The sequence below is a fragment of the Paenibacillus polymyxa M1 genome, assembly GCF_000237325.1.
Classification (GTDB): domain Bacteria; phylum Bacillota; class Bacilli; order Paenibacillales; family Paenibacillaceae; genus Paenibacillus; species Paenibacillus polymyxa_C.
On record NC_017542.1, the window covers coordinates 518,701 to 576,371 of the forward strand.

48 protein-coding genes and 1 riboswitch (2 of these 49 only partly in view) are annotated in these 57,671 nt (G+C 46.5%); of the genes, 30 read left to right on the forward strand and 18 right to left on the reverse strand.

Features of this window, described 5'->3' with window-relative positions; translation table 11 throughout:
- The 3 genes from PPM_RS02275 to PPM_RS02285 form a co-directional block, all read right to left on the reverse strand.
- Positions 1–290 carry the start of a copper resistance CopC/CopD family protein gene (locus PPM_RS02275; protein WP_013369067.1) on the reverse strand. Its footprint begins 1,429 nt before the window's first position, so the window shows 290 of its 1,719 coding nt (coding positions 1–290); its start codon is at positions 288–290; the stop codon falls past the left edge of the window.
- A gap of 255 nt (positions 291–545) precedes the next feature.
- A complete protein-coding gene (locus PPM_RS02280) occupies positions 546–2,396 on the reverse strand; it encodes a diguanylate cyclase (RefSeq protein WP_013369068.1) in 1,851 nt (616 codons plus the stop codon).
- A 283-nt stretch (positions 2,397–2,679) separates the two neighbouring features.
- Positions 2,680–3,273, reverse strand: coding sequence for a DUF5317 domain-containing protein (locus PPM_RS02285; RefSeq protein ID WP_013369069.1), 594 nt, complete (start codon positions 3,271–3,273; stop codon positions 2,680–2,682).
- Positions 3,274–3,475: 202 nt separating this feature from the next.
- Here PPM_RS02285 and PPM_RS02290 point away from each other — a divergent pair, with 202 nt between their 5' ends.
- From PPM_RS02290 to nfsA, 7 genes are all read left to right on the forward strand, one after another.
- On the forward strand, positions 3,476–4,705 hold the full coding sequence (locus PPM_RS02290) for a multidrug effflux MFS transporter (protein WP_013369070.1): 1,230 nt from the start codon (positions 3,476–3,478) through the stop codon (positions 4,703–4,705).
- Between the two features lie 357 nt (positions 4,706–5,062).
- Positions 5,063–5,647, forward strand: coding sequence for a sigma-70 family RNA polymerase sigma factor (locus PPM_RS02295; RefSeq protein WP_013369071.1), 585 nt, complete (start codon positions 5,063–5,065; stop codon positions 5,645–5,647).
- A complete protein-coding gene (locus PPM_RS02300; RefSeq protein ID WP_013369072.1) occupies positions 5,637–6,380 on the forward strand; it encodes a DUF3600 domain-containing protein in 744 nt (247 codons plus the stop codon). Before PPM_RS02295 ends, PPM_RS02300 begins: the two co-directional genes overlap by 11 nt.
- 119 nt (positions 6,381–6,499) lie before the next feature.
- Positions 6,500–6,850 (forward strand): metal-sensitive transcriptional regulator, encoded by a 351-nt coding sequence (locus PPM_RS02305; RefSeq protein WP_013369073.1) that lies wholly within the window; start codon positions 6,500–6,502, stop codon positions 6,848–6,850.
- A gap of 55 nt (positions 6,851–6,905) precedes the next feature.
- Positions 6,906–7,106, forward strand: a complete 201-nt coding sequence (locus PPM_RS02310) for a copper ion binding protein (protein ID WP_013369074.1) — start codon at positions 6,906–6,908, stop codon at positions 7,104–7,106.
- A 117-nt stretch (positions 7,107–7,223) separates the two neighbouring features.
- Positions 7,224–9,680 carry a heavy metal translocating P-type ATPase gene (locus PPM_RS02315; RefSeq protein WP_013369075.1) on the forward strand — a complete coding sequence of 819 codons (2,457 nt, stop codon included), beginning with the start codon at positions 7,224–7,226 and terminating at the stop codon, positions 9,678–9,680.
- 287 nt (positions 9,681–9,967) lie between these two features.
- Positions 9,968–10,711, forward strand: coding sequence for an oxygen-insensitive NADPH nitroreductase (gene nfsA, locus PPM_RS02320; RefSeq protein ID WP_013369076.1), 744 nt, complete (start codon positions 9,968–9,970; stop codon positions 10,709–10,711).
- A gap of 178 nt (positions 10,712–10,889) precedes the next feature.
- Here the strand turns inward: nfsA and PPM_RS02325 are convergent, their stop codons facing one another.
- The 5 genes from PPM_RS02325 to PPM_RS02345 all read right to left on the reverse strand — a co-directional run bounded on the left by PPM_RS02325 (position 10,890) and on the right by PPM_RS02345 (position 15,352).
- Positions 10,890–11,735, reverse strand: a complete 846-nt coding sequence (locus PPM_RS02325) for a TatD family hydrolase (RefSeq protein ID WP_013369077.1) — start codon at positions 11,733–11,735, stop codon at positions 10,890–10,892.
- Entirely contained in the window at positions 11,728–12,681 is a 954-nt protein-coding gene (locus PPM_RS02330) for an ABC transporter ATP-binding protein (protein WP_043885862.1), read from the reverse strand. Before PPM_RS02330 ends, PPM_RS02325 begins: the two co-directional genes overlap by 8 nt.
- 45 nt (positions 12,682–12,726) lie before the next feature.
- The gene (locus PPM_RS02335) at positions 12,727–13,503 is read right to left on the reverse strand and encodes an ABC transporter permease (protein WP_013369079.1); all 777 of its coding nucleotides are present in this window, start codon (positions 13,501–13,503) and stop codon (positions 12,727–12,729) included.
- On the reverse strand, positions 13,500–13,793 hold the full coding sequence (locus PPM_RS02340; RefSeq protein WP_013369080.1) for an MTH1187 family thiamine-binding protein: 294 nt from the start codon (positions 13,791–13,793) through the stop codon (positions 13,500–13,502). Before PPM_RS02340 ends, PPM_RS02335 begins: the two co-directional genes overlap by 4 nt.
- Positions 13,794–14,308: 515 nt before the next feature.
- Complete coding sequence (locus tag PPM_RS02345) at positions 14,309–15,352, reverse strand: ABC transporter substrate-binding protein (protein WP_013369082.1); 1,044 nt, start codon at positions 15,350–15,352, stop codon at positions 14,309–14,311.
- Positions 15,353–15,548: 196 nt separating this feature from the next.
- Positions 15,549–15,658, reverse strand: a riboswitch (TPP riboswitch).
- 270 nt (positions 15,659–15,928) lie between these two features.
- Between PPM_RS02345 and PPM_RS02350 the strand changes: the two genes are divergently transcribed.
- The 3 genes from PPM_RS02350 to PPM_RS02360 all read left to right on the forward strand — a co-directional run bounded on the left by PPM_RS02350 (position 15,929) and on the right by PPM_RS02360 (position 20,021).
- Entirely contained in the window at positions 15,929–16,363 is a 435-nt protein-coding gene (locus PPM_RS02350) for a pyridoxamine 5'-phosphate oxidase family protein (protein ID WP_013369084.1), read from the forward strand.
- Between the two features lie 217 nt (positions 16,364–16,580).
- Positions 16,581–18,683 carry a bifunctional 2',3'-cyclic-nucleotide 2'-phosphodiesterase/3'-nucleotidase gene (locus tag PPM_RS02355; RefSeq protein ID WP_013369085.1) on the forward strand — a complete coding sequence of 701 codons (2,103 nt, stop codon included), beginning with the start codon at positions 16,581–16,583 and terminating at the stop codon, positions 18,681–18,683.
- Positions 18,684–18,959: 276 nt separating this feature from the next.
- The gene (locus tag PPM_RS02360) at positions 18,960–20,021 is read left to right on the forward strand and encodes an EAL domain-containing protein (protein ID WP_014599417.1); all 1,062 of its coding nucleotides are present in this window, start codon (positions 18,960–18,962) and stop codon (positions 20,019–20,021) included.
- 149 nt (positions 20,022–20,170) lie between these two features.
- Here the strand turns inward: PPM_RS02360 and PPM_RS02365 are convergent, their stop codons facing one another.
- Complete coding sequence (locus tag PPM_RS02365; protein ID WP_013369087.1) at positions 20,171–21,262, reverse strand: hypothetical protein; 1,092 nt, start codon at positions 21,260–21,262, stop codon at positions 20,171–20,173.
- A gap of 270 nt (positions 21,263–21,532) precedes the next feature.
- Here PPM_RS02365 and PPM_RS02370 point away from each other — a divergent pair, with 270 nt between their 5' ends.
- Positions 21,533–23,233 carry a glycoside hydrolase family 13 protein gene (locus tag PPM_RS02370; RefSeq protein WP_013369088.1) on the forward strand — a complete coding sequence of 567 codons (1,701 nt, stop codon included), beginning with the start codon at positions 21,533–21,535 and terminating at the stop codon, positions 23,231–23,233.
- A gap of 71 nt (positions 23,234–23,304) precedes the next feature.
- Here PPM_RS02370 and PPM_RS30360 read toward each other — a convergent pair whose 3' ends face one another.
- The gene (locus PPM_RS30360; protein ID WP_013369089.1) at positions 23,305–23,427 is read right to left on the reverse strand and encodes a hypothetical protein; all 123 of its coding nucleotides are present in this window, start codon (positions 23,425–23,427) and stop codon (positions 23,305–23,307) included.
- A 117-nt stretch (positions 23,428–23,544) separates the two neighbouring features.
- Positions 23,545–24,342, reverse strand: a complete 798-nt coding sequence (gene pdaA, locus PPM_RS02375; protein WP_013369090.1) for a delta-lactam-biosynthetic de-N-acetylase — start codon at positions 24,340–24,342, stop codon at positions 23,545–23,547.
- A 271-nt stretch (positions 24,343–24,613) separates the two neighbouring features.
- Here pdaA and PPM_RS02380 point away from each other — a divergent pair, with 271 nt between their 5' ends.
- Positions 24,614–25,636 carry a methionine ABC transporter ATP-binding protein gene (locus tag PPM_RS02380; RefSeq protein WP_013369091.1) on the forward strand — a complete coding sequence of 341 codons (1,023 nt, stop codon included), beginning with the start codon at positions 24,614–24,616 and terminating at the stop codon, positions 25,634–25,636.
- A complete protein-coding gene (locus PPM_RS02385; RefSeq protein ID WP_013369092.1) occupies positions 25,633–26,298 on the forward strand; it encodes a methionine ABC transporter permease in 666 nt (221 codons plus the stop codon). Before PPM_RS02380 ends, PPM_RS02385 begins: the two co-directional genes overlap by 4 nt.
- 135 nt (positions 26,299–26,433) lie before the next feature.
- Here PPM_RS02385 and PPM_RS02390 read toward each other — a convergent pair whose 3' ends face one another.
- Positions 26,434–27,414 (reverse strand): aldo/keto reductase, encoded by a 981-nt coding sequence (locus PPM_RS02390; protein WP_013369093.1) that lies wholly within the window; start codon positions 27,412–27,414, stop codon positions 26,434–26,436.
- Positions 27,415–27,686: 272 nt separating this feature from the next.
- On the opposite strand from PPM_RS02390, the gene PPM_RS02395 reads away from it, so the two are divergent.
- The 3 genes from PPM_RS02395 to PPM_RS02405 all read left to right on the forward strand — a co-directional run bounded on the left by PPM_RS02395 (position 27,687) and on the right by PPM_RS02405 (position 35,825).
- Positions 27,687–31,211, forward strand: coding sequence for an S-layer homology domain-containing protein (locus PPM_RS02395; RefSeq protein ID WP_013369094.1), 3,525 nt, complete (start codon positions 27,687–27,689; stop codon positions 31,209–31,211).
- 163 nt (positions 31,212–31,374) lie between these two features.
- Positions 31,375–34,515 carry an ATP-binding protein gene (locus PPM_RS02400; RefSeq protein WP_014599418.1) on the forward strand — a complete coding sequence of 1,047 codons (3,141 nt, stop codon included), beginning with the start codon at positions 31,375–31,377 and terminating at the stop codon, positions 34,513–34,515.
- Positions 34,516–34,673: 158 nt separating this feature from the next.
- A complete protein-coding gene (locus tag PPM_RS02405) occupies positions 34,674–35,825 on the forward strand; it encodes a response regulator (protein WP_013369096.1) in 1,152 nt (383 codons plus the stop codon).
- 143 nt (positions 35,826–35,968) lie between these two features.
- Here the strand turns inward: PPM_RS02405 and rpoN are convergent, their stop codons facing one another.
- Positions 35,969–37,285, reverse strand: coding sequence for an RNA polymerase factor sigma-54 (gene rpoN / locus PPM_RS02410; protein ID WP_014599419.1), 1,317 nt, complete (start codon positions 37,283–37,285; stop codon positions 35,969–35,971).
- Positions 37,286–37,539: 254 nt separating this feature from the next.
- Between rpoN and PPM_RS02415 the strand changes: the two genes are divergently transcribed.
- The 5 genes from PPM_RS02415 (at position 37,540) to manZ (ending at position 43,098) form a co-directional block, all read left to right on the forward strand.
- Positions 37,540–40,332, forward strand: coding sequence for a sigma-54-dependent transcriptional regulator (locus tag PPM_RS02415; protein WP_013369098.1), 2,793 nt, complete (start codon positions 37,540–37,542; stop codon positions 40,330–40,332).
- Positions 40,333–40,531: 199 nt separating this feature from the next.
- The gene (locus tag PPM_RS02420) at positions 40,532–40,951 is read left to right on the forward strand and encodes a PTS sugar transporter subunit IIA (protein WP_013369099.1); all 420 of its coding nucleotides are present in this window, start codon (positions 40,532–40,534) and stop codon (positions 40,949–40,951) included.
- Positions 40,952–40,953: 2 nt separating this feature from the next.
- Positions 40,954–41,442 carry a mannose/fructose/sorbose PTS transporter subunit IIB gene (locus PPM_RS02425; protein WP_013369100.1) on the forward strand — a complete coding sequence of 163 codons (489 nt, stop codon included), beginning with the start codon at positions 40,954–40,956 and terminating at the stop codon, positions 41,440–41,442.
- 31 nt (positions 41,443–41,473) lie between these two features.
- A complete protein-coding gene (locus PPM_RS02430; RefSeq protein WP_013369101.1) occupies positions 41,474–42,244 on the forward strand; it encodes a PTS mannose/fructose/sorbose transporter subunit IIC in 771 nt (256 codons plus the stop codon).
- 11 nt (positions 42,245–42,255) lie between these two features.
- Entirely contained in the window at positions 42,256–43,098 is an 843-nt protein-coding gene (gene manZ / locus PPM_RS02435; protein ID WP_269203258.1) for a PTS mannose transporter subunit IID, read from the forward strand.
- Between the two features lie 730 nt (positions 43,099–43,828).
- Here manZ and PPM_RS02440 read toward each other — a convergent pair.
- Positions 43,829–45,631: an alpha-glycosidase gene (locus tag PPM_RS02440; protein WP_013369103.1), complete on the reverse strand. Its 1,803-nt coding sequence runs from the start codon at positions 45,629–45,631 to the stop codon at positions 43,829–43,831.
- Between the two features lie 150 nt (positions 45,632–45,781).
- Between PPM_RS02440 and PPM_RS02445 the strand changes: the two genes are divergently transcribed.
- Genes PPM_RS02445 through PPM_RS02465 form a run of 5 tightly spaced genes read left to right on the forward strand, consistent with a single transcriptional unit; the run spans position 45,782 to position 50,304 of the window.
- Positions 45,782–46,456, forward strand: coding sequence for a response regulator transcription factor (locus PPM_RS02445; protein ID WP_013369104.1), 675 nt, complete (start codon positions 45,782–45,784; stop codon positions 46,454–46,456).
- Positions 46,456–47,886, forward strand: coding sequence for a HAMP domain-containing sensor histidine kinase (locus PPM_RS02450; protein ID WP_013369105.1), 1,431 nt, complete (start codon positions 46,456–46,458; stop codon positions 47,884–47,886). The genes PPM_RS02445 and PPM_RS02450 overlap by 1 nt, the downstream gene beginning before the upstream one ends.
- A gap of 59 nt (positions 47,887–47,945) precedes the next feature.
- The gene (locus PPM_RS02455; protein WP_013369106.1) at positions 47,946–48,863 is read left to right on the forward strand and encodes an ABC transporter ATP-binding protein; all 918 of its coding nucleotides are present in this window, start codon (positions 47,946–47,948) and stop codon (positions 48,861–48,863) included.
- On the forward strand, positions 48,860–49,576 hold the full coding sequence (locus tag PPM_RS02460; protein ID WP_013369107.1) for an ABC transporter permease: 717 nt from the start codon (positions 48,860–48,862) through the stop codon (positions 49,574–49,576). Before PPM_RS02455 ends, PPM_RS02460 begins: the two co-directional genes overlap by 4 nt.
- A complete protein-coding gene (locus tag PPM_RS02465; protein ID WP_013369108.1) occupies positions 49,576–50,304 on the forward strand; it encodes an ABC transporter permease in 729 nt (242 codons plus the stop codon). The genes PPM_RS02460 and PPM_RS02465 overlap by 1 nt, the downstream gene beginning before the upstream one ends.
- Positions 50,305–50,408: 104 nt before the next feature.
- On the opposite strand, the gene PPM_RS02470 is transcribed toward PPM_RS02465, so the two are convergent.
- Entirely contained in the window at positions 50,409–51,365 is a 957-nt protein-coding gene (locus PPM_RS02470; RefSeq protein ID WP_013369109.1) for an L-lactate dehydrogenase, read from the reverse strand.
- A gap of 538 nt (positions 51,366–51,903) precedes the next feature.
- Between PPM_RS02470 and PPM_RS02475 the strand changes: the two genes are divergently transcribed.
- The 3 genes from PPM_RS02475 (at position 51,904) to PPM_RS29825 (ending at position 53,919) form a co-directional block, all read left to right on the forward strand.
- Entirely contained in the window at positions 51,904–52,719 is an 816-nt protein-coding gene (locus tag PPM_RS02475; RefSeq protein ID WP_013369110.1) for a hypothetical protein, read from the forward strand.
- Positions 52,720–52,864: 145 nt separating this feature from the next.
- Positions 52,865–53,692: a serine/threonine protein kinase gene (locus PPM_RS02480; RefSeq protein ID WP_013369111.1), complete on the forward strand. Its 828-nt coding sequence runs from the start codon at positions 52,865–52,867 to the stop codon at positions 53,690–53,692.
- A 107-nt stretch (positions 53,693–53,799) separates the two neighbouring features.
- A complete protein-coding gene (locus tag PPM_RS29825; RefSeq protein WP_013369112.1) occupies positions 53,800–53,919 on the forward strand; it encodes a hypothetical protein in 120 nt (39 codons plus the stop codon).
- A 183-nt stretch (positions 53,920–54,102) separates the two neighbouring features.
- Here PPM_RS29825 and PPM_RS28285 read toward each other — a convergent pair whose 3' ends face one another.
- The 3 genes from PPM_RS28285 to PPM_RS02490 form a co-directional block, all read right to left on the reverse strand.
- Positions 54,103–54,282: a hypothetical protein gene (locus PPM_RS28285; RefSeq protein WP_080567850.1), complete on the reverse strand. Its 180-nt coding sequence runs from the start codon at positions 54,280–54,282 to the stop codon at positions 54,103–54,105.
- A 91-nt stretch (positions 54,283–54,373) separates the two neighbouring features.
- Positions 54,374–55,921 (reverse strand): gluconokinase, encoded by a 1,548-nt coding sequence (gene gntK / locus PPM_RS02485; protein ID WP_013369114.1) that lies wholly within the window; start codon positions 55,919–55,921, stop codon positions 54,374–54,376.
- Positions 55,922–56,160: 239 nt separating this feature from the next.
- Positions 56,161–56,856, reverse strand: coding sequence for a GntR family transcriptional regulator (locus tag PPM_RS02490; RefSeq protein WP_013369116.1), 696 nt, complete (start codon positions 56,854–56,856; stop codon positions 56,161–56,163).
- 192 nt (positions 56,857–57,048) lie between these two features.
- On the opposite strand from PPM_RS02490, the gene map reads away from it, so the two are divergent.
- Positions 57,049–57,671: the 5' portion of a type I methionyl aminopeptidase gene (gene map, locus PPM_RS02495; protein WP_013369117.1), read on the forward strand. It continues 124 nt past the right edge of the window; 623 of the gene's 747 nt are visible here — the first part of the coding sequence; the start codon lies at positions 57,049–57,051; the stop codon falls past the right edge of the window.

The window sequence follows — 57,671 nt, forward strand, 5'->3', positions numbered from 1 at the left end:
ATCAATTGGATTTCCATGGTGGATGGGTGCTTTGGGTTGAGCTGTGCTTTTCCTGTGTCGACCCGCTTGCCTGTTTCATCGGTCACTTTGATGGACATGAAGGCAGATTGCAAATCTTCGTTGAAAGTGATAGTCACCTGAGAAGGTGACTTGTCCAAAACCTGATTTTCGGTCGGACTGGATTCAACGACAAATGCATGAGCCCACGATGAGTGAGGAAACAGGAGCAGAAGAGGGAGACACAGCAATAAAAGACAAGCCGCACGGGCTGGTCTGGACAGGTACAACATGCCTGTGAAGTCACCTTCTCTCGATTACTTGAAGCGAGGATATCCTCATTTGTAGCATTTTATACGGACAAACCAATTCCTATCTTAATCATAGTGCATATAGCGTGAATAGATGGAACGAATTATGACATTTATATGAAATTTGAAATAATAAGCATCATGCAGAATGCGAATCCCTATGAAAAATCCCTACTGTGAATGAAATCGCCTGGATTTCATTCGCGGTAGGGATAAAGAGGAATAGTGTATGAGACATTAGAAGCCTACTTCTATAGACTGCGTGAAAGCAGGTTGCTTATGTTGAATATATTGGATAAAAATAGCCGTTAGTTCAGGATCGAATTGGCTTCCCGAACAAGTACGCAATTCTTCGATGGCCTCCTCGAATGTTTTGGTCGGTTGATAGGGGCGCTCGGTTGTCATCGCATCAAAAGAGTCGATGATTGTCAGCATCCGACACAGTCTTGGGATTTGCTCGCCCTTGAAGCCAAACGGATAGCCTCCCCCGTCATAACGTTCATGATGCAGCTCCACAAAAGGAACTAAATCTATGAATCTTTCGTTGGCTTCGACAATTCGTTTGCCCCACATGACATGAGCTTGTACCATCCGCCATTCCTCGCTGGACAGCTTCTCTTTTTTATTAAGAATATTCCAGGGAATTTCCAGTTTCCCGATATCGTGAATGAGTGCTCCCAGTAAAAAACGCCGTTTATCCTTTGGACCGAGCTGAAGCACATCGCTCATGTCCGCTGCATACCTGAATACCCGTTTGGAATGCTTGAAGGTGTTAATATCCTTGTACAAGAACAGATTGAGCTGCTGCTCAAGATCACGGATATCCTGTCCCAGATCGACCTCGCGTTCCACTTCATTTAGACTGCCGTGTGTATGAACGATATTTTTGCCCTGTTTCTTGGCGTAGTACAGTGCTTTGTCCGCCAGATCGACCAGCTGTGATTTGTCGTAGATGTCAATGCGGCTTTGTGCAATGCCTGCGGAAAAGGACAGGCACCCGTGTGGGAAAATTTCGACTCCCTCGTAACGGGAATCATTCAGTCTTTTTCGGATAGCATTGACTTTTTCATAAGCTTGTTCAGCGGTATGATCGGGCATAAGCAGAGTGAATTCTTCTCCACCATAGCGGGATACGGTAATGTGAGTACCGAACGTTTCCCTTTTCAGAAACTCACCGAGGAAGCCCAGCAGTTGATCACCCTTGAGATGACCGAAATGATCATTGTATTTTTTGAAATCATCAATATCAATCAGCGCCAGACTTAGGGGAGTATTCTGCGATCTGGATATATTCAGTTCAGCTTCAAGCGTATTTTCAAAGTAGCTGTGATTGTACAACCCTGTTCTGCGATCCGTGTTGGCTTTTTCTTCAATCTCGCGATACATCGTGAACATTTGCTTGAACGCGTGGGATAAGAGCATGCTTAGGCCCAGGAACAGCAAAAGTCCTAAAATTCCGTTGTAATAAATCAGCGTGGTCAACACCAAAGACAGGATGAGTGTACATAAGTATACAAGCAGGGATTCAGCCAAAAAAGCCTGTTTGAGCTCATTGAACGACCCTTTATATGCGATATAGAAGTAGATGCCGAGGGTGATTGTGTTCACCGTAAAGTAGCAGATCAATGCCAGCAGGTAGGAAGTAAAATGGTCCTCGTTTAAGGCTCCCTGCGTTCCGCCGCTTAGTTCGAATACGGTTGACGATACGAAAATGGAAAGTGCGTAAATGGAAAAATTGACTGCATGTTTCCACCAGGACAGTTCTGTATGCCGAAACGCAGCAATAATCACATTGAACAGCAAAATCAAAATGGCAATTTCAGTGCCATGCACAAAAATACAAGCGAGGTACACGGAGGAATCCATGGACTGCTTGTTACTGGCTGGTGGCAACTGGAATGTAAAATGCTCCAAAATCAGAACTGCTCCCAATAAGGAATAGATCGTGACCCACTCTGTCGTTGAATAGTGCAAAAAGGACCAATGGTTCGTATACAAGAGGACGATCAGGCCTACCATACACATGAAAAATACGTATATTCCCGTCGTGGTAACCCGTTCTTGCAGCTTTTTTAATATACTCATCATTTTTTCTCCTGCCTTGTCGTATCTTGATGTCAAAGCTACCAGGGGTGAATGGGATAATTTACAATTTTGTAATCGAAAATTTCACATGAAAAAACAGGCCGGAATCCAGCCTGTTTTGTTGAGCCTGTGCTTCCCTTTTTATCTTATCGGTGACTAGCCCCCGATTTTGTAACCGGAAGTCAAAGCGATTACGACAGAAGCAACGATAATAGCATTGATAATCACACGGGAGTATTTCAAGTTTTTCATAATGTTCCCTCCCTTCCTTGGAATAAGGTCTGAACTAGGCGTGGCGGGGATTGGTTTCTTGCTGATTATCCTTATTTCTTTTCACGACCATCACATTTTGGATAAACAGGAACATCCCGAAGTTCATGACGACATCTCCAATACTAATCACCTGCGTGCGGGGATAGGGCTTGGAAAGGGGGATGATGTCCCCAAGCAATGATAAACGCGTGCTCGCATCCATCATGTAATGTTTCGAGATGACACTTCCGGATTTAAGCATATCTGTATAATAGGGGCCCAGCACCTCTGAAGCGCTCAACGAGACCGGCATTCTGCCGCCATTTACCGCCATCACGATAAAATTCAATAATACGCCGATTAAAATAAGCTTGAATCCCTTATGATGTCTGTTCAACCAGAGAAATATCAAGCCGACTACGTAGACTCCCATAAATAGATACCCGTTCATGGCTGCCAGCCAAGCCCATTTTTCCTGAGCATAAAAAATAATGAATTGCACCAGCAGCAGCAGGGGGAACATCCAGCCGGCTATAAGGCGAATATGACTGAAACGGATCAGACCTTGCCGCCAGCCTCCTCTAAACAGACCTACAATGAGACCCAGCAGCACTCCATCATAGACCATTATCATTCTCCAGATTCTACAATTTTTTTGTTTTGGTTACCGTGTGATTCGACCTGAAATTGGTAAATTCCTGCCTGATTTATAGCAGTTTTGAAAAAAAATTGCGGATTAGCGTGTAATTATTCGAAGCCAGACGAAATGAATGATATCATAATAAATTGAAGTCATTATTTATATTTTAGTGAAAAGGATGATTATTATCATGAACCGGTTATCCAATACGGTAATGGTTGCCGCAGATATGACCAAATCACGAATATTATGGATTGCCTTTGTTCTGGGTGCATTAAGTGCCTTCGGACCCTTGTCCATAGATATGTATTTGCCGTCACTGCCCACATTAGCCGACAATTTGCATACGACTACTTCGCTGGCACAGCTTAGTTTGACAGCCTGTCTGTTGGGACTGGCCGTTGGTCAGATCGTTGCTGGTCCGCTTAGCGATGTGAGGGGTCGCAGAGGACCGCTGGTGATCTCGCTAATTCTGTACGCTGCAGCATCGCTGTTATGTGTGTTTGCGCCGAATATCGGTGTGCTCATTGCGCTTCGCTTTATTCAAGGGCTTACGGGATCGGCGGGGATCGTGATTTCCAGAGCTGTGGCTCGTGATCTGTACTCGGGCAAAGAACTGACACGCTTTTTCTCACTGCTCATGCTAGTGAATGGTGTTGCTCCCATTGCTGCACCTGTGCTGGGCGGTGTCATTTTGAATTTTGTTTCCTGGCGCGGTGTATTCATGGTGCTGTGTGTAGTTGGTGTGGCCATGCTGATAGCCGTCGTATTGGGTCTTCCAGAAACGTTGCCAACGAACCGCCGTTCATCCGGTGGCTTGAAGCAGACGCTAGGAACACTCGGTCATCTGTTTGCAGATCGACGCTTTATGGGTTATGCCCTCTCACAGGCGCTGATTACAGGGGCGATGTTTGCGTACATTGCTGGCTCGCCTTTCGTGCTTCAGGATATTTTCGGGGTTTCCCCCCAGACTTATAGCATCATTTTTGCAGTGAATGGTTTAGGAATTGTACTGTTTTCCCAGTTGACGGGTAGACTCGTGGGTCGATTTAGCGAGCGACAGTTGCTCTTGTCAGGTCTGGTGATTGCGGCTGTAGCCGGGATCAGCTTGCTTACCGTAGCTTTTACCGGAGGCCAACTGTTAGCCGTATTGATTCCGATGTTTTTTGTCGTATCCTGCGTAGGTATTGTGAGTACAACGACGACTTCACTGGCCATGCAGAGTCAGCAGCGTTCCGCAGGCAGTGCGTCCGCCATGCTTGGCTTGCTGCCTCTATTGCTTGGCTCCATCGCTTCACCGTTGGTGGGCTTGGGTAGTGGAACAACCCCCGTACCGATGGCGGTTGTGATTGCTATAGCAGAGCTTGGTGCGCTGTTAAGCTTTATTGTACTTGCCAAGGAAGCACGAGCGAAGGCTTAAAATAGGGCAATTTGAACTGAAAACACCCATGGACTGATGCATGAACCACTTCAGACCATGGGTGTTTTTTTATCGTTTTACAATCGAGATATCTTCGGCTTCCCTCGCGGGGAGGGGTGTCTGTTTTAAGTACATACGAGAAGGTTTGTGAATTAGAATGCAAATCAAATAAACAGCAGGATCAGTATGGTCGGAATTAAACGAAAGAACAATTTACCTAATACAAAACCGACCATACCCTGTCTCCCTGTTATTGAGACAAAAAAATCGAACGATATTCCCCGTTCCTTCCAATATAGAGTATGAGCCGAAAGAGAGGAGGAGATTAGGATCGAACAGTGCAAGGAGGTGGTCAGATTGGCACAGGATGATCAGATGACAATGCTTGTTGCAGAGACACTGGCTGGCAGCCGCGAAGCTTATAAGGAGCTCTATGATTACACGATTCATACGGTCTATAAATCAGTGCATTTTCTGTTGGAGGAAAAGGCAGACGTTGATGATGTGGTTCAGGAAATTTATATACAGGTGTATAAATCACTGGAGACATTTGATACAAATAGATCTTTTCAACCTTGGCTGATGGGGATTGTTATGCGTCAAATTCGGGCGTATCGGAGAAAAAGATGGATGAGGATGCGAATCACAAGTAAGGCTGAGAGTCTGGAGCATCATGCAGCGTTTGATTTTTCTGAGGAAATAGTGGACAAGGTTGCAAATCATGTATTGCTCCAAGCAGTTCAGCAGCTATCGTTCAAGCTAAAACAGGTGATTGTATTGCACTATTTGCATGAGTATTCCCAAGAGGAAATCGCAAACATTTTAGACATACCGTTAGGTACGGTGAAGTCACGAATTCACGCGGCTTTGCAAAAGCTCCGTTCGAAAGAGCGGCAGGGACATTTTCTGATCGGAAAGGTGGAGAAAATCCATGAAGCTTGAGCAAGAACTACGTAAGGTGATGCAGCATGAGGATAACCACTTATCTCCTCCCATTGAGTTAAAGGAAAATATCATGATACAAATTGAGCGAATTAAAGGGAAAGGATCTAAACCTATGAAAAAGTATATCGTGACAACGATTCTTGTAGCGGCATTATTGATCCCGACAGGTGCCTTTGCTGCTTACTCTTACTTGACTGATACGCTGTATGGCTCGCAGGAAAAGCTAATTGAAATGGGAGGGACGGCACAGGAATATACAAGAGTAGAATCGAAGCTCCAACAAGCACAGGGACGTTTGTCGAAGGAAGAGTTTAGTGTTTTTATGGAATTACTAAAGGAACTAGGAGCCTATAATCTTAAAATAACGGACAAAAACGGGATGCTCCATAAGGAGCGTTTAAGCGTCGATGAACAGCGTGAGTATAATCGAATAACCGCCGAGTTGGAACCGTACTTTGATAAATTGAATCAGGAGGAATTCCAAACCCATAAGAGTATAGATTTACAGGACGAGTTAGACTATGCGAAAAAAGCTTTAAGTAAGGATGAATTTGTTAAGTTCCGTGTTCTGTTCACGGAGTTTTACAAGTATGTTCCCCGTATAACGGGCGAAAATGGGGTATTGTATCCAGATCGTTTGCCTGAAAGAGAAAGAGAAGATTACGAGGAGCATTTGAGGTTGCTTCAGCCTTATTTCGATCAGTTTAATTCGCTTGAGAAGAAACGGTGACGAAAATTAAGGCGAAAAGGTGACACTTTTCTGGAAGGTTGACATACCCCATGGGGGTATATTATGATGAGGATATATTAAATGCATGAGTGCATATACACCACACAGGAGGCTGATGTATGGCTGAGGAGCAACCTGTTTCCCACACTGAAGTCCACGGGGCTCATTGTGGAACAGATGGAGAGAAGACAGTTAGAAAAAGTCATCATTCGGCAGAATTCAAGAACAGCCTTGTATCCCGGTTAAACCGTATTGAAGGTCAGGTTCGCGGGATTAAGGGATTGATTGAGAAGGACACCTACTGTGACGATGTGCTGAATCAGATTGCGGCTGTTCAGTCGGCCCTGAATGGTGTCGGCAAGCTGCTGCTGGAAGGGCATATGAAAAGCTGTGTCATTGAGCGCATGCAGGCAGGAGAGCAAGAAGTGATTGATGAGCTGCTGGTGACGGTTAAGAAGCTAATCCGTTAAAAGTAGCAGGTATACACATTATGGGTATGGACGTACCCTTGAGGAGGAAACGAAAATGGCACAAGTTACATTGAACGTAGAAGGCATGAGCTGCAATCATTGCGTGAAAGCAGTAGAAGGAGCCTTGGAGAAAGTAGGCGCTACCGGCAAGGTCAGCCTCGAGACGAAACAAGTAAATGTAGAATATGATGAATCCAAGCTGAGCGTTGAAGCTCTGAAAACAGCCATTGAAGACCAAGGCTATGATGTTGTTTAAGATTAAGATGCTGTATGATGCGAGAACATATTTGTTCGAAGGAGAAGCTTCCATATTAGGAGCTTTTTCTTTTTGAACATAATATACCCCACTAGGGTATGTAGAAGGAGGACTACCATGGAAAACCGTGCGACCGACGGTGATAAACATACAACGCTTCATATTACGGGGATGTCCTGCGCAGCCTGCGCAAGCCGTATTGAAAAAGGTTTAAATCGAATAGACGGCGTGGCACAGGCTAATGTGAATTTGGCTTTGGAGCAGGCGTCCATATCCTATGATCCCAAGCAGGTGGAAATTCCAGAATTCCGCGATAAAATTGCTTCTCTTGGTTTTGGAACTGTGAGTGAAGAAGCCAATTTGAATGTGACGGGCATGACTTGCGCGGCTTGTGCAGCTCGAATTGAAAAAGGATTAAACCGAATACCAGGCGTAACAGGTGCCAGTGTAAATTTGGCGATGGAAACAGCCCATGTGGAATATGCTGCTGGGAGTACTACGGTTAGTGATTTGGTAAGCAAGATTGAACAGCTGGGCTATGGAGCGATCCCGCAGAGCGCTGAGGACAATATTGCGGATGTCCGCAGTAAGGATATCCAACGTAAAAAATGGAAGTGGATGATATCGGCAGTGCTGTCGCTACCGTTATTGTGGGCGATGGTGGCTCATTTTTCCTTTACCTCATGGATTTATGTGCCGGAACTGTTCTTGAATCCATGGTTTCAACTTGTACTGACGACACCAATTCAGTTCATCATAGGATGGCAGTTTTATGTGGGAGCATATAAAGCGCTTCGTAATGGAAGTTCGAATATGGATGTATTAGTTGCGCTAGGTACGTCTGCGGCTTATTTTTACAGCTTGTACCTTACTCTGCGTCCGTCTGACGCCATGGAGGGAATGGCGGGAATGCCTGTCACGACCATGCCAGAGCTGTATTACGAGACAAGTGCGGTACTCATTACGCTTATACTAGTCGGTAAATGGTTCGAGGCGGTAGCCAAAGGGCGCTCGTCTGAGGCGATCAAGAGCCTGATGAACCTACAGGCGACAACGGCACGTGTGGTACGTGATGGACAAGAGCTAGATTTGCCGATTGAACAAGTGCGTGTGAAGGACATCTTTATTGTGCGCCCAGGGGAGAAAATTCCCGTCGATGGTGTGGTCGTGGATGGACGTTCGGCAGTGGATGAATCCATGTTAAGTGGAGAGAGTCTTCCGGTTGAAAAAGGAGAGGGTTCCCCAGTCACAGGAGCCACGCTCAATAAAAACGGAGTACTTCGTATTCAGGCTGAGCGTGTGGGTGGTGATACGGCGTTGGCCCGTATTATTAAGGTCGTGGAAGATGCGCAAAACTCTAAGGCCCCGATTCAGCGGATTGCTGATCAAATCTCGGGTATCTTTGTCCCCATCGTAGTTGCTGTTGCCGTGATAACATTTCTCGTCTGGTTTTTCCTTGTGACACCGTCGGATTTTGCAGGATCACTGGAGAAAATGATTGCAGTTCTCGTCATTGCTTGTCCTTGTGCGCTTGGATTGGCCACCCCAACGTCCATTATGGCAGGATCGGGACGTGCTGCTGAATACGGTATTTTGTTCAAGGGCGGCGAGCATTTGGAAATGACCCGTTCCGTCAACGCAGTGATTTTGGATAAGACAGGTACGGTTACGAACGGCAAACCAGAGCTGACAGATGTTATAGTTAGAGCGAGCAGCCTGGCTGAAACGGATTTGCTGCGATTGCTCGGTGCGGCAGAAAAAAGCTCGGAGCATCCGCTGGCGGAAGCCATTGTAAAAGGGATTGCTGATCGAGGTATTGAGCTAGTGGGCCCGACGGATTTTGAAAATATTCCAGGCTATGGTGTGAAGGCCTCTGTGGAGGGCAAGCAGGTATTGGTGGGCACACGCCGATTAATGAGCAGGGAAGGCATCACGATGGATGACTCAACCGAGCAGCAAATGAATGAACTGGAAGGCGCAGGGAAAACGGCAATGCTTGTCGCTGTGGATGGTTCCTATGCCGGATTAGTGGCCGTGGCGGATACAATTAAAGAAACATCACGGGAAGCTATTGCCCGTCTACGGGCGATGAACATTGAAGTCATTATGATTACAGGTGACAATGAAAGGACGGCAAAGGCCGTTGCCGCCGAGGCGGGAATTGAACGGGTGCTGGCGGAAGTGCTGCCTGAAGGAAAGGCCGAGGAAGTGAAGCGACTTCAGGACCAGGGCAAGATCGTAGCCATGGTCGGGGACGGTATTAACGATGCGCCAGCGCTGGCTACAGCCCATATAGGGATGGCAATGGGCACAGGTACAGATGTGGCCATGGAGGCTGCCGATATTACTCTCATGCGTGGTAACCTGAATAGCATTCCGGATGCGATCGAAATGAGTCGCCGGACCATGACAAACATACGGCAAAATCTGTTTTGGGCGCTCGGTTATAACGTGATCGGCATTCCGATTGCTGCTTTGGGCTTTCTGGCTCCATGGTTGGCCGGAGCGGCCATGGCATTCAGCTCTGTTTCGGTTGTACTGAATGCGCTGCGTCTCCAGCGGGTGAAGCTGTAAACGTATTGATGTATTCGGCAGATGCATGCTGTTGGATATTTGCAGCGATATCATTTTTGTAATTAGAGCAAGTACGCACAATTTTGCTTTGTGCGTACTTGCTTTTTTGTTGTGTTTTTCATTTATTTAATTCATGCAGTCATTCTTCATCGCGTCAGGTTGCTTATCATTCGCGAAAGTTTCATAATATTTGTAAGAGTGCCATGCAAGCATGCAAGAACCTTTTCGTGTACTCACAGCTTGAAGCAGATAAAGAGCTTATATTATGGATTAGGAGTGAAGCAGTCATGAATGATACGATTTCCTTGTTGATGAACCATCGGTCTGTGCGGAAATTCAAGTCAGACCCCATTACCGACGAGCAGCTCGCAGCTATTGTGGCAGCTGGCCAAATGGCATCCTCGTCCAGCAATGTGCAGGCATATACCGTTATTGCCGTTACCGAGCCATCATTAAAAACAAAACTGGCCGAGTTGGCAGGAGGGCAGGCTTACGTTGAGCAGTGCCCGACATTTCTAGTATGGTGCGCAGACCTGTATCGTTTGAAGCAGGTGACGATTCATCATCAGCCAGGCCAGCCTTCCTATGAAGGATCCGTCGAAAATTATACGGTTGCAACCATTGATGCTGCGTTAGCTGCACAAAATGCAGCGGTGGCCGCTGAATCACTCGGCTTGGGCATCGTTTACATCGGGGGCATTCGTACTAAAATAGCAGAGGTATCCGAGTTATTAGGCTTGCCAGAGCTGGTATATCCAGTGTTCGGTATGTGCATTGGTGTACCGGATCAGGAAACGGGCTTGCGTCCACGTCTTCCACTGTCCGGTGTGTTGCATATGAACGGTTATGACAAAAACCAAACGATGAAAGCTGTAGAGGTATACGACCACACATCAGCCGAATATTTGAAGGAACGTACGGGCGGTCAACGCTCTACACCTTGGTCTGAGCAAATGGCCACGAGACTGACCGAACCAGCGCGCTTGCAGTTGAAGCCATTTTTGGAACAGAAGGGTTTCTTGAAGCAATAAAAATGGAGCAACGAAAAGAATGCTGCAATTTACAAGTGGCATTTGAGAAATATGTGTTATTTAAAACTATAAGAACCTCCTTAATTACGCATGTTGAAGTTTCGCGTACATAAGGAGGTTCTTTGCTTTAACTATAAGTTGTGGTTGTAATCTTTTTTAGTAAATAGCAGATATGCCTTTACGAATCAGACAGTGAGTAGAAGCGTCTTGTATTATCATAAAATAATTGACGGACAGCAGCTTCATCTTGATGGGTCAGCTTGCTATATGCGCGAATGACCTCGGTAGTCATCCGTGGATGCGTCTGCTGTCCGGTAAAAGGACCCTCGAACGGCCATGGACCGTCTGTCTCTGCCATGACCTGATCAGACGGATACTGTCTTGCCAAACTGCGGATTTCTTCTTCGTACAGGAGATCCGGTGTGAAGGAGACATAATAGCCGTTCCGGGCCATACGTTTGGTCGTGGCGGCAGAGCCCTTAAACCAGTGAAAATGCGCTTGTGTGACGTCATGACGTTCCAAAAGGTCGCAGGCAATGTCTGCATCTTCATAAACAGCGTGCAACACAATGGGTTTGCTATGTTTGCTTGCAAACTGGATAAAACGCTCCAGCAGTGCTATGTAAGGAGCGAGCTCAAAAGGCTCTCCGCTGCGTGAAGCCTCGATCCGATTGTAATAGGGCAAGCCAACTTCGCCCACCGCGATCATCTGCTGTACATGTTCGTCCATCCAGTCAAATAACAGGTCAAGCTCGGTATGTGCTGGCAGAGCCTGTTCTGGATGAAAGCCGAAGGCGGGACGTACTAGCCTGGGCCAACGCTCAGCCAGGCGCAAGTTGGCTTGACTGGAGGCGAGATGCATGGACACAGCTATGATGGCTTCTACATGGTTGTCGGCAAGCGAAGCGAGCAATAGCTCCTGTTGTTCAGGCGGGTAGCTGTCTACATGAATGTGCGCGTCGATTAAGGGAACAGTTGCTGCCGCGTTCGATCTCAATGCAGAGTGCATGTTCCAATCATTCATAATGGTTTACCCTGTCGTCCGAGGTGTATTTGCGGATGCTTTCAGCGGCGTCCATGTCGCCGTCCAGTTTGTGCTTTTCCTCGCGCATCCAGCCAGTCATGGTCCGTTTCCATTCCATAAAGCGTGGATCCAGGGTGATTTCTTCCCTACGCGGGCGGGGAAAAGGAACATCTACGACATGCATCACTGAAGCAGGTCGCGCCGACAGCACATAAATGCGGTCGGAGAGCAGCAACGCTTCTTCAATGCTGTGGGTAATGAACAGCACAGAGCGGCGGTTCTTCTCCCACATCCGCAATAACCATTGCTGCATGTCTGCACGTGTCAGCGCATCGAGTGCGCTGAACGGCTCATCCAGCAACATTAATTCCTGTGGGCTGAGCAGGGCGCGGAGAAAGGCCGCGCGCTGCTGCATGCCACCAGATAGCGTATGCGGATACGCCTTCGCGAACTTGCCCAGTCCAACCTGTTCGAGCCATTGCAAGGCTTCTTTTCGACGTTCACGTTCGCTGCCGTATCGGGAGCCCGCTGCTGCATCCTTTCGTGGTGCATTTTCCTGCCCGAGCAGTATGTTGTCCAGCGTGGTGCGCCACGGGAAAAGGGCGGGCTGCTGCGGCATATAGCTGATATGCCCGCGTTCACCAGTCATGTCCCGTCCATGCATACGGATACGTCCCTGCTGCGGCTTGAGCAGCCCTCCGATAATGTGAAACAGTGTGCTTTTGCCACTGCCTGACGGACCGATGAGGGAGACAAATTCGCCCGGCTTAACGGTAAGGGATACATCCTGCAGTACAGGGAGTGAGCTTCGCCTTTTCCGGAAGACGAGGCTGATCCCGTCCAATTCCAAAGCAGGAGGGGCAGGCGTCATTACCTGCAGTTCTCCGGCTTGTTGCTGTTCATCAGCGACGGGTGGTGATGTCAAGTCAGTCGGATGCAGACTCATATATGCCACGTCCTTTCATTGATGCTTTAATGCAATATGTGGAATCTACTCTTGGTCAGGTTTCCAGCGAACCAACCATTTCTCCAGTAGTAAAATAACGACAAACATCAGCAAGCTGAGTGCAACAATAATACCGATAGCGGCAAAAATGAGATCCGTACGATAGGCAGACTTTTGCAGCAACATATAATATCCAATTCCTTCACTGGCCCCAATCCATTCGGCAATGATCGCGCCCATCACACTATAGGTAGCAGCGATTTTAACGCCAGAGAAGACTTGTGGCAGGGAGTGTGGTAGCTCTAGCTTTAGAAAAATAGCCCTGCGGCTTGCACCTGACATTCGCATGTAATTCATCATCATACGGTCTGTCCGTGTCAGCCCGTCCATGGCCGCTACAGCCACGGGAAAAAAGCATACTAATGTAATGACCATAAGCTTGGGCAGCACCCCAAAACCGAACCATACCATGAGCAACGGACCGAGGGCGATAATCGGAATGTTTTGGCTAAGGATCAAGAGCGGGTATAGAGCAGATTTGAGAAAAGGAATCGTATGAAGAACGATGGCGATCAGCAGTCCCGTTGCTGTCCCTATAGCAAATCCCGCAAGCGTCAGGCGAACCGTAGCCCATGTATGGGTGCCAAGCAACGCCGATTGCGCCATGCCCTCTTGTACGATTAGGGATGGAGCTGGCAGGAGCCAGGATTCAATATGTAAATAGTTAACCGCTCCCTGCCAAGCCGCTAAAAAGAAGAGGACCGCCACAAGGGGCGGCCATACGCTTTTCCACCAGGATACGTTCTTGCCTTTCGGATTCATGGGCGATACTTCTCGGTCAGCTTGTTCATGCTGATGCCCTGTGGGTTATGTGCGATTTTGATCTGTGAAATGACGCTGGGACTTCCAGCTTCCGTCAAGGCCTCATGCATGTCTTTGACGACTTTCAGCAATTCGTCCAATTCGCCCTCCATTGTGGTATCCAATGGATTCACCTGATGCTTGACGCCGGAACGCTGAATGACCTCAATCGCCTTGTCTACATATGGATAAGAGTCTTCGTTATTAGGAGTTTTAGGGATGACTTGAATACTGAGCAATGTGTTAGCCATGCGAATTTCACCTGTCCTTTTTTGTTTAAGTTATTAGGAAAATAAATTGGTTTAAGGCGGGGAGACCGCTTCACGGTTCATTTGATCTTACGATCGCTGTTGCCGCGGGATTCTTTGAATAAAATTTAAAAGGTAAGAATCCCCCTGAGCATATGCTTCCGAAGCTAGCTTTCCTAAAGAAAGCTTTCAGGCGAACACCTCGCTTCTCCAGATTCAAATGAATCGCTACGCTGCCAACCGCCTTATAAGCACCTTATTTTTAAAGCAGGGTTGTGTGGCATTTTTACACACAAGCGCACCTGCTTTTGCGCTTAGATACTATGAGACTAAAGAATAAACCAAGTGGAGCGAGAGCGAAGCGGACGGAATGGTGCTGTACAAGCGAAGCGGTCGCTTTTGTCCCCGGATTTTTACCCTGCTGATGCTTTAATCCGGAAATCCGGGGGCGGTGGCGATGGAAAGCATCATCAGTCCGCGTAGTGGCACAAAGGCTACTTCAAGCTCTATTTACAAGATCAACGCTTGGGCAAGAAGTCGTTTGTAAAGGCTTTATCGACTTCCAAAGGTTTGCTGAGCAGCTTGCGTTCATACATCCAGTCCGAGTAGTTTTTCCATATCTCCGCTTTTTGTACGCCCCATTGCGGGGCATCGTCCTGATAACGCGGACTTAGCCATTTTTGACTAGCGAGTACCAGTTTTTTGTCCAGCTCCGGCACAGCTTTACTTAAGATATCTGCCGCTTCTTCTGGATGGGCGATAGTGTATTCATAGCCTTGCGCGGTAGCGTCCATGAACGCCTTAACCAGCTCAGGATCATTTTTTATCGTCTGTTCATTGCTCACAATTACAGGTGTATAGTAATCGAGGTTTTTGGAATAATCTTTTACATATAGCATATCCAATGGCTCACCTCGAAGCTTGGCCTCAATCCCGGTCCATGCGTAGAAAATCCAGGCAAAGTCAATATCCCGCTTCACGGCTGTAAAATAGTCTGCATTACCCATATTGACGATCTTCACTTTGCTCACATCACCTTGGTCTGAATCCATGATGGATTTCATGACCGCTTCTTCTACAGGAGAACCCCAGCCGCCGTAGCTTTTACCCTCGAAATCTTTCGGGCTTTTAATTCCGCGGTCTACCGGGGCTGCGAAGCCAGAGGTGTTATGCTGAATCACCGCAGCGATGGATACGAGCGGCACGCCTTGGATGCGAGCCTGAGTGACGCCTTCTTGATAGCTGATACCAAAAGGTGCAGCATTCGAAGCAACCATTTGGTCGGCTCCGCCTGAGCCTGGTTGAACAATTTGGACATTCAAGCCTGCTTTTTCGTAAAATCCTTTGTCCTTGGCGACATAGAGTCCTGTGTGATTCGTATTGGGTGTCCAGTCGAGCACGACTTTAACATCTTTGAGCCCCTTTGCCGAGGTAGACGTTGAAGTGTCGGCAGCAGGAGCCTCCTTTTGAGATGTAGGGGGATTGCCGCCGCAAGCGGTCAGAGTCAGAGCCATGAGCCAAAGACTGATTAGACCCAGGCTTAACATTTTCATGCGCTTCATCGTTGTGTTCTCTCCTTTTTAATTACCCGTTGTCCGTCCAATCAGACAGCTTATGTTCCCCATTTTCACAAAAATAACATCTGCCGGAATGCAATCTTTCCAACAACTTCATCTTCAACAAAAAAAGCGTCCCGGGATTCCGGGACGCTTGCGCTTGTATATACCAAAGTAAGGGATGTCCTGTTTTAATAAAAGGCACATCTTGCTTAAGCATTCCTACGCTGGCATTACCCAGATCAGGTTGTAAGGGTCAGTGTCTTGGGACACACTCTCAGCCGGCCGATTCCAGCACCCCTGGCATTGTATGGTTTAATGGGTTCGTTTATTCGGGTTTACTACGACGATTATATGCCTTGAAGGCGGGTCTGTCCAGCCTTAAGGAAGCGCTCACGGTTCATTTGCCGAACGACAGGGTACACTTTTACTGTGAGCTTTGATCTGAAAATGAACATGAATCATTCAGATCTGTTCTGGTCATGTTATTTTCAGAACAGCTACACTGTATGTTTAGGAGAGCTGGTGCCAAGTGGCATAGACTCTATAGAATTCTAATTCGTAAAAAGGAGTTGTTGTACTGTGGGTAAAACGGATACATTGGATCGCAGTCAGCTGGAACAAGCCATTGTGAAGGCTTTGGATAACAACAAATTTTGCTCGTTAGGTACGGTAGAGGGCGGAAAACCGAAAGTGCGCTATATGGCCCTTTTTAACGATGGAATGAACATTCATCTGGCGACGGATCGCAAAACACATAAAGTGGAAGAGCTAAAGGACAATCCGAATGCTTATCTGCTGCTGGGTTATGAAGTGGGTGGTACGAAGGAAGTCTTGGAAGTGGAGGCTACCGTCCAGGTTACAGCTGATGAGGGGTTACGCAAACAAGTGTGGAATGATTCTCTGAAAAAGTGGTTTTCCGGACCTGATGATCCCGATTATGTCGTTTTAGACGTCAATCCGACTCGTATTGAGTACGTTGGTCAACAAACGGAGCGCCAGGTGTGGACGAAATAGAAACAATATAACAGACAAGCCAGTAAATTTCCAACCTTTTCAGGAGATTTACTGGCTTTTTTTATGCGAAAAATAATTATTTTTTCATAAATATTTTAAGCAAATGACTACTCTTTTGTCTGGCGTTGGATTAAAATAGGAATGGTGGGTTCAAAGCTTACATATATGTGCAAAAGTATGTATATGAGGCATACACCTTAATGAGGAGGGGTATATTTTGTTATTTCGTAAAAATTGGTTTAAAGGGTTTACAGCAGTAGTTGTAGCTTGTAGCCTGCTGGTGTTTTCAGCCGCTCCATCCTGGGCAGCTAGCGACTCTCGCTATAGCGCTACGGTGAATTTGCGGATCATGGAGACAACGGATATTCATGGGGCGCTGATGAACTATGATTACTATTCGGACAAAGAAACCAATGAATATGGCTTGATTAGGACAGCAGGCTTGATCCAACAGGCTCGTAGTGAAACAAGAAACAGCATGCTGTTCGATAACGGTGATTTGCTGCAGGGCAATCCATTAGGCGATTATATGGCCCGCAACAAAACCTTTGAGAAAGAAGGCGGTGTCCATCCGGTCTATAAGATGATGAACTTGATGGGCTATGATGCGGCTACTGTAGGAAACCATGAATTCAACTACGGTCTCGACTTTCTGGACAAATCGCTCAAGGGTGCTGATTTTCCTTACGTAAATGCGAACGTTTATGTTGATAACGAGGGTCAAGCTACTAAAAATTATTTTACCCCTTATCAGATTCTTGATAAAAAAGTAACGGATGAGAAGGGCGAAGAACATACACTCAGAGTGGGTGTCATCGGTCTAGTAACACCTCAAATTATGCAGTGGGATGAAGCTAATTTGAAGGATAAGGTCGTTACAAAGGATATCGTGGAAACAGCCAAAAAGTTTATTCCACAAATGAAAACAGAAGGTGCTGACATTATTGTCGTGCTTGCACACACAGGTTATGAGGATGTGCCGCAAACGCCAATGATGGAGAATGCCGTTAAGTATTTGAGCCAGGTGGACGGAATTAACGCGATTCTGTTTGGGCATGCTCATAAATCTTTCCCAGGCCCTGATTTTAAAGATATGAAGGGCGTAGATTTGGATAAAGGAACCATTAACGACGTACCAGCTGTGGAAGCCTCTTCATGGGGTAAGGATCTGGGCATTATTGATCTGAGTCTGGAAAAGAGAAATCGCGAGTGGCACGTAATCAACTCTCAGTCTCAAGTGCGTCCGGTTGTGAGTACTACCAATCAGGCTGTGAAGTTTACTCCTGAATTTAAACTGGTTGATGCGATCAAAGGAGAGCATCAAGGAACGCTAGATTATATTCGTCAACCTGTCGGAACAACGACTGCACCGATTACTAGCTATTTTGCATTAGTGCAGGATGACCCGTCCATTCAAATTGTGACAAATGCACAGAAATGGTATGTTCAAAACCATCTTAAAGGAACAGAATACGAAAATCTCCCCGTATTGTCGGCAGGCGCTCCATTCAAAGCCGGTGGTCGCAACGGTGCTGAGTATTATACCAACATTCCTGAAGGTACAATAGCGATTAAAAACGTGTCCGATCTGTACGTGTACCCGAACACGGTTCATGCCGTAGAAGTTACGGGTGCTGAAATTCAGGAGTGGCTGGAATGGTCTGCGGGTCAGTTCAACCGCATTGATCCTAGCAAAACAGAGGAACAATCGCTGATCAACAAAGATTTCCCAACCTACAATTTTGATGTGATTGACGGTGTGAATTACCAGATTGATGTAACTCAGCCTGCACGATATGATGCCAAGGGAACTATTATTGATTCTTCAGCCCATCGTATCAAGGATCTGCAATACAATGGGAAGGCTATTGATCCTGCACAGAAATTTATCGTTGCGACCAATAACTATCGTGCTTCCTCCTCCAAACTGGCCAACCCAGATGGCAAACGTATTGTGATGGCAGCACCAGATGAAAGTCGCCAAGTCGTTGTTGATTATATCCGTACGAACGGAACGATTAACCCGTCAGCGGACGGCAACTGGTCTATTGCTCCTTTTGGTCAGGCCAAGGTTACCTTTGAGTCCTCTCCTGATGCCAAAGATGTGCTAGCCGGAAATCAACAAATTTCATACTTGAGCAGCGCGGCAGACGGGTTTGCCAAATACAGCTTGAAAGCTGACGCTAAGCCTAGTGCAGCAACGACGTCTGTGAAGGAAGCTGCGGCACCTGCGAAAGCAACCGCGAAGCCAGCTGTTAAAACGACTAAACCTGCAGCTGCAAAACCAGCTAAAACAACGAAACCAAAGGCGTCCAAGTAACTTGGAGTTTTAGTTTCCACTCCATATCAGAATGAAGCAGTAAGTCTCTTTAAACAAGAGACTTGCTGCTTTTTTTGATATCAAATACAACAGTACCTGCGTTTATCATGAGTGCAAAAAAAGGTTTTGTTTTTGTCGAATATGTACTTAAGTCCTAAGTTGTTATTGGGAATAAGCTTGTTTTTTGTAAAAACACGTAATTATATAGTACTTTTGTTCTAATTATTTGTGATATAATGGTGAAAAAACCGGGAAATTGTTCCGAGGAGGACCATTATGACTTGCAGCAATTGCAGCATCATATTACCTATTAAGGATCAAGGATTGCTGAAAATTAGGCATTCTAGGGTGTCACTTACTCCAGCATTAGAGGGCTTGGGCATGCTATCGGAACAAATGAAACAAGAACATTGGTGTGAGGGTAACATCGTGTTTCGCTATGACAGCCGTTCACAGTTGGAACAGCTGGTTAACGGACTGGCTCGTCTGCCGCAGGAGTGCTTGAGCCGAATGCAAGTTGTGGTGACTGGCTTGCAACATGTTGAGGGATTTGAGGAATGGCTTTTATTTGGTCAATTGCAAGCTCGACTGCAACATCCGGATCTGGTGAGTATTATTAATAATCAAAACTTTACCAGCCATATGCAGCCTATTGTTGACTACAAGCTGAATATTATCGGCTTTGAGTTTTTGCTGCGTTCATCACAGCCAGATAAGTCTTTTCAGCCTTTCCGACTGTTTGAAGTCGCCCGTGAAGCTGGATTGCATGCTCATTTGGATCGCTCGGCTCGTATTTCCGCTATTGAAAAAAGTGCGACCTGCCTTCCGGTGGGGATTAAACGATTTATTAACTTTCTCCCTTCAACCATTTATAATCCGGCTTATTGCTTGAATCATACCTTTGAGACGATTGAACGGTTATCTATGAATACGGAGGATTTTGTGTTTGAGGTCGTAGAGACAGAAGAAATAGACGACCTGAATTTTTTGCATCAAATCTTTGAACAGTATCGTACACGGGGAGTTTCAGTGGCACTGGATGATGTAGGAGCAGGCTATTCTACGACAGAGCTTATGAATTGCCTCCAGCCCGATTATGTTAAAATTGACCGCAGTATAATTGATGGCTGTCATCATAACAGTGATCAGAAACGGCAAATTACTGGGATAGTGGAATCCGCTTTTCGTTTTGGAGGTCAGGTGTTGGCTGAAGGTGTAGAGCAAATGGAGGATTTTGAATTTTGTCGCAATGCAGGTGTGTCACTTGCCCAGGGTTATTTGTTTGGTAAGCCGGAGCCTACGCCGCCTTCCAACTTTATACTGAGCAGAGTAGTGTAATCTGAAATAGCGTATTCTATAAAAAAATCGACATAAATAACCCGATGATCTATGGTCACCGGGTTATTTAACATTTTAGAACAATCACGTCTTAATTATATTCTTTGCACTATTGAGGCGATCCATGTATCCATCTAGTGTTATTGCGATTATAGCGTGATCACGTATAAACCCAGCGGAGTGGTCGCGCTACCTGCAACCATGAAGCTAAGAGAATAGCTCGACTGGCCAGGAGGGATGCGGATGTCAGTCAGTCGGCATACCTTGGTATTATCTTGTAGCAAGGGGATACCATATACATGACCATCCACGCGTACAGACCCGGCGAACGCGCCTCCACGTGGATTGGCATAGATTCGTACGGTACGTACCTCACTACTGTGATTAACGATAGGAATGGTTGCGTTATATATCGTTCCGAATTGTCCGCGATTATCAAGCGCAGGCCCCAGCTCGCTGCGTTCCCCTGTAAACAGCAGATCTGCAGGAGTTTCGCCGTTCAGCTTCTTAGTGGCACATGCTCGGTAGTTGGCGCTTTGCCCTACTACATACTCCGGCATGCGCGCATTTGTTTCAGAAAAGGACCATACTCCTCGTGGGTGCGCCTGCGGCGGCGGGACAGGAGGGAGTGCATCCTTGTGAATCTCGCGCAGATCCGTCTGCGTATCTTTGCTGACTACGGTGCGAATCACGTAATCCAGCGTCCCGTGGCCTTCGGCGTATTCTACCGTGAGGTCGTAGATGAATCCAGCCAGCGATCCTTCGGGTAGCTCAAATTCCTCCAGCAAGGCGGTGCCTCTGCCGAATTTGTGACGGTCTACTGGCTTCAGACGTTTCATCGTACCCGCCAAACAGCTTTTGGCAATAGACTGCCCAACATCAATAATCCAGTTGCCGTCCTCGGGTACAATCTCAAGGGCACGTTCAATATGACGTACTTCCAGGCGAGCCGTGCTTTTATTCTCTATGGTGATGCCCAGTTTAACAGGGCTGCCTATTTTGTTATAATGCCAGCCGAAAATCCGGTGCTTGACTGTCCGGGTTGTGGTGCGAACCACATCATGCCACAAAGTGGCTTGCTCGGTAGGTACCGTCACATGGGTAAGCGTCTCCGGGTTATCGCTAAGCATCAGGCGGCGTGTTCCCCCCTCAGTGGCTGACTCCACATCCACATGGATGTTGGGTGGGATTACAGCTGATTCCACAATCAGATCCTTTGGCTCCTTGGGTCGAAGGTTCATATACATTCCTCCCTAAATTCAAGAATGGCACCGCTCTTGGTTCAAGTATATGGGCAGTTCATAAATATAGGTAACGCCAAGCCCATTTATACAACCTGTTTTTCAAAAATTAAATTAAAAAATATATCGTAGGCTATAGCAGCTCTGCTTATGCGCCCGAGCAAGCTTACAAGTCCCTTATTTCCCTGCACCAACGATTCGCATACAGGTATTGCGTGTATGTTAAGAGCATAAGCTATTGGATGTACAGAGAAGATACAGGAGGGAAACATGCCTAAAAAAATATGGTGGAAGGAAGCTGTTGTTTATCAGATATACCCGATCAGTTTTCAGGATTCTGACGGAGACGGAAAAGGGGACCTGCGCGGCATTTTGTCTCGGCTGGATTATCTGTCTGAGCTGGGGATTGATGTGATCTGGATTTGCCCGATATATAAGTCGCCCAATCACGATAATGGATATGACATTAGCGATTATTATGCCATTATGGATGAGTTTGGAACGATGGAGGATTTTGATGAACTCCTTCATCAGGCGCATGAACGAGGCATCAAAATTATGATGGATTTGGTATTAAACCATACGTCGGATGAGCATCCGTGGTTCACGGAGTCACGCTCGTCCAAGGATAATCCGAAGCGGGACTACTACATATGGCGAACAGGCAAAAATGGCGGATATCCGAACAACTGGGAATCGTATTTCTCCGGTTCTGTGTGGAAATATGACAAGCTTACAGACGAATATTACATGCATCTGTATTCCGAGCATCAGCCGGATCTGAACTGGGAAAATGAAGAGATGGTGGGTGAACTCTATCGTATGGTGGAATGGTGGTTAAAAAAGGGAGTCGATGGCTTCCGGTTTGACGCCATTGCCCATATTGTCAAAGCAGAAGGGCTGCCGGATGCGCATAATCCTGACAAACAAACCTTGGTACGTGCCTATCAACTCTTTTCCAATCTGGAACAGGTTCATGTACTTCTACGGATGCTAAATGAAAAAGTACTGGAGCGTTATCCCTTAATGACGGTTGGCGAAACGTCCGGTTTAGGACCGGAACAGGCACTGGATTATGTGGGAGATCAGCGGCATGAGCTGAATATGGTGTTCCAGTTTGAGCACATGTTTATTGATGCACAAGGGTTAGGAACGGAAAAATGGAAGTACAAGTCGTGGACGCTGGTGGAACTGAAAAAAATAATGAGTAGTTGGCAGACGGTGCTTCATCAGGAAGGATGGAATGCCAATTATCTCAACAATCACGATCAACCACGAGCTCTCTCCCGTTTTGCGAATGATGGACAATATCGTGTGGAATCCGCCAAAATGCTGGCAACCTTCACACATATGCTTGAGGGTACACCTTATATTTATCAGGGTGAGGAAATCGGGATGACGAATATTGCCTTCCCGTCAATTGATGATTATCGGGATGTGGAAACGTTAAACTACTATGAGCAGCAACGGAAGCTCGGTGAGCCGGAGGAGCAGATTATGGCCGCGATCTGGCGAAAAAGTCGGGATAATGCGCGCACTCCCATGCAGTGGAATGCCGGACCTGCAGCCGGATTTACCGATGGAGAGCCGTGGATGAAAATTAATGATAACTACACGCACATTAATGCAGAGGCAGAAAGAAATGACCCGAACTCAATTTTCCACTATTATCGTAAGTTGATTGCTCTGCGCAAACAACATGAGGTCATAGTCTATGGCGAATACAAGCTGTTGTTGCCACTTGATACAGAGCTATATGTATTTTCACGCATGCTGGGACAAGAGTGTTTGCTTGTCATTTTGAATTTCTTTGACCGTGATCCCGTGTTCCACTGGCCCGACGGTGAGAAGTTTCCTGCCGCCAAGGCGGAGCTGCTTCTCTCCAACTACGAACCGGTAAAAGGAGAAAATTTGCACGCCTTGAAGCTGCGGCCTTATGAAGCCAGAGTGTATAAGCTGACCTTGAAATAGGCGTTGTTATCCTTTGGATGGTAAAAGGAAGGAAAGGCCCATAGAGGGACCTCCCCTTCCTTAGCATTGGACTAAATAGTTACTGTTTCAGCCAATTCACGTATTTTGGCGATAATCCGCTCTTCTTGATTTTCCCCCTCATTGGGGATAGATTCAGTCGCGTAGGCAGCCAGTTCAGTATGGTGATGAATCATGACGGATATCCATGACCTTCCTTATTCGTAAACTAATCAGCCCGATTCACACAGTCTGCTAGGGCAGATGTGGATCGGGCTGATGACGGTATTGAGTCATTAAGCTAGATGCTATTTTTAATGATAGTGCTTAACTTTAAGGTCATCCAGGCTTTTGAACTCATATCCTTGCTTGCGAGCCTCGTCAATGATCGAGCCAAGTGCCTCGGTATTATCCTTGGATACAGAATGGAGCAAAATGACCGCTCCAGGGTGGAGCTGCTGCATAACTTGGCGATAGGCATAGTCTGTTCCTCGCTGAATATTCGTGTCCCAGTCCTTGTAGGCCACCGACCAGAACACACTCGTGTATCCAGCTTCTCGACAGGATGCCAATGCTTTTTCATTAAAAATGCCGCGCGGTGGCCGGACATATTTCATTTCCTTTTGCCCAGTCAGCTCTGCAGACGCAGTTCGTACCCGATCCAGCTCAGACCGAATCTCTGCCGAAGAAATGGTGCTCATATCAGGATGGCTCCATGAATGGTTTCCGATAATATGGCCTTCGCTGGCCATGCGGCGCATCAAATCCGGTTGGTCTTTTACAAAATGCCCGGTTACAAAGAAGGCGGCTGGAACCTTTTTGGCTTTCAATACATCCAGCACCTTGGGAGTATATCCATTTTCGTAACCGTTGTCGAAAGTAAGAAACAATTCTTTCTTAGTCGTATCCCCCAAAAAGATGCCGCCTTGTCTTTCAATCAGGTGCATAAATCCTTCTTGTGCGATGGAAGGCAGCTCGCCTCCCTTACTTTTTTTAAATCCAAAATGATACGGCTGTCCGTCCACAGCTTGGGTAGCTGATGCTGATTCTCCCATAACTGTGGACATCCCCATCAATGCAATGCATAGCCACAAGGTAAATATTTGCTTCATCTATCTTCCTCCGCTTCCGCCCTGATTCGGGTAAGATGTGTATACTTCGGCTTATTCCATACCATCTGCAATATCATGTTCATTTATGCAAAGAAAGAAATGCTTGCACCAAACTTAAAACACATATTGACATCAATAAAATCGAAGTAGTATACTCTATAAAACTTACTAAAATACTCGGATTTAAATTTGATTCGATGTTCGTGCCATAGGAAAGAAATCAACTCAGAGAGATTTTACATACTTGATGGAGCGGGAGGAGTTAGGAGCTATGATTGAACTTAGGAATGTATCCAAAACCTATGTAAGAAAAGGCTTAAGCATTCAAGCGTTAAAAAATATAAATATCACAGTGGATAAAGGAGATATCTTTGGTTTTATCGGATTCAGTGGTGCGGGAAAAAGTACGCTTATCCGTTTGGTCAATCGTCTGGAGAAAGTAACGACCGGTGAGGTTCTTGTCGAAGGGGAGAGCTTAAATGCCTACTCGACCTCGGGGCTGCGAAAAGTAAGGAAGAAGATCGGCATGATTTTTCAGCATTTTAATCTGCTGGAATCGAAAACAGTATTCGAAAACATTGCCATTCCGTTGGTGCTGCTCAAGCGCAACAAGCGGGAAATTGAGAGGCGTGTAACAGAGTTGCTGGCATTCACAGGATTATCGGATAAGGCAAATAGTTATCCCAGCGAGCTTTCCGGCGGACAAAAGCAGCGTGTCGGGATTGCGCGGGCGCTTGCGAGCAACCCGTCCATTTTGCTCTGTGATGAGGCAACCTCGGCACTCGATCCGCAGACCACGCAGTCTATTCTTGATTTGCTTCGCAAAATTAACAAGGAATACAAGATCACCATATTGATCATCACCCATGAGATGTCGGTCATTCAACGGATTTGCAACAAGGTAGCTGTAATGGAGAAGGGGGAAATCATTGAGCAGGGCGATGTACTGGAGGTATTCGGGCAGCCGAAGCATCCAACGACGCAAAGCTTTGTACGCACAGTTATTCACGATGAAGTACCGGATAGTGTACTGCAAACGTTCGAGCAACAAGAGTCGCAACGCATATACAAGCTGGAATTTATCGGACAGGCAGCTTCCGACCCAGTGGTTCATGAATTGATTCGGAAGCATGATATCCATGTGAACATTTTGTTTGCCAACATGACGGAGATACAAGAAACGACGATTGGCTATATGACACTTCAACTGCGCGGTGAGCAGCAGGCCGTTCAGCAGGCTGTTGATTTTATCAAGAGCAAAGGAGTCCATATTCAGGAGGTGGAGAGTCTATGATGATTACAGGAACCACGATAACTTGGGATCAACTGTGGGAAGCTTTGTATGAATCCGTGCTCATGGTCAGCATATCATTATTTATTGGCGCTCTGATTGGGATTCCTATCGGTATTTTACTTGTTGTTACCCGTTTAGGCGGAATTTTGGAGAACAAATGGCTGTACGGTATTTTAAATCCGATCATTAACATTGTCCGTTCCTTACCGTTTATTATTTTGCTGATAGCGATCATTCCGTTAACTCGTCTGATTGTGCATACATCTATTGGGACTAGTGCGGCCATTGTCCCCTTGATTATATATATAGCACCTTATATCGGCAGGTTGGTGGAAAATTCGCTGTTGGAGGTCAACCCGGGGATATTGGAGGCAGCAGATGCGATGGGAGCGACTCCGTTTCAGGTCATTCGATACTTTTTGCTACCCGAGGCATTCAGTTCTTTGATTTTATCGTTAACGACAGCCGCCATTGGACTGATTGGTGCAACGGCTATGGCTGGTGCGGTCGGTGGCGGTGGGATTGGCGACCTGGCGATAGCGTATGGCTATCAACGTTTTGATACGCTGGTAATGCTGATTACTGTTATCATTCTAGTCGTGTTTGTACAAGGTGTTCAGTCCTTGGGCAATCTGCTCTCCCGCAAAGCACGCAGGGGTTAATGAACAAAACGGATATAAAAATATATAGTTGGTATGTCAGGTTTTAGCGTTATTACTGATCAAGAAACGCCCTATGTAACTGGATAGGGCGTTTTTGCTGTTTCTTATATCCAAACTATTATCACATTGCTATTTTTATAGAGCGCCAATTACTGGATGAGGAACATACAGTTCTTCCAGCGACGCAATTTCCTCTGGTGTTAACGTAATTGATAGAGCAGCTACCGCATCTTCGAGATGAGATGTCTTTGTAGCACCGATAATGGGAGCAGTCACCGGTGCTTTCTGCAGCAACCAGGCAAGAGCAATTTGAACGCGGGGAACTCCACGTTTTTCTGCGATTGTCGCAACCTGATCCACAATCAATCGATCGGAATCTGCAGTCGCATCGTATTTAGATTTTGACACTTGATCGGTTTCAGACCGATGTGTTGTTTCCTGCGTATCCCGCGTCAATCTACCTCCTGCAAGCGGGCTATATGGAATTACACCGATCTTTTCCTCCTTACAAAGCGGCAGCATTTCTCTCTCTTCTTCACGGTATAAAAGGTTTAAATGATTTTGCATTGATACAAACCGTGTCCATCCATTATTCTCAGCGACATGCAATGCCTTCAGAAACTGCCATGCATACATGGCAGAAGCACCAATATATCTTGCCTTTCCGGCCTTCACAACATCATGTAATGCTTCCATTGTCTCTTCAATAGGGGTATTGTAATCCCAGCGATGGATTTGGTATAGATCCACATAATCTGTCCCCAGTCGCTTAAGGCTCTTATCAATTTCGCTCATGATAGCCTTTCGGGAAAGTCCCGCACCATTGGGGCCTTGATGCATACGGAAATGAACCTTTGTTGCTAGGACAATTTCATCTCGATTCGCATAATCCTTTAAAGCCCGTCCGACAATTTCCTCGCTAGTTCCATCTGAATATACATTTGCGGTATCAAAAAAATTAATGCCTAGCTCCAGAGCTTTTTTTATAACTGGACGACTGCGCTCTTCATCTAGTATCCATGGATGAATCCATCGTTCAGCGACCCCGAAGCCCATACAGCCAAGACAAAGCCGGGATACATCCAAGCCGGTATTTCCAAGCTTAACATAGTCCATTTGATTATACCTCGCTTCCTAGATATGGTTTTCTTCAAATCTAGTCTACTCCACCGCTTACATCGGATATTATGCCATATGGAGTTAACTCCAAGCCAAGCATTTTTGCTGCGGAATGATTCGTATAGGTCTAATTGTTCAGAATCGGTTCAGTAGGGTTTCGTATACTTCTCTTAGCATAGTTCCTTGGTTGCATAAATCGTAGAACTAAATATGACTAAAGCCTTTGATATAACAGGATATATGCCAATAAATAGTGTCTAGGAGTGAAAATGTTGAAACTTGTAAATCGAAATAAATGGATTGCATCTGCAATGGTACTGGGGATTGCTTCAGGCTCCATCGTATCTCTGCCTTGGATGGGCGGTGCCCAGACTGCTTATGCAGCGACAGCAGATACGCAAAGTGAAACTGGATTTGTAACACAAGCTCGCACTTTGGGTTTGATGACAGGTGGTAATCAGGGCGATTTTATGGCACAAAAGAATTTGACCCGCGCAGAAGCGGCTAAAATTTTGTGCAGTCTGTTCCAGTTGGAAGTTAACAATCAGCCGCAAACATCTTTTATGGATGTGTCCTCGGATGCATGGGGTGCTCCCTATATTGAGGCTGTACGTGCAGCCGGGTATATGACAGGCAACGGAGAACTGTTCCGTCCGGGAGATGCCATTACCAAGGAAGAACTGATCGTATCGCTAGTACGCGCAATGGACTTGCAGGATGCAGGTACTACGGACGCACAGCAAAATGCAGTTCAGGTAGCTCGCAATTATGGTTTGTTATCAGAGGATGCTTCTGCAACGGATTTGAAAAATCCATTGAACCGGGAGAGTAGTGCGGAAGTATTCGTTAGCCTGTTGGATCATCCAGTAGGAGAAGTGAAATCAGAGGGCAATACTGTTCGAATCGGAAATATCCCATACCAGCTGGAAGGATCTTTGCAAGGTTTGTTCGGTGAAAATAATAAAGCGGTATTAAAAGGGGCAAAAATTGACCTTAACCGCAATTTGCGTACACTCACAGGTGTAAATAAACTGGAAATTAACGCAGACGGTGGCGTATTTGACGGTAAGGGTGTGTCTTTTGATGGACGCCTGATCGTCAATGGTTCGGTAACCTTGAAAAACATGTCCTCCACAGGCGTATTGGAAATCAAAGGTTCAGGAAATCAGTCTGTATCGGCCATTTTGGAAAATACGACATGGTCTGGTGTGGAGTTGGGCTCTAAGGATGCCAAGCTGACAGCAACCGGAACGACAAAGATTGACAACTTGACGCTGAAAAATGATGCATCGATCATGACCGAAGGAAATGCTGCGATTAGCCGTGTTTCATTACAACAGGGACTAGGCAAGCTGTTGGTGAGCGGAAGTATTGGTTTGCTGGATGCATCACAATATGTGGGAGTTCCTTTTATCACACTGGCCAAGGGGGCTGCAATCAACCAGCTCAACCTGCCGGAACAAAAACAGCCGCGGGATGTTATCATTAACTATGATGCGGTGAAAGAAGCTATTGGTCTCGTCAATGGTACAAAGAACTCATCCTCTGCTGGATCGGTTATCACGGATACAGACAGCAAAGATAAGAAAAAACACGACAGTGACATTATCAGCGTAGACCGCAGTCAGTTGGAGACGGAAGTCCATGCAGCCAAAGAACTGCTGGAGCGTGCAGGTGAGGGTGGAACAGATCAGGCGCTTTACCCAGCCGCAGCGAAGGAAAGCCTGTCTATAGCAATCAATCAAGCTATGCTGGTACTGAACAATACGGCAGCCACGCAGGCAGAAGTAGATCAAGCGCTCAGCACATTGAAACAGGATGTTTCTGTGTACACAGCCTCAGTCACAGAACCGGTGATTGGAACACAGGAATTAACTAGACTGATTCAGTTAGCTTCGACTATCCTTGAACAAAACCGGATGGTTGGTGACGAATTTCCGCCTCTTTGGGATGACTCACTAAGTCAAGCTATTCGATTTGGCAACAATGTGTTGGAAGGGAATGCGCCTCAGAATATTGTGGATCGGGAAGTAGAAAGCTTGGGTCGAGTAATAAAGGTATACAAAGCATCAGTAAAACTCAGAGATGTCTATCTGCATTTTCTCGATGTAACGGATCGTGTGGAGAATTTGAAAACTGACAAAGCGCGTTACAAGTCCATTGTGAGGGAAGGATCAAAAGTATATCTGAATCCATTATCTACAACGGAGCAGTTGGACGAATGGAAACAAAAAATAGAAGGTGCCACAGAATCATTCTTGGCACTGCAAGCAGCGGACTTCTCAGTGCTTAAAAATACTTTACAAGAAGCGCAGGTTATCTACGATCAGAGTGGTTCTCAAAATGCTGAACTAGACAACCTGATTCAGGAATATACAGAGAAGATGCACACTGCTATGACCCAGCAGGACGTATTGAACTTGAACATGGAGCTGAGTCAAAGGCTTACGGAATTTACTGCGCCAGTGCCTGCTACAACTCGGGAAAAACTGCAGCAGCTGGTTCAAGATATTCAACTCAAACTGCTGTCTGACCCTGTAGCTCGTAATTACTTGAATACGGAAATGCAGCTTTTAGATCAACAAACAGTACAAGCCCACTTTGCACTTATTATGCCGTTTACTCCTGAGGAGCAATTGGTGATCTCTTATAATCAATTAAGTCAGGCTAAAGGGACCTATATTGAAAAATATAATGAGAAAAGGCTACAGTTGAGAGACAAAGTCATTGAAATGCAGACTTCGATCAATGGAATTTTGCTGCAAAATTCAGGCACATTAAGCGCTGAGGCTCAGCAAGCTTTGTCTTCTGCTTCAGAGCATGCCTCTACTTTCTTAGGCTTGTCCAGCTTTGAATTACAAGACGTTGTTCCTGTATATGAGGAGCTGCAACAGGTACAGAACCAGTATACTGCACCTATAGCGGTGGATACTATGTTGTTGAACCTCAATATCAATTTGGCTAATAATGAAGTTCAGACGTTCGGACGTCATTATACTGATCAAGATAACGAAGAACTTCAGGGGCAAATTAATCTGGCAAACCTTGTGCTTAATAATCCGAATAGCACACAACTGCAGGTAGACCAGGCTAACACGGATTTGATTACAGCGTTTGCGAACTACCAATCCAAATGGATCGTAACTGATCTTGATATCAATGAGCTCAAGAACATTGCGAACAATCTGCTTACAGTAAATGGTACAGATCCTACGACGGTCTACTTTCACAGAGTAGTGGATGCATTCAATCGTCTGGACCAGTATTTGCCTATGCCGGAACTTAAGAAAAATTACATGAATCTGGAAGATGCGATTCAGGAGTATAAAGATTTTATAGACAGCCAGCAACAAAGCAGCGGAACAGGAAGCGGCGACAGCAGTGGTGGAACAACACCGCTAAGCGATAGCGACGGAACAGGAAGCGGCGACAGCAGTGGTGGAGCAACATCGCCAAGTGATAGCGACGGAACAGGAACTGGCGACAGCAGTGGTGGAACAACACCGCCAAGCGATAGCGACGGAACAGGAAGTAGCGACAGCAGTGGTGGAACAACACCGCCAAGCGATAGCAACGGAACAGGAAGCGGCGACAGCAGTGGTGGAGCAACATCGCCAAGCGATAATAGCGGAACAGGAAGCGGCGACATTAGCGGTGGAGCAACACCGCCGAGCGATAACAGTGGAACAGGAAGCAGCGACAGCAGTGGTGAAGCAACGCCACCGAGCGTTAGCAGCGGAGATGATTCAGGCTCGATTCCTGGCGGTAGTATTGATGACGTTATAATTCCTTAATAAGGGGAATATAGGAAGTGCAAGGATGTATAGAAGGGGACGATTCCGCACAGATTTTATCTGCGAGCGGACGTCCCTTTTTGTATGGGACAGATCTTCTAATGTAGCTGGATAGAATAACCGATACAAAAAGATAGACGTTATTGAAAAGAGCGGGGGATTTATGAAAAAACAGGGAGTTTTATTTTTTATTATACTTCTGCTTGCGGTTGCGTTGCCGGTATATCCGTTAGTGTCGGGTGTATTATCCGGAAACAGTCATTGGAAAGCTCACAACGGTGTTATTGATTTGCGTAATTGGGACCCCGACAAGGAAGGTGCTGTACAGTTGGGAGGAGAGTGGGAGTTTTATCCTAATCAGCTTTTTCAGCCTTCATCTTTTCAGGAAACGCGATATCAGGATTGGGGAAATCGTCAAAACTCCTCCAAATTGGGATTAGGCACCGGATCTTCTGCCAAAATTGTGGATGTGCCTGGTAAATGGAATCAGTGGATGCCTGGGGGACAGGCGACTGGATATGGAACCTATCATGTTCGTGTACTATTGCCTGAAAAAGTGGAAAATCTGTACGGCATCCATATGCAAAATATTCGCAACTCCAGCCGAGTATGGATTAACGGAGCAGAGGTGGGGGCAAGTGGTATTCCCTCTGTTTCGGCCGACAAGGGCAAGCAGGGCAACGCCCCCTTTGTTGGATTTGCTGCAGTAGATGGACATTCGGCTGATATTACCGTGCATGTGGCTAATTATAGCTATTCCTCTGGGGGGATCATTTATCCGCTGCTATTTGGGGATTATGCCAGTATTACGCATAGCCGTGAAGTAGCGATGGCAGAGGACACCGTACTGGTTGCAGGATTTTTTATCCCTACCGTATTTTTTATCATGCTGTACTTTTTACGTAGAAAAGAGAAGGCCCTGCTTTACTTAGCATGCTTTTGCATCGCGGCACTATTTTACATTCTGACACATGGAGAGAAGCTGCTAGTCTGGGGGATGCCGGATTTGCCTTATGAATGGATATTGAAAATTCAATCGTTCTCTTCGACGCTGTTCTACTATTTTCTGATTCGGTATGTTCATCTGACGACACAGATTGTTATGAATCGAATCGTGCTGCTTCTATATAATATTGTAACCGCACTGATGCTGGGTATGGGGCTATTGTTGCCTACACTGGTCCTTTCATCCTTTGAGACTTTTATTCTTCTTTTTGGTGTAGTCAGTGTGGGGTATGTATTACTGATTCTGATTCGTGGACTTCTTCAACGGACGGATGACGCTGCGCTGCTAGTCATTAGTATTATGAGCATTCTTATGATTGTGGTGACTAGTTTTGTGTATGTTCTGGGCTGGGGAGATGTACGTGGGGTGACAGCCTATGAAATGCTCATATTCGTATTGGCTCAAACACTGTTGCTGGCCAAACGTTTTGTACATTCGTTCATGGAGGTTGAGAACCTATCACGACGGTTGCTAACACTGGATGGGTTAAAGGACGAATTTCTGGCGAACACGTCACATGAGCTGCGTACTCCTCTACATGGAATTATTAATATCGCTCAATCTATGCTAGACCGCTACGGGGCACAATTCAATGAGCCGCAAAAGCACAACTTGGCCTTGATTGTGAATGTAGGGCGCAGACTGTCTTATTTGATTAACGATATTTTGGATTTTTCTAATTTGAAAAATGGAAGATTAGCCTTAAACCGTCGGCCTGTAAATGTACAGACTGCCGTGAATTCTGTGCTAGAGGTATTAGGTCATAACGTAGGTAAGAAAAAGCTCCAATTCGTCAAAGAATGGCCTAATTCGTTGCCCAAGGTGGATGCAGATGAGGACCGGTTGAATCAGATCTTATACAATTTATTGGGTAATGCGATGAAATTTACGGAGGAAGGCGAAATCGTAATCTCTGCCAAGGTGAGGAACCGTGAAATGGAAATCAGTGTGAAGGATACCGGACCAGGTATTGCCCCAGACCATCTTTCACACATATTTGAACCTTTTAATCGAGGAGCGAATGCTGAGGACAAAGGATATAGTGGAACTGGGCTTGGGTTAGGCATAACCCGTCGTCTGGTGGAGCTGCATGGAGGTTATATCCGAGTAGAATCTAGATTGGGCAAGGGTTCGACCTTTTATTTTACACTGCCATTAGCGGAGACTGGTACGTCGGCACATGAAGTTCAAAAAGATGTCTTGTCTGAGGTTATATTGAAGCCTGGTGTGACCTCGAATCAGGGTGTGAATCCGCTTGAAGAGGATGGATTAGAGCAAGTGAGGAATGTTCCTTACAGAGTGCTGGCTGTAGATGATGATGGGGTTAACCTTCGGGTATTGGAAGAGCTGTTATACGCCACAGGTTGTAGTGTGGTGGCTGTGGACCATGCTGAGGAGGCGCTTCAGCTGCTGAATGGCCGTGCCCGATTTGATCTAGTTATTACGGACTGGATGATGCCAGAAATGTCCGGTATTGGGTTGTGTCGACGAATTCGCGAAGGGTATTCTCTCTCCGAGCTACCCGTATTGCTGCTGACGGCACGCGACCTGCCCGGCGATATCCATGCAGGCTTTATGGCCGGAGCAAATGACTTTCTGCGTAAGCCTGTTGATGCGGAGGAATTAAAGGCGCGTGTACGCACCCTGTTGAACATGCGTAATTCGGCAGAGGAAGCGGTGCGTTCGGAAATGGCCTTTTTACAGGCGCAAATCAAGCCGCACTTTCTGTACAATGCATTAAATGTCATTGTTTCGACCGTAGCAGTAGACCCGGACAAAGCAGCGGAGCTGCTCATGGAGCTGAGTCAGTACTTGCGGGGAAGCTTTGATTTTCAAAACAGGGAGAATACAGTTCCGCTATGCAAGGAGCTGGAATTGGTAGAATCGTATGTGGCATTGGAAAAAGCCCGTTTTGAAGAACGGTTGCAGGTAACTATAGAGGTAGGGAGGAACATCCGGTCGCTGATCCCGCCATTAAGCATTCAGCCCATCGTGGAAAATGCGATACGACACGGTGTGATGCAGCGGGCCACAGGTGGAACAGTGCGGGTGATTGTACAAGAAGATGGAGCCGATTTTGTGGTCAGCGTGACCGATGACGGCGTAGGGATTCCACCAGAGCGACTACAACAGCTACTGTCGGAGGAGCATGTATCCTCCAGTGTGGGACTGCGTAATATCCATCGCCGTCTGATCCATATGTATGGAGAAGGATTGCGGATTGAAAGCAATCCTATGCAAGGGACGACGGTAAGCTTCCGTGTGCCGGAAACGATCTTATCTCACCCTACTGAATGAATAAAAAAATACAGTACATCGGCCAGAAAAGCTAATGTCGCGCCCGAGTTTATACGATATATAAAATATAAGAAATTAAAAATCGGATGATAAAGCAGATAGCCTGGTCATAGAGCATTGTGATGGATGGTTGCAGCAAGAAGGGGGCGCGGACACAGATGAAGGCGATATTGATTGATGATGAGAGGTCGGCATTAACGTACCTGGAACGGTTGCTGGAGGCGGACGGACGATTAACGGTCATGGGCAAATATACGTCTGCACAAGCTGGGTTGGATCATCTGGCGGCAGAACGCGTGGATATTGTTTTTATAGATATCGGAATGCCGGAGATGAACGGACTGGAGGCCGCCGAGTGGATTCAACAGCTGGACTCGCATATTCATATCGTCTTTGTGACTGCGTATTCGGAATACGCTATTGAAGCATTCGAACTGCAGGCACTGGATTACTTGTTAAAACCTGTTCATGCCCGGCGGCTTAATAAAACGTTAGATCGGATTGTAGCCACGCTGGCAGATTCCCGTCCTTCCAGCTCGGTCGTCGCAGCAGAGCAATTACCCAAAGTGCGTTGTTTTCAAAAGCTTGAAATTCCGGAGGATGGACAAGGAGCCGTGGGAGCAAAGCCATTCAAATGGCGTACACTAAAGTCGCAGGAGCTATTCTCCTTTTTACTACATCATGAAGGAGAATGGGTTAGCAAGGAGCAATTGCTGGATGCGCTGTGGCCCGAATATCATTTGGATAAGGCTGTTGTTCATCTACACACGTCCATTTACCAAATCCGCAAGGCGTTGAAAGAACGGATGCAAGATACGAAGCTGGAATACAACCTGGATCGCTATCGTTTGAATCGTAATGGCTGGGTTACAGATGTGGAGCTATTCGAGCGGGGCATCTCCGAGTGGGCGGCCTCTGGGAATGGCGGTACACCGCGTATCGAGAGCCTGTTGGCTCTGTACCGTGGCAATTATCTGGAGGAGCACGATTATCCATGGGCGTATGCAAAAAGAGAAAAACTACGCAATATGTATCTGGCATGTGCTTCAGAACTGGCTAAGGAAGAGCTTCGTTCAGGTCGTGCCCGGCAGTCTATCCAGCGCTTGCTCAGCCTACAACAGAGGGAGCCTTACTCAGATGATATCTGTGGTCTGCTGCTGACAGCCTATGCCCAGTTGGGCGAGTATACAGCTGCTCAAAAGCATTATGAAAGCTTCGTCAGCTTATTGGAAGATGAGTTGGGTATTGAGCCACATCAGGTTACACACCAGTTGTACGTGCAATTGAAAACACAGACGCTACCTGCGTAGACTGCTGTACTCGCTCAGGTCATATGAATAGGCCAACCAGAGGTTACTGGTTGGCCTATTCTCTATTGGAGATTCTACGAGGGAGGCAGCCGGTAGAATGTGATAGCGCTGCTTCTTGGTTTTCACAATCGCTTGCTGAAGTTTTAATACACTTTTCTCCTGGCGGAGGATAAATACCCCAATTCTTCTCGGTATTTGGCTACCGTTCTGCGTGACAGCTCTAGTCCTTCCTTTGCCATCAGTTCTGTGATTGCCTGATCTGAAAATGGTTTTTGCTTCTCTTCACCGTCGATGATCTGCTTTATCCGCATTTTTGCGCTCTCTGATGAAGTAGCATCTCCGTCTTTCGATCCTAGGGCGGAGGTGAAGAAATATTTGAGTTCAAACAATCCACGGGGCGTCTGCATGTATTTATTACTGACCGCCCGGCTGATCGTGGATTCATGCAGGCCGGTTATTTCAGCAATCTCCTTTTGGGTCATCGATTTCAGATGATAAACGCCATGCTCAAAAAAATCCCGCTGCCTATCAACAATAGCCTGGGCCACACGCATCAGGGTCAGGCGGCGCTGCTCAAGGCTATGAATAAGCCATAATGCCGTATTCATCTTCTCACGAAGAAATCGTTTCTCTTCCTCCATAGCCGGCTTTCGAAGCATACTTTGGTAAAAAGGATTAATCCCGACGCGTGGGACTGTGATATCATTAACTGTCACAATGTAGTCGTTTTTAAATTTCTCCACTGAGATATCTGCTATATGATGCTGGCGTTCATATGGAGCAAATGCCGCTCCCGGACAAGGATTCAGCTTGCGTATCTGATCGGTAATTTGTTGTACCATGTGAATGTCGATCCCCAGAGCATCTGCGATTTTTTGTATGCGGTTACATGAAAGATTGACTATGTGATGTCGCACGATTTCTTCCAGATAAACATCATCATTCCCGGCATATCGCAGCTGCAAAAGAAGGCATTCCTCCAGACTGCGGGCAGCGATTCCTGCCGGTTCAAAGCCTTGAATCAGGGCAAGTATATTTTCAACCTCATCGGTGGGGACGTCAAGTATTCCGGCAACTATATTTACATCCAGCTCAAGGTAGCCTTTTTCATTTAAATTCCCAATCAGAAACATGCCAATCATCTGTTGTAGCCTGGATAGCCCGCTGACCATCCCAAGCTGCGCTTTAAGATGTCTATATAAATTATCTGCGGGATTAGAGACAAAATCCAGAAGGTCTACCGGATTATCATTTTTTCGTGGCGAATATTCTTCTTCTGTATTGATTCTTTCGATGGACATATCGATCTCTGCCAAATCAATGATCGGATTTTCATTTGCTTGCTCATGAAGATATGACATCAGATCGACCGAAGAATATTGAAGAATCGTGATGGCTTGTCGTAATTCTGGAGTCATAGCCAGCCTGAATGTTTGCTCTTGCTGTAATCCGTAGCGCATTATTTTATCTCAGCTCCTTACTGGGAAACAAAAATAACTTTTTATGCAGCTTATTCGTGAAGCTTATGCAATTATACTGCCAACCTTTGATCTTGGAAAAGAAGTGAATGGAATAGGCTGAATTTGAGTTTTGGATAGATTCAATAAAAAGGGTATCAGATTAATGATTAACTTGTCAGTTTATTTTCTTGTAGAGGATTATTTCTTTTTTTATATACTAATTAAATAAGAACTAGTCAGCATGGGGGAATACCGTGAAACGAATTGATGAGATCTTAGAGTATATTGCCAATGGGACAAAGAAACTGTCGGTAGAGGCCTTGCAGGACGGCAGTGGAATTACGGCAGCGGAAATAGCCGATCAACACAATATGTTAAGGAATAATGTAAGCAAGGAGCTTAATAGCCTACTACGCGCCGACTTGATTATTAAAATCAAGGGGAGACCCGTCAAGTTTTTGCACAAGCAGGTGATCGAGGAGACCTTTCGGGTTCAGCTTAAAGAGAAACAAATCCAAGTCAACAGCATTCATGAAATATTGCTGCCTGGAGAGCAAGTGGATCCGTTTCACGCCTTAATCGGTTTCATGGGGAGTATGAGAAACCAGGTTGAGCAGGGAAAAGCGGCAATATTATACCCGCCGAAGGGCTTACATACGCTGATTGTGGGGCAGACTGGCGTTGGGAAAACAATGTTCGCTAGATTGATGTATAATTATGGTAAATATATGAAGCGCTTTTCAGAGCAAGCACCGTTTATCGTATTTAACTGCGCCGATTATTACAATAACCCTCAACTGCTACTTTCCCATATTTTTGGTCATGTAAAAGGAGCATTTACCGGGGCTGATCGGGAGAAAGAGGGGCTGGTTGAGAAAGCGGATGGGGGCATCCTGTTTTTAGATGAGATTCATCGGCTGCCCCCAGAAGGCCAAGAAATGATATTTTATTTCATGGACACGAACAGTTACAACAAATTGGGCGAGTCGGAGCGTAAGCGGGAAGCGAATGTGCTGCTCATCGGCGCTACGACCGAAGATCCCGGTTCTTCTATGTTGAAAACCTTTATCAGACGGATACCGATTACGATCAACATTCCTTCCTTGCAAGAGCGGACCGTTGAGGAGCGGTTTTTGATCCTGAAGCATCTCTTTGCAAACGAAGCCCATCGTGTGAACAAGCCCATTAGGGTTGAATTGGAAACTGTAAAAGCGCTGATTGGCAGCGTAACCTATGGCAATATCGGTCAGTTGAAATCGAACATTCAGCTTGTGTGTGCCAAAGGATTTTTGAACAGCATACATGAAAATAAGGAAGAGATTGAACTTGATTTTAAAATTTTGCCCGGAAATATCAAGGAAGGTCTATTTAATATGGGGAAGAACCGCAAGGAGATTGCCGAAATGGAGATGGTCAACTCCTCGCTGTATATTACTCCTGAAGGCAGCAAAGGAATGGATGAAGCAGACGCTTCTGAACTGCCGTTCAACCTGTACAAATTGATTGAAGACAAGATAGGGATGCTCAAAGAAGAAGGACTCGATGACAGTTTTATCAATAAGTTTATAACTACAGATGTCAATATTCACATCAAAAGTTTCTATAACCGATTTTATAACATTAAAGGGGGACGGGAACGGATTCTTAAGATCGTAGGCAGAAATATTCTGGAGTTCGCTGAACAGGTGCAAGAGATGGCTCAAAAAGAATTGAATAGAAATTACAGTGACAGGTTTGTTTATGCCTTCAGTCTTCATTTGAGTGCCTTCTTAAAGCGAATCCGGGAGAAAAAATATGTCAGTAAACAAATCTATGATCCGATGAATGATCAGGATGAAGAATACAGACTGGCACTTATTATCAAGGATTTGATCGAGTCCAAGTTTGAAGTCAACGTACCCGATGCCGAGACTACCTATGTGGCGATTCTTCTGAAATCGGTAGAAGAGGAGCACCAGGGAAATGTGGGAATCATTGTAGCTGCACATGGCAACAGTACGGCAAGCAGTGTCGTTAGCGTTGTCGACAGCCTGCTGGGAAGCTCAAATATTTGCGCAGTAGACATGCCTTTGGATGTTAGTCCTAGAGAAATCCTGGAAGTTATTGTGGATAAAGTGAAGGACATTGACAATGGCAGAGGCGTATTGCTGCTGGTTGATATGGGCTCCTTGCTCAATCTTGAAGCAACCATTATGGAACGTGTCGGGATTAAGGTGAAGACTATCGATATGGTTTCAACCCCGCTTGTGTTGGAGGCTGTGCGAAAGGCCAGTATTTTTGATATGAATATAGAGGAAATTTATCAATCTTTGAAGGATTTTCGTGGATATAACACTGGAAATGCTGGAGTGAAAGCGGAAAAGACCAGTAATAAGGTAATCGTGACGGTCTGTTCCTCCGGCAAAGGTGCCGCCGCCAAGCTAAAGGAGTTTGTAGAGAAGGTTGTTTATGACTTAACCGAAGAGAAAATAGTTGTTGTACCGGCAAAGGTCAGGGAATTGGATAAAGTGGTGAAGGATTTACGGGCCAAGCATACGCTTCTTGCGGTGATTGGGGTTAAGCGGCCAAGCGAGCTCAATGTACCGTTTATCCCTTTGGAAAAACTGATCGAGGCAAGCGGTGAACAGGCATTAAGAGAATTGTTGCTCAACAATCAGTTGCCTGTTATGCATGAACACGGAAGCGTGGTCGTAAGAGATCTATGTGAGGATACGCTAAAGGAGTTTATGACTTATTTGAATCCTCACAAAATTTTGGGGATTTTGATGAAATTTATCGAGCAGCTGGAACAGGAACTGGAGGCTGATTTCCATTATGCAAAGAAGGTTCAGCTTGCTGTTCATACGGCTCATGCGCTGGAACGAATGGTCATTGGAGAAGGGCTAGTGTATCAAGAGGATGTATCCTTGCTTGACCAACGATTAATCGATGTGGTGAACCGTTCCTGCAATATATTTGCCTCCAGTATTAACATTAAGCTGACTAATGATGAAAAATATTATATTTGCGAAATCCTAAGCGAAGTATATAACTGTATCCCCAAGTAGTGGCGCAAGTGTATAAAACGATGCTGGATGTGTATTAATCATGCGGATAAGGATAATAAGTAGTTGGTGAGAAAAGGCCAAATTCCCGGAGCAGCCGAGGGTTTGGTCTTTTTTTTGATAGTTAATCGCATCATACAGAATCTTGGCATGAGACTTGCATATAAGTATAGGCGAAGGATGCAAGGAGGGGGTGAAACAAATGATAGGTGTTATTGTTGGCACTCATGGAAAATTTTCCGAAGAGATCCTAAGATCCACGGAAATGATTTTCGGCCATCTGGAAAATGTGGTGGGTGTAACGTTTGAACCAGGTGAAAGTGTTAACGGACTTGTTGAGAAGTACAAAGCGGCCTTGGAAACAATTGATTGGACGGACGGATTGATTTTTCTCGTCGATTTGTTTGGTGGCAGTCCCTATAATGCGGCCAGTAGGATTGTGGCCAGGTATGAAAAAATGGACATTGTAACAGGGGTAAACCTGCCAATGATCGTAGACCTGCTGACCAATAGAGGGCTGGAGAACGTGGAGAATCTGAGTGATCTGGCCATCCGTGCGGGTCAGGATTCAATGAAGTCTTTTCGTGTCATCCGGGACATACAAACAGAGGAGGAATTATAGGTATGGAAATATCATTTGTTCGTATTGATGACCGTCTAATTCATGGTCAGGTGGCTACTGTGTGGGTGAAGGAAACGAAGTGTAACAAAATTATCGCCGTCAGCAATGAGGTCGCTGCGGATACGCTGCGCAAAACCTTATTGTTACAAGTGGCGCCGCCGGGGATTAAAGCTTATGTTGTCACGATTGCGAAAGCGATTGAAGCTTATAACAATCCTAAATATAACGATTTCAAGACCTTGTTCCTGTTTACCAATCCCACGGATGTACTGCGGGTTGTAGAAGGTGGGGTACCGTTTACATCGGTAAATGTAGGTGGAATGTGCTTCAAAGAAGGCAAAACACAAATTACCGGAGCAGTGTCCGTAGACAAGCAGGATGTAGAGGCATTTTATAAATTGCACGAAAAGGGGATAGAACTGGAGATTAGAAAAGTGGCCAGTGATCCTAAAATTAATTTGATTAACAAGCTCCAAAATGTCCAGTTTTAACAACACGTACGCATAAGAGAGGGGGTCAAACATGAGTGTTTTTGAAATCGTAATGGTCACGCTGGTTGCAGCCATTTGCGGAATGGGCAGTGTTTTGGATGAAGGACAGACTCATCGTCCTATAGTTGCGTGTACACTGATCGGTCTGGTCCTGGGAGATCTCAAAACCGGTATTATTCTAGGCGGTACGCTGGAATTGTTGGCTTTGGGCTGGATGAATGTCGGAGCGTCCATGGCTCCGGATGCGGCTTTGGCCAGTGTAGTCTCAACCATATTGGTTATTGTCGGGCACCAATCGATCGGTGCGGGAATTGCCGTTGCGATTCCGATTGCGGCTGGCGGACAAGTGTTAACTATCTTTGTTAGAACGATTACCGTGTTCTTTCAGCATCTGGCAGATAAATATGCCGAATCTTCAAATTTCAAAGGAATTGAATTATGTCACTTCATAGCCCTCCTTCTTCAGGGATTACGTGTCGCTTTGCCTGCCGTATTGGTGGCTATTGCAGCCGAAACCGGTCTAGTTACGACTTTGCTGGATGCCATCCCGGAGGTCATTACAAAAGGGCTGCAAATTGCAGGAGGATTCATCGTCGTTGTAGGATATGCCATGGTTATTAACATGATGGCAGCCAAATATCTGATGCCTTTCTTTTTCTTGGGCTTTGTCATCGCGGCATTTACAAGCATCAATCTGGTTGGCTTTGGAATCATGGGAGCGGTTCTGGCTCTGCTGTATATCCAGCTCAATCCCAAATATAGCCAGCGCAAAGATCAAGTGGGTGAAATTGAAGAGCTCTAAAGAAATTCTTAATGAAAGAGTGGGGTACTATGGAAGAAAAAAAGTTGACCAAAAGCGATTTAAACAAAATGTTTTTCCGTTCATGGTTCCTGCTGGGCTCGTTTAATTTTGAGCGTATGCAGTCGATTGGTTTTTGTGTCACCTTGATTCCGGCAATCAAGCGGCTATACAGCAAGAAGGAAGACCAAAAAGAAGCACTAAAGCGGCATTTGGAGTTTTTTAATACTCAACCGTTTATCTCTGCACCGATTATGGGGGTAACGGCCGCTATGGAGGAGCAGAAAGCCAATGGACAGCCGATTGATAATGCTACCATAAGTGGCGTGAAAGTTGGCTTAATGGGACCTTTGGCTGGAGTAGGGGACCCTATTTTCTGGGGAACATTACGCCCCGTTCTGGCTGCATTAGGAGCTTCCATTGCGTTGTCCGGAAGCGTTATCGGGCCTGTCCTATTTTTCTTGCTCTTTAATGTTATTCGCCTGGCTACCAAGTGGTACGGACTGAAATACGGCTACCAAAAAGGGACGGAGATTGTGTCCGACATGTCCGGAAACCGGCTGCAAAAGCTTACGGAATCGGCCTCCATCCTGGGACTATTTGTTATGGGCGCACTCGTATCTAAATGGACTACTCTGAATATACCACTCGAAGTATCCCGATATACCCGTTCGGATGGAGTAGAGGTTGTTACGACGATACAGATGATTCTGGATCAATTGATACCTGGACTGTTACCTCTTTTGCTGACTTTTTTATGCATGAGACTGCTCAAAAAGAAAGTGAATGCTATAGCTCTGATTTTTGCTTTATTCGCAATAGGAATTATTGGATACGCTCTTGGTGTATTGGCTTAAGCCAATTTGTAAAGTGATCCGGTCAAGCAATCGTCGCTGACCGGCAACCTGCCGCTTAACTTGTAAACGCTTTAAATTTTACTGATTAAAATGTTCAATCATCTACAAGCGAATCTGCAAGCGCTCAACGATAGTCATGAAAGGCTACTGGCTTGTTGAAAACTGACATAAGCAATGATTCTCTATCATTAATCACTACAGGCTCAATGATGGTTTTAAAGCCACATTGAGCCTGTAAAAGCAGGTTCCGCTCTTTTGCTGTTAGTATGTTTGTTGTAATTTTTTGGATGAGCTTGCCAGATCGGGTACTAACAGCCTCTTTTCTCTATGATCTGATATTCGCCGAGACCTGTTTTCTTCAGTGGCATATGCATATAGCATATCTCTTCACAGTTAGGTCATATTGAGAGGTTTATGAAGCCACGAAGACTTAAGGAGGCCATGGCATTGGGAAAAAGGAGACGAACTGGCTTTAAGGGCAAAAGAATTAGGGTGGACGTTAGACAATCTTCTTCAGCTCAAACAGGACAAGGCGGTAACCCCATTTCTATCAATGCGTCGGACGTTGGGGTAGTAAGAACAGATGTCCAAAATAAATAATCAGCTTGTACAAAAAGCTATATCCTCAACGTAAAAAAATCGCCGGGAATAAGTTGGATAACTTGTTCCCGGCGATCTTGCTTTTTTTACAGTCGGCAGGTATTTTCATCAGCATCCGCGTCTACATAGCCTATGCCTTGCTTTGCATCTTGTCGTCAACTTCTTTTGCAGAGTTGACTGATCGCACAGGCGTTGCCTTCAGCACAGCATATCCGTAAGGCAAAAGCTCGGCATGCAGCCCCTTTGCTCCCACGGACCACCGGCTTTCGCCAAAGACTAACTGCCATTCCTGCTCTGGAATGGACAATTCAAAAGTGTGATCCTCATCGGAACGGTTGAGCAGCACAAGCAACACTTCTTCGTCGCTGCGCCGCTCGTAGGCGAGTGAGGCGCCCTCCGGTTGTGCCTCCAGGAAAGTGATGCTTCCTTGATCACGAAGGACAGGGTGCGCCTTGCGAAGAGCGATCAGCTCACGATAAAAGTTGAACAGCTCGTGGTCCTGCTTGTCGGTATCCCACTCCATGCACTGGCGGCAGCCTGGATCGGCATCTCCATCCAGGCCGATCTCATCGCCGTAAAAAATGCAGGGTGCGCCCATATACGTGAACTGGAACAAAGCAGCCAGCCGCATCAGTCGTTTGTCGCCCCCGCACAGCGTCAGTAGGCGTGGTGTATCATGGCTATCCAGCAGATTAAAGGCAACCTCGGATGCCTGCTGCGGATAGCGGGCAAGCTGGCGTCCAATGGCGAAGGCGAAGCTCTGGGCATCGGTCACTTTTTTGACGAAAAAATCATTCACCGCATAGGTGAATGGATAATTCATCGTCGCATCGAATTGATCGCCCTGAAGCCATTCTGATGATTCGTTCCACATTTCGCCCAAAATGTACGCCTCCGGATTAGCCTGCTTGACCGTCGTACGGAATTCACGCCAAAAGGCGTGATCTACCTCGTCTGCCACATCCAGTCGCCAGCCGTCGATACCGACCTCTTCAATCCAATGCTTTGCCACATTCAGCAGGTACTCTTTTACCTCAGGATGTTCCGTGTTCAGCTTGGGCATCATCGGTTCAAGCCCGAATGTATCGTAGGTCGGGGTGCCATCGACCACTTCCAGCGGAAAGCTATGAACATGGAACCAGTCCTTGTAAGGTGAGGCTTCGCCTTTTTTCAGTACATCCACGAACGGTTTAAAGGTACGTCCTGAATGGTTGAACACCGCATCAAGCAGTACCCGGATTCCCCGATCGTGGCAGGCCTCCACCAGCTTTTTTAATATCTTTTTGTCCCCGAAGTGCGGGTCTACCTCCATATAATCCTCAGTATCATATTTATGATTGGTCGTCGCCTTGAAGACAGGAGTCATATATATGGCGTTGATTCCCAGCTCGTTTAGATGATCTAGATGATCGAGAATCCCTTGTAAATCGCCACCGAAAAAATTATCTCTTTGCGGTGTGCCACCCCAGTCCTCAGCACCTTCCGGGCTAATGGAGGGGTCGCCGTTGGCAAAGCGTTCCGGGAAAATCTGATAAAATACTGCATCCTTCACCCATGCGGGTGGCTTCAAAATATCAATCGGATTTAGAAACGGGTATTGGAACAGACTGTCTGCATTTTGAGGTTCCTCGGTCGTGAAATCATCCTCGTTCATCCAAATTCGTTCCTCGTCATCTTCCAGCAAAAATCCATATTTCAGCCGACGGTGAGTAGGCTTTACAGTACATTCGTAGTAATCGAACCTGCCATCGGTGGCAAATTTGGACATCGAAATAAGCTGCCGAGTACGATCCCAGTCGTACTTATCTACGGTAAGAACGTGAACAGAATTCAGGTCATTTTTCTTTGCACGAAGCCGTAAAATTATCGTTTCATCATCATAACCAAAAGCCCAATTACGTTTCGGGTGGTGGTATATCGCTTCCAGCAGCATCTGATAGGCCTCCTTGTTCACCTGCATTCAAATTTGAAATTGTGAAGCGTATGTCGTATAAGGTAGTTATTAACCTTTTTAAGTGGGTTATGTACCATAAATGCTATAATGCCCATTACATAAAAGAAAAACGATAAGTAGGTGTCTATTATGAAAACAAATGTGCTATACATCGAAGATGACCAAGATATTGGTGCTTGGACGCATCAGTATTTGGAAGAGCGAAAATACGCTGTAACCTGGCTTCGCAGCGGGGATGGGGCTGTGGAGGCAGCTCGTACGTGCCAGCTCGTGATTCTGGATGTGATGTTACCCGGTCTGGATGGGTTCACCATTGGGAAGCGGCTCAAGAAAGAGTACCCGGAGCTTCCCATTCTCATGTTGTCTGCCCGTACATCCATTGACGATAAGCTGCAAGGATTGGATTTTGCTGATGATTATGTGACAAAGCCCTTTCACCCCGATGAACTCATAGCACGTATGGAAATTTTGCTGCGGCGATCAGGAAGCGTATCCGAAGAATCTCTACAACTGGGGCATCTGTCTGTGTTTCCTCCAGATAATCGTATTGTAAATCGTGATACCGGGGAGGAAATTACGCTGACAGGCAAGCAATATCATATTTTTGCTTATTTGCTGCGGCATTTGGGCCAGATTATGACGAAGGAACAAATGTATGAGGCGGTGTGGGGAGATCCGTATATCGACGGAGACAAAACCTTGATGGTCCACATCCGGCACTTGCGGGAAAAGCTGGAGATTGATCCTGCCACACCCCGTATCATTGAGACGATCCGTGGTGTAGGTTATCGGGTGAAGGCATAATGAACGGTATGCGTAAAAGGTGGACAGGATTACATCTCAACTCCCGTCCAGGTCAGGGAGGGCGGTTTCGTAATTCATTGTTGTTCCGCTATCTGGTCATTATTGTGTTTGCTATGGTGCTGTTGCCCATTGTATTGCCTGTTACAACCTTAATATATAGCATACTGTTGAATTTGCAGACGGATATCAAGCCTACGAATCCTTACTATCCCTCTACGACCCATACTGAAAATAGCTGGCACCGAGAAGCTATAGCTTTGAAGGGGGCTAATCCAGAGCAAGTCTCAGCCCATCTGCGTAAAATACAGCAAAATATGTTCCCGGATTCACAAATATTTTGGGTCGATACCGCAGGGTTAACCAGATTAGAGCTGCCAACCCAACCTAACATTCCAAAACAATGGAGCGCGGCACAGGCTATAGCTTTTATGAAGCAAGCCAGCTATGATGGGCCGTTTACAGTCGTGGCCTTTATCGGCGGGGGCAAGGATGATGTGAATCAGGGCTATATGGTATTAAAGGTGCCCCGTTCGTTTTTTGAACAGTCGTCTACTGATAATGGCATGTTGATGTACTATCTCCTTTTTATTCTATTGGTTCTGGGAGCTTTTATATTCGTATCTCTTCTGTTTTTTGGAGGCATTCGGCGGAGGTTGTTGCAGCTTCAGGCTGCCATGTCGCAGCGAGGAGAGGATGGGTTGCCCATCCTCGTTGCCACCGGTCGACCGGATGAAATCGGCAAACTGGAGGAGGCTTTTAATCGGATGGTCGAACAGTTGGCAGAGAGCCGAGGACGTGAGCGTCAGGAGGAGGAGCTACGGAAGAGGCTGGTCGCTGATCTGTCACACGATATTCGAACACCGCTTACGGTTGTGCGCAGTCATCTGTATACACTGGATGCAGAAAACCTGAGCAGCAGAGGGAAGCAGTCGATTACACTAATGGAAAATAAGTTAAAAGACCTTGGAAGTCTGATCGACAACTTGCTGACCTATAATCTCCTATCTAGTGGCAAATACACCATGAATAACGAACCGCGTGATATTTTGCGGCTGGTGCGCGAGTGTGCGGCCAGCTGGTATCCGGTGTGGGAAAAGGAAGGCTTTGAAGTGGATATCGACCTGCCCGAGCATAGTATGGTGTGGAATGTCGATGAGCAGGGCTTCCGCCGTCTGCTGGATAATCTTTTTCAAAATGTAGTTCGTCATGCTGCCTCAGGCCGGTATATTGGTATTCAAGTTCAGAAGGTTAACGGGAGAGAGGCATTGGTCATTGCAGATAAAGGCCCGGGAATGGAACGGCAATCCAGTGAAAAAGGAGCTGGAATTGGCCTGGCGATCACAGAACTATTGGCTCGCGAAATGAATTTGGAGAGGGAGATTTGCAGTTCATCGGCCGGGACACGAATCTGTTTTTTAAACAAAACTTAAACTCAGTGTTCCCTTGGCTTTAAACTTGGCGCGTTACGATAGGTGTCGAGGTGAGGAACTTGAACGAATCAATCATTGAAACGAACAGTCTCAGCAAAATATACAAAGGCCGCGCCGCGGTTAATCAGCTGGACCTGAAAATAGCGCGGGGAGATATTTACGGATTTCTCGGACCCAATGGAGCAGGGAAAACGACAACGATCCGCATGCTACTTGGGCTTATTCGCCCAACTCGAGGAACGATCCGTATATTCGGCAAAGATATTCGCAGACATAGACTCGATATTTTGCGTAAAGTCGGTTCATTGGTAGAGTATCCTTCGTATTATGGTCATTTGAACGCCGTCGAAAATCTGGAGGCTATTCGTCGTATTTTGAATGTGCCGAAAGAGAACATTGCGGAAGTATTGGAGGTCGTTCGGCTGACCAAGCACGCTAAACGCCCGGTTAAAGGTTACTCGCTGGGCATGAAGCAGAGACTTGGTATCGCAGCAGCCCTGCTCGGCAATCCCGAAGTGCTTATTCTGGACGAGCCAACGAATGGCTTGGACCCCGAGGGCATTCAGGAAATGCGCGAATTGATCCAGGCGATGCCCAAGCAGCGGGGGATCACTGTATTGGTATCCAGCCATTTGCTGAGTGAGGTAGAGCATATGGCGAATACCGTCGGCATTATCCGTGAAGGACAACTGGTCTTCCAAAATACGATTCACAATCTTCGTCAGGAGTCCGCAGGGGGGATTCGGATCGTAGTATCGGAGCCGGAAGCAGCCCAATTGATTGCACGTGAACAGGGCTACCATTCAGTGAAGGACGGGTCAGCGCTGGATTTTGACAACATGAATGATGCGGCTGTTGCGCTGCTAGTTAGAAGATTAGTTGAAAACACACATGCCGTATATCGTGTGGAGGAACGCCGCAAATCGCTGGAGGATATGTTCATGCAGGTGGTGGGCAAAGGAGGGGGCTCCCTATGATGCTGCGAGCGCTGACAGCAGATCTGCTCAAAGCACGCAGAAAGGGAATCTGGTTCCTGGTCTTCCTCGGTCCTCTTGGGCTGGTGGCGATGCAGGGACTGAACTTTGGGCTCCGCTATGACTATCTGATTCCGCGATATAAGGGCCGCTTATGGGAAAGCTTGATGGATAACATCGCACTGTTTGTTCCCCTTGCACTTGTGTTAGGAGCTACGATGGTCGCTTCCATGTTGGCGAATGTGGAGCATACCTCTAACTCCTGGAAGCAGCTGTTGGCTTTGCCTATTTCCAAATTTAGTGTTTATATGGCAAAGCTAACCCTGGCCATTGGAATGCTGTGCGTGTCCTGCCTACTCTTGACGGTAGGGACTTGGACCTTGGGGATGCTTCTTGGCTTTGGGGGAGAGCCAGCACCGATAGGGGAGCTACTGCGGCTCGGGTTCTGGCCCTTAGGCGGCACGCTGCCTATACTCGTATTGTTGTTGTGGCTAACGGTCACGTTCCATAATCAAGCTCTGCCTGTAACACTGGGCATTACGTTAGGCATTGGCAGCTTATTCGCTTCCCAACTGTCCGAATGGTTTCCGCTGGCTTGGCCGCAATTCGCATGGGTTGCGCCACAAGCGTGGGTATTCGCGTCTATCGGATGCGCAACAGGTATAATTCTCAGCCTGCTGACCGCAGCTCATTTTAGCCGAAAGGATGTGGCGTAATGTTCGGAGGATACGTACGGTTACTTTCTGTCGAACGCCTGAAAATGGCGAAATCGCCCGTCTGGCTGCTTGCGCTCGTCAGCCCGGCGATTGCCGTCCTAGTTGGTTTACTGGCGAATCCGGGAGGAAACTGGCTGTTGCTGTTGGCTGCCATGCTTACAATACATGCAATGCTGTTCCTGCCGATGCTGACCGCCGTGTTTGGGTCTCTAGTCTGCCGTTTCGAGCATGGGGGCGGCGGCTGGAAGCAGCTGATGTCATTGCCGTTGTCCCGCACGGGTCTGTACGCAGCCAAGCTGACCATCATTATGGCTATGGTCGGACTGACTCAGCTGCTGTTCGGAGGAGCGCTGCTGGGTGTTGGAGCTGTGCAGGGGATGAACGGGCCGATTCCTTGGACCGTGATCGCCCAAAGCCTGCTTGCAGGCTGGGTTGCTTGTCTGCCGTTGGCCGCCCTGCAACTGATGGTGTCCTTTTTGTGGTCTAGCTTTGCTGCACCGCTTGCTTTGAATTTCGTCTTCACCGTGCCCAATATGCTGATCGCCAACTCTCAGACCTATGCTCCGTATTATCCGTGGGTACAACCTTTATTGGCGATGATGCCGAGTGGGGGAGACGACTTTGGGGCGTTCATGGTGCCAACGGATACACTCTTGATGGTGGTACTGGGTAGCTTTGTCCTGTTTGCGTTGGCTGGCCTGACGATATTTCGTTATAAAGAGATATAAGACGAAATATAGGAACTGTAAAAGCTCCTTGCCCTAAATGAGGGCAAGGAGCTTTTTTACTGTACCCAGGTTCGTGTTCTGAATAAGGTACTGGCTCTATGGGGTTACACTAAGTCTGAAATGGCGCGAATATTTTCGCTGATCAGGCGGCAAGAGGCGTCGAACTTGGCTTGTTCTTCTGGATTTAGCTCAAGTTCGATAATCTCCTGAATTCCTCTACTGCCGATGATTGCCGGAACGCCCGTGCAGACATCAGTGTGTCCGTACTCGTCGTCCAATACGGCAGAGATCGCTATAATTTTACCATCGTCATTCAAAATGGAACGGGTAATGTACGCCAGCGCATTGGCAATACCAAAATAAGTGGCACCTTTGCGGGTGAAAATCTCCCAACCGGCATCCCTTGTTTTACGGGCGATGTCATCCAGATCAACGTGTCTGAATCGTTCCTTATGCTGACGCAAAATGTGCAAGAGCGGCTTGCCGCCAATCGTGACGTGTGACCAGGCCACGAATTGGGATTCGCCATGCTCGCCCAAGGCATACCCCTGCACACTGCGTGGATCTATAGAAAATACCTCAGAAAGCAACGTCTTGAGTCGGGATGAGTCAATAGAGGTGCCTGTGCCGATCACCTTATTACGCGGCAGACCGGATATACTCTGCACCAGATAAGTAACAATGTCGACAGGATTAGCGGCAATAACGAAAATACCATCGAAACCGCCCTCCATAATAGCTGTCACAATCTCTCTGGTGATATGCACGGCATCGTCCAATACAGACAAGCGGTCTTGGCCGGGTTTAGGGTTGGATCCAGCTGTTATAATTACAACATCCATATCCGTGCAGTCTGCATATGTGCCTGCACGGACCTTGGTGCGTGTAGACGTAAAATCCATACAATGGGACAGATCCAGTGCATGGGCTAAAGCTCGGTCATACGTGCGGTCAATCATCATGATTTCATCACAAATGGACTGATTGACCATTGAGTAGGCACAGCTCGAACCGACCATTCCCGCGCCGACAATCGCTACTTTCCTTGCCTTCCCCTTCATTTATGTTTCCTCCTCGTTCCAGCGAACGTTAATATGCTACAAATTATGCCTGAAATCCATTTTACGTTACATAACATAACATATTGCTGATCTTTTGAAAATATCCATTTTTTTGCCCTCATTCCGATAAATTAAAAACGAAAGGTGAGTAGGGAGAGCTATTTAGGAATAATTAAAGAATAAGCGAGGATTATCAATATTCTTTTAGGGGAGGGCAGGATAGAATATATCCATTTATTTATAAATGGTTTTCGTATAAATCATAACATGGACCATATTCATGGAAGAAATGTTGCCATGATATTATTGGAAGTGTGACATTTATGTGACGCTTCATAAAGAACCTTAAGAGTATATAGTGAAGGGGCATTCTCAGCGATGTCGCTTCTTGTATTTTTATAATGTATTCGTTTATGACAAAGGTTCTTAGTAGTCTGCATTATTAGAACATTTTTGCCAAAGGATTTCCAATACTTTCCGCGAATTCTACATATACAAGCTTATTTCTTTCCATACCATCCGGGGAGGTAATGATTAAATGGAAGAAAGCAAGTCGACGACGGAAGCAGCAAAGCAACTGGGAATTGGGGCGAGTACCCTTCGTAAATATGCAGCGGCGCTGGAAGAACAGGGATACGTGTTTCAGCGTTCCGCTAATCAGTCGAGAATGTTCAGTGCTGGGGATGTTGATTGTTTGAAGGTGATGCGGAGGGCGTTGCGTGAGCAGCATATGACGATGGAGCAATCCGTTCAGGTGGTACTTGAGCGAATAACCGCTCCCTTCCAACTGGAGGATGAAGAATTCCGCTTGCCACCTATCTCGGATGCTGAGTCACTGACCGCAACCTGGCAAGAAATAATGGCGGCGGCTGAGAACAGAGAAGAGACAGTCGTGCAGGAGCAAGCTGCTGCTACGGTTGAGCTGACAGAGTTAGAGGATGAAATGAGCGTTCAGGAATTGTCGGAGGAACCCATGCAACCGCAGGAGCAGCTTCAGACTTTGACATCAGCCATTGAATATAGATTGGAGCAAGCACCTGTATCCGTACAAACACAGGAGTCTGTAGAGCCGCAAGAGCTGGCGCAGATGCAGGATATGGTGCAAACCGCTTTGTCGGAAATGCGGAGCCGTTTGGAGGAACTGGAAGCAGAGCATAGCCGTTTGGTGGAGAAGAATGTTAGCTTATCTAACCAACTGGAGGATCATAAACGTTGGATGAAAGAAAGGGTCGAGGAAGAACGGGATCGGCAGTTAATCACTAATTTACGTACCTACCAGGGCCGGCAACGCAAAACGCGCAGTTCGCTGTTGTCCTGGCTCGGTCTGACACCGCGTAGCCGTAGAGAGGCATAACGAACATTATCTTGTCTAATAAGACCATCAGACCTAATCGGTTCTGATGGTCTTTTGGCGTGGATGATATAATAACGGAATACAAGAATACGAGGACAAGTCGCATAGGAAACGTGGTGCGGCATGTATAAGAAAGGATCTAAGTATGTTTGCTTGGTTGCGGAATATTTATGAATCATGGATGGATTATCCCAAACAGCCTGGTGATTTGCTCAGCGGACGTTATTGTGTTCGTTCGCTTTTAGGCATGGGTAGCTATGGTTTAACCTACCTCTGTCTGGATCGGCACAGCGGGCAGGAGGTGGCGGTCAAACTGCCCAGACCGAGCAAACGAGCGCAGGCAGTTCAGCTATTGCAGCGCGAGGCTCACATTATGCGACAGATGGAGCATCCTTATATTCCAAAGCTGCTTGAGAATGACATACATTCGGACGAAATGTATATGGTCATGGAATACGTCTCCGGTATGACCTTGGAGGAGCTTATCTTTGAACAGGAGCGTTCCTTTACGGAACAGGAATGTATCGTCTACATTTTAGAGTTAATGGAGCGAGTTTTGCATGTGCATGAACGGGGATATATCCATCGTGATATCCGCATCCCTAACGTAATTCACCGCGAAGGGATGCCGTACCTAATCGACTTTGGGCTTGCTCTGGCCGTGGGAGAACGACAGGAGGATGTATTCACCGAAGCCATGCTGGAAAAGCGCGCACCTGAGCGACAAGATGTCGCTTTTTACAGCGATTTGTACGATATCGGGCATTTCATGCTCTTTATGCTGTATAGCAGTTATGAGCCTCAGCCGGATCAACCGCCTGGAAGCTGGCAGGAAGAATTAGTATTAAGTCAACCAGTGCGTCATATATTGGAGCGGCTTTTTCAAATTCGCCCACGTTATGAAAACAGTCGACAGTTTATGCAGGAGCTGGAGGAGGCATTGTTGCTGCTAGAGGTTAATCCAGAATGGTAGCTGAAAATAAACAGGCATTCGCCGCAAAAATGGGGGAATGCCCCCCTTACGCATTAGGCCAGGTCTACATACAATGATCCTGTAAATGAGCGAAGGGAGTGTTGTAAATGAGTCATATGTGCGGAGTAGGCGGTATGGGTTGCGGTGTAGGTGCCTGGACCTCTGTAGGGGCGATTCTGGTACTGTTTATTTTGCTGGTGATTATCTCTAAAACTCTGTTTCTGTAATTTATGTAATTTCGGTTATAGACAATTTCCTGTAAAGTGCACTGATGTTGCTCTGCAAAACGAAGGGCGCACAACAATAAAGCGAAGGCCCTTGATGAGAAGGGGCTTCGCTTTATAAGTTTAAGGAGCCTGTGGTTTGCTTCTGTGTTACGTTGTACTCCGCCCCTGCTTCGTGTGGTTTGGCTAGGAACTGGAGTAATGACGGCGTTTATCCTTGTAATATCGGTGACCGTTATGGCTGTTCTTGTATCCGTCTGATGAAGAATGGCGTTTACGGTCGTAATAACGATCTGAGCTGCTGTATCGCCGCTTATGGGAATGAGAGGTGGAATGTAGCAGGCGGTGCAGTAAGTTTTTGAGCATCGTCTAATCCTCCTTCTTATCCTATCCAACTGACATAGACAGGTCTTATAAAACGATAATACGCAACAGTGTTAGAACAGGTTCCACTAATTTAAAATTGTAGGGACTTGGCCTGAAATTCTGCAATATCCTTGAACTCTTCTTCAAATTTACGGGAAATGCGAATATAGATCGGCAGTAAATCGCGATAGATATCTACATGCTCTGCCGCAGGTTTATGCTGATGAGTGGTGCCGATCATACCGGATACTGCATCTAGCGAATCAATTCGCCCTAACGCGTACAAGCCTAGAATAGCTGCACCTAGACATGAGCTTTCCAGACTTTCGGGAATAATGACTTCCTGGTCGAAAATATCCGCCATGAGCTGTCTCCATAGCTCCGAGCGTGCAAATCCACCCGTGGCATGAATGACTGACGGTCTGTCGATGACTTCTTCCATAGCGAGCATGACTGTATACAGATTGAACAGTACGCCCTCCAGTGCGGCGCGAATCATGTGCTCTTTTTTGTGCCGCAGGGACAAGCCGAAGAAGGAGCCGCGCGCATTTGGGTCCCACAGAGGAGCGCGTTCGCCGGATAGATACGGAAGGAAAAGCAGACCGTCCGAGCCGGGACGCACCTGTTCCGCGATTTGGGTCAGTACATGATACGGATCAATTCCCAAGCGTTTGGCAGTTTCCACCTCAGAGGCTGCAAATTCATCCCGTATCCAGCGGAAAACGATACCGCCGTTGTTCACCGGGCCGCCGATGACCCACAGCTTTTCGGTCAAGGCGTAACAGAAAAAGCGCCCTTTGGCATCGGTGAGAGGCTTATCAACTACAGTACGGATGGCTCCGCTGGTGCCGATGGTAACAGCGACAACTCCAGGTTTGATTGCATTCACACCGAGGTTGGATAAGACACCGTCACTGGCTCCGATCACAAAAGGAGTCGTCTCCAGCAGGCCCATGTCATGTGCATAGGCTGCGTCAAGCCCTTTTAGCACATGAGTTGTCGGCACCAGTTCGGACAGTTGCTCCTTCGTCACACCTGCAATAGTGAGCGCTTCCTCGTCCCAATCCAACTGCTTCAAATTCATGAGTCCGGTAGCGGAGGCGATCGAGTGATCCACGACATATTGGTGGAATAACCGGGCAAAGACATATTCTTTTATAGAAATAAATTTGTACGTCTGGGCCGCAACATCCGGTAAATCTCGTGTAATCCACATCAGTTTCGTCAGCGGTGACATGGGGTGAATGGGCGTTCCAGTGCGTAAGTAAATATCGTGTCCATTGTATTTATGTTTGAGCGCTTCAGCCCATTTGGCACTACGGTTATCTGCCCAAGTGATGGAGGCGGTCAGTGGTTTACCGTTCTTGTCTACCGCCAGTACGCTGTGCATAGCCGAACTAAAGGAGACGAACAGCACATGTTCGGCGGGTACTCCGCTTTGTGTCATGACCTCTTGCACCGTCGCTACGACAGCTTTGAAAATATCTTCAGGGTCCTGTTCTGCCGCATCTGGCTCAGGTGTATGGAGTGGATAGCCCACATGATGCTGCGCGGCAATATTGCCGTTTTCTTCGAAAAGCACTGCCTTGGTACTGGTTGTGCCAATATCGACGCCGATCATATATCGGGTTTCAGTCATATTCATTCTCCCCTTCACTTACCTTATTAGCTCATTATCGTTAAATTAACACATTCAGCAGCATAATCAAACCGAAAGCGACCAGGGAGAGAATGGTTCCATAACATTTAAAAGAATGAAGGCAACAATATGTATAGATAATTGTATACTTGTCGACAATTGAGTCTGGAAAAAGAGCCGCGTCAGCTGGAGCACGCATAAAGACGCGGTACATTGGCTCTTTGCTAAGCAAGTTGCAACTAGGATAATGTCTTTCTATAGGAGGACAAAACGCTATCGTTAACCGCGTTGCGGGTGTCTCGATAATGTTCATCGATAAGTCGTGACAACTCCTGGGCATTCGCTTGGTTTAAAGCATTTGCAAAGGTGCGGTGCTTGCGAATTGTGACTTGAGATTCTTCGATGTTAGACGCAAATCGTTGTTCTGTCGCAGCCAGCATAACTGTCAGGATCAACTGTCTCATACCATTCCAGGTATGGAGAATACGGGTATGGCCTGCTTCCAGAACCAGAGCTTCATGAAAATTAAAATCCTGAAGAGAAAATTCAGCGATATCCCTGTGCTTGAGAGCGACTTCCATTTTGTCGATCATCTGATTTAAAGTGGTTACCAATATGGTATTATCCCTATGTACATACCTTTGAACAACAAAATGCTCGATCAGCATTCGTACGTCGAATAGCTCCTCCATATCACCGGGTGTCATGCCGATCACAACCGCCCCCATGCGCTCCAAACGGATAAGTCCTTCGCCTGAGAGCACTTTCATGGCTTCACGCACAGGAGAACGACTGGTACCAAAATCGGTAGCAATCTGATTCTCAGATAGAACAGTGCCGGGTGTCTGCATACCGCGTATAATCTGAAGTCGGAGTTCACAAGCAATCCTCTCTCCAAGCGATGCGCCCTGTAACCAGGTTGTTGGATATTTCATAGAATACTCCTATCTTGCAAATAATTTTGCATACTTGTATACAAATTATGGAGTATTATAAACCCCGTTTAAGCCCCTGTAAACGGTATCAATTGACATCGGTTCCATTTCACTGCTTTTAGCGTTACAATAGAAGCAGAAAAAAGAAGCAGCGAAAAGTGGAACGAACACGGATAAGAAGGAGAACGTTTAATGATTATCATTAAAACCAAAGAACAAATTGAAAATATGAAAAAAGCTGGCGAAATTTTGGCTGCTTGCCACCGGGAAATTGCCAAAATGATTAAGCCGGGTATTACGACACTGGAAATTGACGCCTTTGCAGAATCATTTATGAAGAAGCACGGCGCAACGCCGGAGCAAAAGGGTTATAACGGCTACCAGTTTGCAACTTGTGGTTCACCTAATGATGTGATTTGCCACGGCTTTCCTAACAAAACACCATTGAAGGACGGCGACATCGTGACGATCGACATGGTTGTGAACCTGAATGGCTGGTTGGCAGATTCTGCTTGGTCGTACGCGGTAGGGAATGTGTCTGAGCAGGCACAAAAGCTGTTGGACGTTACCAAAGAGTCTCTGTATAAAGGGATTGAGCAAGCTGTTGTTGGTAATCGGATTGGGGATATTTCCCATGCGATCCAAACTTACGCGGAAGCGGAAGGCTTCTCGGTCGTACGCGAATTTATTGGGCATGGCATCGGGGAAGAAATGCATGAGCAACCGCAGGTTCCACATTACGGACCTCCGCACCGTGGACCACGCTTGAAAGAGGGCATGGTCATTACAATTGAGCCGATGCTCAACACAGGCAC

What these genes read in the sequence shown, in the direction of transcription:
- PPM_RS02370 (WP_013369088.1), top strand. Translation starts at nt 21,533, where the DNA reads ATGCCTAAAAAAATATGGTGGAAGGAAGCTGTTGTTTATCAGATATAC.
- PPM_RS02440 (WP_013369103.1), bottom strand. Translation starts at nt 45,631, where the DNA reads ATGCTGCTGGAAGCGATATACCACCACCCGAAACGTAATTGGGCTTTT.
- PPM_RS28285 (WP_080567850.1), bottom strand. Translation starts at nt 54,282, where the DNA reads ATGCTCAAAAACTTACTGCACCGCCTGCTACATTCCACCTCTCATTCC.
- PPM_RS02445 (WP_013369104.1), top strand. Translation starts at nt 45,782, where the DNA reads ATGAAAACAAATGTGCTATACATCGAAGATGACCAAGATATTGGTGCT.
- PPM_RS02310 (WP_013369074.1), top strand. Translation starts at nt 6,906, where the DNA reads ATGGCACAAGTTACATTGAACGTAGAAGGCATGAGCTGCAATCATTGC.
- PPM_RS02345 (WP_013369082.1), bottom strand. Translation starts at nt 15,352, where the DNA reads ATGAAGCGCATGAAAATGTTAAGCCTGGGTCTAATCAGTCTTTGGCTC.
- PPM_RS02315 (WP_013369075.1), top strand. Translation starts at nt 7,224, where the DNA reads ATGGAAAACCGTGCGACCGACGGTGATAAACATACAACGCTTCATATT.
- PPM_RS02450 (WP_013369105.1), top strand. Translation starts at nt 46,456, where the DNA reads ATGAACGGTATGCGTAAAAGGTGGACAGGATTACATCTCAACTCCCGT.
- PPM_RS02330 (WP_043885862.1), bottom strand. Translation starts at nt 12,681, where the DNA reads ATGAGTCTGCATCCGACTGACTTGACATCACCACCCGTCGCTGATGAA.
- PPM_RS02280 (WP_013369068.1), bottom strand. Translation starts at nt 2,396, where the DNA reads ATGATGAGTATATTAAAAAAGCTGCAAGAACGGGTTACCACGACGGGA.
- PPM_RS02300 (WP_013369072.1), top strand. Translation starts at nt 5,637, where the DNA reads ATGAAGCTTGAGCAAGAACTACGTAAGGTGATGCAGCATGAGGATAAC.
- PPM_RS02285 (WP_013369069.1), bottom strand. Translation starts at nt 3,273, where the DNA reads ATGGTCTATGATGGAGTGCTGCTGGGTCTCATTGTAGGTCTGTTTAGA.
- gntK (WP_013369114.1), bottom strand. Translation starts at nt 55,921, where the DNA reads ATGACTGAAACCCGATATATGATCGGCGTCGATATTGGCACAACCAGT.
- PPM_RS02305 (WP_013369073.1), top strand. Translation starts at nt 6,500, where the DNA reads ATGGCTGAGGAGCAACCTGTTTCCCACACTGAAGTCCACGGGGCTCAT.
- rpoN (WP_014599419.1), bottom strand. Translation starts at nt 37,285, where the DNA reads ATGCGCTACGGATTACAGCAAGAGCAAACATTCAGGCTGGCTATGACT.
- PPM_RS02385 (WP_013369092.1), top strand. Translation starts at nt 25,633, where the DNA reads ATGATGATTACAGGAACCACGATAACTTGGGATCAACTGTGGGAAGCT.
- PPM_RS02400 (WP_014599418.1), top strand. Translation starts at nt 31,375, where the DNA reads ATGAAAAAACAGGGAGTTTTATTTTTTATTATACTTCTGCTTGCGGTT.
- PPM_RS02360 (WP_014599417.1), top strand. Translation starts at nt 18,960, where the DNA reads ATGACTTGCAGCAATTGCAGCATCATATTACCTATTAAGGATCAAGGA.
- PPM_RS02480 (WP_013369111.1), top strand. Translation starts at nt 52,865, where the DNA reads ATGTTTGCTTGGTTGCGGAATATTTATGAATCATGGATGGATTATCCC.
- PPM_RS02335 (WP_013369079.1), bottom strand. Translation starts at nt 13,503, where the DNA reads ATGAATCCGAAAGGCAAGAACGTATCCTGGTGGAAAAGCGTATGGCCG.
- pdaA (WP_013369090.1), bottom strand. Translation starts at nt 24,342, where the DNA reads ATGAAGCAAATATTTACCTTGTGGCTATGCATTGCATTGATGGGGATG.
- PPM_RS02380 (WP_013369091.1), top strand. Translation starts at nt 24,614, where the DNA reads ATGATTGAACTTAGGAATGTATCCAAAACCTATGTAAGAAAAGGCTTA.
- manZ (WP_269203258.1), top strand. Translation starts at nt 42,256, where the DNA reads ATGAAAGAGTGGGGTACTATGGAAGAAAAAAAGTTGACCAAAAGCGAT.
- PPM_RS02365 (WP_013369087.1), bottom strand. Translation starts at nt 21,262, where the DNA reads ATGAACCTTCGACCCAAGGAGCCAAAGGATCTGATTGTGGAATCAGCT.
- PPM_RS02325 (WP_013369077.1), bottom strand. Translation starts at nt 11,735, where the DNA reads ATGAATGATTGGAACATGCACTCTGCATTGAGATCGAACGCGGCAGCA.
- PPM_RS02425 (WP_013369100.1), top strand. Translation starts at nt 40,954, where the DNA reads ATGGAAATATCATTTGTTCGTATTGATGACCGTCTAATTCATGGTCAG.
- PPM_RS02405 (WP_013369096.1), top strand. Translation starts at nt 34,674, where the DNA reads ATGAAGGCGATATTGATTGATGATGAGAGGTCGGCATTAACGTACCTG.
- PPM_RS02490 (WP_013369116.1), bottom strand. Translation starts at nt 56,856, where the DNA reads ATGAAATATCCAACAACCTGGTTACAGGGCGCATCGCTTGGAGAGAGG.
- PPM_RS02465 (WP_013369108.1), top strand. Translation starts at nt 49,576, where the DNA reads ATGTTCGGAGGATACGTACGGTTACTTTCTGTCGAACGCCTGAAAATG.
- PPM_RS30360 (WP_013369089.1), bottom strand. Translation starts at nt 23,427, where the DNA reads ATGATTCATCACCATACTGAACTGGCTGCCTACGCGACTGAATCTATC.
- PPM_RS02430 (WP_013369101.1), top strand. Translation starts at nt 41,474, where the DNA reads ATGAGTGTTTTTGAAATCGTAATGGTCACGCTGGTTGCAGCCATTTGC.
- PPM_RS29825 (WP_013369112.1), top strand. Translation starts at nt 53,800, where the DNA reads ATGAGTCATATGTGCGGAGTAGGCGGTATGGGTTGCGGTGTAGGTGCC.
- PPM_RS02460 (WP_013369107.1), top strand. Translation starts at nt 48,860, where the DNA reads ATGATGCTGCGAGCGCTGACAGCAGATCTGCTCAAAGCACGCAGAAAG.
- PPM_RS02470 (WP_013369109.1), bottom strand. Translation starts at nt 51,365, where the DNA reads ATGAAGGGGAAGGCAAGGAAAGTAGCGATTGTCGGCGCGGGAATGGTC.
- PPM_RS02395 (WP_013369094.1), top strand. Translation starts at nt 27,687, where the DNA reads ATGTTGAAACTTGTAAATCGAAATAAATGGATTGCATCTGCAATGGTA.
- PPM_RS02475 (WP_013369110.1), top strand. Translation starts at nt 51,904, where the DNA reads ATGGAAGAAAGCAAGTCGACGACGGAAGCAGCAAAGCAACTGGGAATT.
- nfsA (WP_013369076.1), top strand. Translation starts at nt 9,968, where the DNA reads ATGAATGATACGATTTCCTTGTTGATGAACCATCGGTCTGTGCGGAAA.
- PPM_RS02420 (WP_013369099.1), top strand. Translation starts at nt 40,532, where the DNA reads ATGATAGGTGTTATTGTTGGCACTCATGGAAAATTTTCCGAAGAGATC.
- PPM_RS02340 (WP_013369080.1), bottom strand. Translation starts at nt 13,793, where the DNA reads ATGGCTAACACATTGCTCAGTATTCAAGTCATCCCTAAAACTCCTAAT.
- PPM_RS02390 (WP_013369093.1), bottom strand. Translation starts at nt 27,414, where the DNA reads ATGGACTATGTTAAGCTTGGAAATACCGGCTTGGATGTATCCCGGCTT.
- PPM_RS02290 (WP_013369070.1), top strand. Translation starts at nt 3,476, where the DNA reads ATGAACCGGTTATCCAATACGGTAATGGTTGCCGCAGATATGACCAAA.